The organism is Streptomyces sp. NPDC000410, assembly GCF_040300305.1.
GTDB lineage: Bacteria > Actinomycetota > Actinomycetes > Streptomycetales > Streptomycetaceae > Streptomyces.
This window is the reverse complement of the sequence record NZ_JBEPDM010000023.1, coordinates 34868-92396: the sequence shown is the minus strand read 5'-3', so window position 1 is coordinate 92396 and position 57529 is coordinate 34868. Positions and strand designations below refer to the sequence as shown.

The following is a 57529-nucleotide window of genomic DNA, read 5'->3' as shown; positions in this document are numbered from 1 at the left end:
CCTTCGCCTCGGCCCAGGCCCCGAACTCCGCACTCACATCGGCGAGTCCGCCGCCCTTGATGCACCCGGCGGTGTCGGTGTTGCCGTACTCGATCAGATCGGGGGCGCTCCCGGGGTCATCGAAGGGGCGTGTTGTCGACCTCCTGGAAGAGCCGGACGCGCAGCGTGCCGCTCTGCTCGTCGGTCGTGGCGCGGTTGCCGGAGGTCTGCGGGGCGCATGCGACGGCGAGCACAAGTGCGGCGACCGGGGCGGCTGTTCAGGCAGGAAGTTTCACGGGCGTGGAATCCCCTCCGGTTACGTTGCAACATACGCAACGCTTGTTTCGCGTTGCACAACAGGCAGGAGGTCAGGGGCTCCGCGAACTCGCCGACAAGAGGTCTCGACCACTCTGTTCCCAACGACCACGACCACGGACCAAGGACCAACGGCAGACGGCCCCCGGGGACGCGTCTCAGCGCGCCCCGGGGGCCGTCCCGGTGGAAGGACCGGTTACTTCTTGTCCTTGCCGCCCTTGTCCTTGTCGCCGCCCGCACCCATGGACTCGTAGATCTCCTTGCACATCGGGCAGACCGGGTACTTCTTGGGGTCGCGCCCCGGAACCCAGACCTTGCCGCACAGTGCCACCACGGGAGTGCCGTCGAGGGCGCTCGCCATGATCTTGTCCTTCTGGACGTAATGGGCGAAGCGCTCGTGGTCGCCGTCGCCGTGCGACACCTGCGGCGTCGGCTCTACGAGGGTCCCCGTACCTGCCCCGCGCTCGGGCTCAAGAGTGCTCATAAGTGCCAAGGGTACTCAAGCGCTGCGGATTCAGTTGAGCGAAGGGTCGTCCGGATACGTCGCCACCATCGCGAGCTCGCTGCGCTGCCGGCGCAGCACCGAGCGCCACAGCCCCTCGGGCCGCGGCGACGACACATCGCCGGGCTCCGACTCGACGACGTACCACGCCCCGTCGCTCAGCTCGTCCTCCAGCTGGCCGGGGCCCCAGCCCGCGTACCCCGCGAAGATCCGCAGCGAGCCGAGCGCCGACGCGAGCAGCTCCGGCGGCGCCTCCAGGTCCACGAGCCCGATCGCGCCGTACACCCGCCGCCAGCCGAGCGGCCCCTCGTCGCCCGGGATGACGGCGAGGCCGAGCGCCGAGTCGAGCGAGACCGGGCCGCCCTGGAAGACCACGCCGGGCTCGCCGGCGAGGCTCGCCCAGGGCTCCAGGATGTCGCCGACACCGACCGGGGTCGGCCGGTTGAGGACCACGCCGAGGGAGCCCTCGTCGTCGTGATCGAGCAGCAGGACGACCGCGCGGTCGAAATTCGGGTCCGCGAGGGCGGGGGTGGCGACGAGCAGCCGCCCTGTGAGCGAGGACACCTCGGTCATGCGAGACATGATCCCGCATCTTCGCCCTCCGCGGGGAGCTGGCGGCACACTGCGATCCGACGCAGCTCAGGGCGCACCGCGGCAGCGGGAGCGCAGGGCGGCCCGGACGAGGCGAATGGTGACCGTCCGCGTGCGCGCCCGAACGGAGCGTATTGTGCCGAATTCATTACGACTGTGGGGCGTGCTTGGCCTTACGAGGCAGGGGTAGTCGGGCCTTAAGGTTTTCCCTGGCCCCTGCCCGACCTCCCCCTGGCTCTCCTGGGGGGACCCCTCCGGAACGCGAGATTCATGACCGGCACAGACGATGTACTGCTTGTCCACGGTGGAACCCCGCTGGAGGGCGAGATCCGCGTCCGCGGCGCCAAGAACCTGGTGCCGAAGGCCATGGTCGCCGCGCTGCTCGGCAGCGAGCCCAGCAGGCTGCGCAACGTGCCCGACATCCGCGACGTGCGGGTCGTCCGGGGGCTGCTGCAGCTGCACGGGGTGACGGTCCGCCCCGGCGACGAGCCCGGCGAGCTGGTGCTCGACCCGACGCACGTCGAGAGCGCGAACGTCGCCGACATCGACGCCCACGCGGGCTCCTCCCGGATCCCGATCCTCTTCTGCGGCCCGCTGCTGCACCGGCTCGGCCACGCCTTCATCCCCGGCCTCGGCGGCTGCGACATCGGCGGCCGGCCGATCGACTTCCACTTCGACGTGCTGCGGCAGTTCGGCGCGACGATCGAGAAGCGCGCGGACGGCCAGTACCTGGAGGCGCCGCAGCGGCTTCGCGGTTGCAAGATCCGGCTGCCGTACCCGTCGGTCGGCTCGACCGAGCAGGTCCTGCTGACGGCGGTGCTCGCGGAGGGCGTCACCGAGCTGTCGAACGCGGCGGTGGAGCCGGAGATCGAGGACCTCATCTGCGTCCTGCAGAAGATGGGCGCGATCATCTCCATGGACACGGACCGGACGATCCGGATCACCGGTGTCGACCGGCTCGGCGGCTACAACCACCGGGCGCTCCCGGACCGGCTGGAGGCCGCGTCCTGGGCGTCGGCGGCGCTCGCCACCGAGGGCAACATCTACGTGCGCGGTGCGCAGCAGCGCTCGATGATGACCTTCCTGAACACGTACCGGAAGGTCGGCGGCGCCTTCGAGATCGACGACGAGGGCATCCGCTTCTGGCACCCGGGCGGCTCGCTCAACGCGATCGCGCTGGAGACGGACGTCCACCCCGGTTTCCAGACCGACTGGCAGCAGCCGCTGGTGGTGGCCCTGACCCAGGCGGCGGGCCTGTCCATCGTCCACGAGACGGTCTACGAGTCCCGGCTGGGCTTCACCTCCGCGCTCAACCAGATGGGCGCGCACATCCAGCTCTACCGCGAGTGCCTGGGCGGCTCGGACTGCCGCTTCGGCCAGCGCAACTTCCTGCACTCCGCGGTCGTCTCCGGCCCGACGAAGCTCCAGGGCGCGGACCTGGTCATCCCGGACCTGCGCGGCGGCTTCTCCTACCTGATCGCGGCACTGGCGGCGCAGGGGACCTCGCGGGTGCACGGCATCGACCTGATCAACCGTGGCTACGAGAACTTCATGGAGAAGCTGGTCGAGCTGGGCGCGAAGGTGGAACTCCCGCACGGCGCGACCGTCTGACACCCCACACGCCCGCCGGGGCCCCGCAAAGGCGCCCCGGACCCGGCCGCGCCCGGGACGGCTGGGGGTCCGGGGGTCACCCCCCGGGACAGCACAGCATGGAGAAGCTGGTCGAGCCGGGCGCGAAGGTGGAACTCCCGCACGGCGCGACCGTCTGACACCCCACACGCCCGCCGGGGCCCCGCAAAGGCGCCCCGGACCCGGCCGCGCCCGGGACGGCTGGGGGTCCGGGGGTCACCCCCCGGGACAGCACAGCATGGAGAAGCTGGTCGAGCCGGGCGCGAAGGTGGAACTCCCGCACGGCGCGACCGTCTGACACCCCACACGCCCGCCGGGGCCCCGCAAAGGCGCCCCGGACCCCGGCCGCGCCCGCGACGGGACCCAGGGCACCCGCCGGGGCCCGGTAGGGCCCCGGAAAGGGGGGCAGGGCTCCCGAAGTCCCCCGGCCGGGGTGCGGGGCCCCTGGGGCCGGGCAGGGATACGGAAAGGGCGGCCACCCCCACGGGGTGGCCGCCCTCGTACGTACTGCCTCCGGGCTTACTTGCCCTTCGCGGCTTCCTTGAGCTTGGAGCCCGCGGAGACCTTCACGCTGTAGCCGGCCGGGATCTGGATCGGGTCGCCGGTCTGCGGGTTACGAGCGGTGCGAGCGGCACGGTGGGTGCGCTCGAAGGTCAGGAAGCCGGGGATGGTGACCTTCTCGTCGCCCTTGGCGACGACCTCGCCGACCGTCTCGGCGAGAGCGGCCAGCACGGCGTCGGCGTCCTTGCGGGTCACCTCGGCGCGGTCGGCCAGCGCGGCCACCAGCTCACTGCGGTTCATGTTGTTACTCCCGTGTTCTTCTTGCTGTTGAGGCGTGCCACGCGGCGGAGCCGCATACCAGGCACGGCGAAGCCGATGCTGCCAGGGCCCTCGGACAGTCCCCGGACCCGGGTCTGCTGTCAGACCCTCGCGCCCAATTGAGCATCCTGCCCCCACCAGCGGCGGGAAAGCCAATCCGGCACCCTCCGGAGTCACACGAAAAGCGCCACAGGCCTGATCCGGTGACGTTCCGTCGACTTCGCCACGACTCCCCGGAGCCGGTCGGAGCCGTAGGACGCTGTCGCAGTCGCGTGTCGCGGGCTCATGGTCCCCGCCACCCTAGAGCGGAGATCCCGACCCCGCGACTCGCGACGCGCCGGAGAGTCGGACATCAGATCGAATTGTTGTTCCCCACCGCACCGGCGCCCGCCGCCTTCGCGGCGTCCCGCACGGCTCCCGCGACCGCTCCCGCGACCTTGTCGTTGAAGACGGACGGGATGATGTAGTTCGGGTTGAGCTCGTCCTCGGTGACGACGTCCGCGAGGGCCGCGGCGGCCGCGAGCATCATCTCGGTGTTCACCGTACGGGACTGCGCGTCCAGGAGCCCGCGGAAGACACCCGGGAAGACCAGCACGTTGTTGATCTGGTTCGGGAAGTCGGAGCGGCCGGTGGCCACAACTGCCGCGGTCTGGCGCGCGATTGCCGGGTCCACCTCGGGGTCCGGGTTCGCGAGCGCGAACACGATGGCGCCGTCCGCCATCGCGGCGACGTCCTGCGCCCCCAGCACGTTCGGCGCGGAGACACCGATGAAGACGTCGGCGTCGACGACCGCCTGCTTCAGGGTGCCGGTGACGCCCTCGGGGTTGGTGTTGTCGGCGATCCAGCGCAGCGGCGTGCCGGGGGCGGCGTCGACGAGGTCCTCGCGGCCGGCGTGCACGACACCGTGGATGTCGGCGACGACGGCGTGCTTGACGCCCGCGGCGATGAGCAGCTTGAGGATGGCCGTACCGGCGGCGCCGGCGCCGGACATGACGACCCGTACGTCACCGATGGCCTTGCCCACCACGCGCAGCGCGTTGGTGAGCGAGGCGAGCACGACGATCGCCGTGCCGTGCTGGTCGTCGTGGAAGACGGGGATGTCGAGGGCCTCCCGCAGCCGCGCCTCGATCTCGAAGCAGCGGGGCGCGGAGATGTCCTCCAGGTTGATGCCGGCGAAGCCGGGGGCGATCGCCTTGACGATCTCGACGATCGCGTCGGTGTCCTGGGTGTCCAGGCACAGCGGCCAGGCGTCGATGCCGGCGAAGCGCTTGAAGAGGGCCGCCTTGCCCTCCATGACGGGCAGCGCGGCCTTCGGGCCGATGTTGCCGAGGCCGAGGACGGCGGAGCCGTCCGTCACGACTGCGACGGAGTTGCGCTTGATGGTGAGGCGGCGGGCGTCCTCGGGGTTCTCGGCGATCGCCATGCAGACGCGGGCCACACCCGGCGTGTAGATCATGGAGAGATCGTCACGGTTGCGGATGGGGTGCTTGGCCGCCATCTCGATCTTGCCGCCGAGGTGCATCAGGAACGTACGGTCGGAGACCTTGCCCAGGACGACGCCCTCGATGCTGCTGAGCTTCTCGACGATCTCGTCCGCGTGGGTCGTGGAGGTCGCCGCGATGGTCACGTCGATGCGGAGCTTCTCGTGACCGGAAGCGGTGACGTCGAGGCCGGAGACCGACCCGCCGGAGGACTCGACGGCCGTGGTGAGCTGCGAGACGGCGGTTCCGCTCGCGGGCACCTCCAGCCGGACCGTCATCGAGTACGAGACGCTGGGCGCCGTTGCCATGGCCGAGTTCCTCTGCTTTCCCTAGCTTCGTTGCCGCCCCGCCCCGGCGGGTAGCCGGGCAGGGCCATCCGATGGTCGCACCTACCAGCCGGTAGCCGGTAATGCGCCTTCTGCTTTCGGAAACTGTTTTCCACCATACGAGAAGTTGACCAAAAACAGAAGAGGTCCGCGCCACCCGTAGGTGACGCGGACCTCTACTCATACGCTCAGTGGCACCGACCCGCCATGCTCGCCTCGCGGCAAGAGGTCCCTCTGAGGGACGAAGGTTGGGCCCGGGGGCTTGGATCGAGCCGGTGCCACAGACAGGCTAACAAACACTCCCGGAAGGTGATTCCCGTACGGCGTGTTGACTCGCCCGGGTTCAGTCCCTCAGCAGATCCGGGACCCCGTCCGCGTCCGGTTCGTCCCGCGGCCCCGACACCACCGTGAGCTGCTGGGTCGCCCGGGTGAGCGCCACGTACAGCACCCGCAGCCCGGCCGGGGACTCATCGGCGATCTCCGCGGGCGAGACGACGACCGTCGCGTCGTACTCCAGGCCCTTGGCCTCCAACGAGCCCAGCGCGACGACCCGTTCTCCGAGGTCGGCGAGCCAGCGGGCGGCCTCCGCGCGCCGGTTCATCGCGACGACCACGCCGACCGTGCCGTCGACGCGGTCCAGCAGGCGCTGCGCCTCCTCCCGTACGGTCCGCTCCAGATCGTCGCGTACGACCGTGAAGCGCGGCTCTACGCCGGTCGAGCGAACGGCGCGCGGGGACCGCGTGCCGGGCATCGCCAGGGTCAGGACCCGGGCGGCGAGTTCCGCGATCTCCGAGGGGTTGCGGTAGTTCACGGTGAGCTCGAAGCGGCGGCGCGGGCGGCTGCCGAGCGCCTCGTCGCGGGCCTCGGCCGCCTCGTCCGGGTCCGACCAGGACGACTGGGCCGGGTCGCCGACGACCGTCCAGGTGGCGTGGCGGCCCCGGCGGCCGACCATGCGCCACTGCATGGGGGTGAGGTCCTGGGCCTCGTCGACGATGACGTGCGCGTACTCGGTGCGCTCCGCCGCCAGCCGCTCGGCCCGCTCGCGCTGGCTCTCCTCGCGCTGCGGCATCAGCTCCTCGAGCCCGGTGAGCTGGTCCAGCGGGTCGAGCTCGCGCTTCTTCTTCGGGCGGGCGGGGGTGCCGAGCAGCGTGTGCAGCTCGTCCAGGACGGCCACGTCGTGCACGGACAGGCCGTCGCGGCGCAGGCTGCGGGCGACCCGCCGGACCTCGCCGGGGTTGAGGACGCGCCGCGCCCAGCGCCCGAGCCGCTTCTCGTCGGCCATGGCGTCCAGCACGCCGCGCGGGGTGAGCTCGGGCCACCAGGCGTCGAGGAACGAGACGAACGCGTCCTCCGACATCACGTCCTCGTCGAACGACGACCGCAGCTCGGCGGCCAGCTCCGGGTCGCTGTGCCGGCCGGCGGCGCCGGACTTCGCGTACAGCGCGTCCAGCAGCAGCCTGCGCGCACGCGGCCGCAGCAGGTTCACGGGCGCGGTGCCGCCGAGCACGTTGTGCCGGATCCGCTGGAGCTCGTCGGCCTCCAGCTCCAGCCGGCGCCCGAAGGCGACGACCCGCAGCCGGCCCGGCGCGTCCCCCAGTTCCAGGGCTCCACGGGCCGCCTTGCGCAGGACCTTCAGCATCCGCGACGAGCCCTTGACCCGGGCGACCGCCGGATCGTCGTACGTCGTCGCCTCCGCGCCGGCGGCGTCGGTGGCGAGGGAGCCCACCGCGCGGATCGCGACCTGCCCCTCCTCGCCCAGCGAGGGCAGCACGCCCTCGGTGTAGGCGACGAGCAGCGGGGTCGGGGAGACGATCAGGATGCCGCCCGAGTAGCGGCGGCGGTCCTGGTAGAGGAGGTACGCGGCGCGGTGCAGCGCCACGGCCGTCTTTCCGGTGCCGGGGCCGCCCTCGACGTACGTCACAGAGGCGGCGGGGGCCCGGATCACCAGGTCCTGCTCGGCCTGGATGGAGGCCACGATGTCCCGCATCGTGTGGCTGCGGGCCTGGCCCAGCGCGGCCATCAGGGCGCCGTCGCCGATGACGGGCAGCGCGGCGCCGTCGAGGGTGGCGGTCAGCTCCGGGCGCATCAGGTCGTCCTCGACGCCGAGGACCTTGCGGCCCTTGGAGCGGATGACCCGGCGGCGTACGACCCGGCCCGGCTCGACCGGGGTCGACCGGTAGAAGGGCGCGGCGGCCGGGGCCCGCCAGTCGATGACCAGGGGCGCGTAGTCGGAGTCGAGGACGCCGATACGGCCGATGTGGAGGGTCTCCCCGATGTCGGCCGTGTTGTCCGGGCGTACGGCGTCCTCGGCCGGCTCGACCGAGGTGTACGCGCCGTCCGGGCCCTTCTCGCCGTCCTTCCCGCGCAGCAGGTCGATCCGGCCGAAGAGGAAGTCCTCGAACTCGTTGTTGAGCCGGTTGAGGTGGACCCCGGCCCGGAACACCTGGGCGTCACGCTCCGCGAGCGCGCCGGGCGTGCCGACCTGGCCGCGCTTGGCGGCATCGTTCATCAGGAACTCCGCCTCGTGGATCTTCTCCTCGAGGCGGCGGTACACCTGGTCCAGATGTTCCTGTTCGGCACCGATCTCGCGGTCCCGGACCGAATCGACACCGGCGTCGACATCGGACCCGACGGCGGTATCGACAGCGGCTTCCTGCGCGGCCACTGAGGCCCCCTTCTGACGTGCACTGGGCAGCCGTCAACCGTACGCGAAGGGGGCCCGCTATGTCAGGCCTCGACCTCCACGAGGCGCTTTCCGTCGAACGTACGCACCTCGAAGTGATCGATGTCGTTGCGCTCCATGGCCGCGCCGCCGTGCACGTACAGCGGGTTCTTCGCCGACTCGTGCGTGCTGTCCGGGATGCCGTAGCCCCACTTGGGGACCGCCCAGGAGGTGACGACCTCCTCCTCGCCCGTCTTGGAGACGGCGATCAGGTTGCACTTGAGCGGGCCCTTGACGTTCTTGAGCTCCAGGACCGTGTGGGTGCCCCAGCCCTTCTTCTCCATGCCGACGGTGGCGCTGACCTTGGTGACCGCGTCCGTCGCCTGGATCTTCTCCTCCATGTGGTTGAAGAAGGCGTCCTCGGCGGGGCTGGTCGGGTGCGGCTCGATCGCGACGTTGCCCTTGCTGTCGTCGCCCTGGGTGGCGACCACGGCGACCGTCGGGCCGCCGACGATCAGGATCACCGACGCCGCGATCATGTACATGCTCCGTCGGCGCTTGCGGGCGCGCTGGGTGGCGACCTCGTCCACCAGCCGGTCCAGCAGCTGGGGGCTGGGTGCGGTGGGGATCGACGCGACGGGCGGAGGAGGTGGCGGCTCCATGATCCTGCTGTCGAACGGCAGGACGCTCGGCGGGATGTCCGGAGGGAGGCCCGGCAGGAGGTTCTCCTCCCGCGGCGGGGCCAGCTGCCCGGGGGACTCCCCGAGCATCGCCAGCATCGGCTCCATGCCCGCGAACTCCTCGAGGTGGGCGGCGCAGATGTCGCAGCCGGCCAGATGTGCCTCGAATTCGGTCGCTTCCGCGTCGTCCAGGATGCCGAGGACGTACGCCCCGACGGTCTCATGGATCGAGCCCTGTTCATCCTGCTGCCTGTTCATGCCGTGACCCCCCTCTCCTCCAGAGCGAGCTTCATGGAACGCAATGCGTAGAACACACGGGACCGCACGGTCCCACTGGGTATGCCGAGTGTCTCGGCCGCCTCATTGACCGTACGCCCCTTGAAGTACGTCTCGACGAGTACTTCCCTGTGCGCCGGGGTCAAATCGTCGAGCGCATCCGAGAGCGTCATCAGCCACAACGCCTTGTCGATCTCGTCCTCCGCGGGCATGACCTCCAGCGGCGACGGATCGACCTCCTGCGGCCGGGCCTGCCGGCTGCGGTGACCGTCGATGACGATGCGGCGAGCGACCGTCACCAGCCAGGGTCGGACAGAGCCGGTGGCCCGGTTGAGCTGACCGGCGTTCTTCCAGGCACGGATGAGCGTCTCCTGTACGACGTCCTCGGCGCGCTGGCGGTCGCCGGCGACGAGGCGCAGTACATAGGCGAGCAGAGGTCCGGCGTGCTCCTGGTACAGCGCGCGCATCAGCTCCTCGTCGGGGACGGAGGTGCTGGTGCGCGGCGGAACGGCGCGGTGCCGGGCCTGCCCTGAACGGTCATCGGCCACGGCGGCATCCTTGCGCACCCGAACCTCCCCGGTCGAGACCCTGACTGGCGTCTGGACTGCTTCCCTGTCGTCCATCACTACGGAGGGGGGCGCCAGTCGTCTCAACGGGGCGGGGAATTCTTTTCAAGATCTTTTACGTGGGGCTCGTCGTGCCGCGAGCCGGTGGTCCGGAGCCGGTGCCGGGCCACCCGTACCCGGTTGCCGCACACCTCGCTGGAGCACCAGCGGCGCCGCCGCCCGCGCGAGGTGTCGACGTAGACGCGGCGGCAGTTGTCGCCCTCGCAGCGGCGCAGCCGGGCGCGGGCGACCGGGTCGGTGAGCAGTTCCACCGCGTCGCGCGCGACGGCGGCGATCAGCGCGGCGCACTCGGGCCGGGCGAGCGGGGCGCGCACGAGGCCGCCGTCGTCGCCGCGTACGGCTCTCGGGGCGGGCGGGGCCGCGTCGGCGGCGAGTCTGTTGAGCCGGTCGAGGGCGCCGTCCTCGGCCCGGCCGTCGAGCTGGGCGTGGACCAGGCGCGCGACGCACTCGCGGAGTTCGAGGAACGGCGGCACCCAGCGCGCGGTCACCGCGGCGAGCGGGGTGCCGGGTGGCACCAGCCCGGCGGCCGTCAGCCACTGCCCCAGCCGCTCCGGCCCCGCCGCCGACCGCTGCGCCGCCGCGAGATCCAGCGCCAGGAGATCCAGGCAGACGCGCCCGGAATCGAACCGCCATCCGTACGAGCCCCTCGCCATGGCCATGACTTCAGGGTGCCCTCGACGGTGCGCGTCCGGAACCCCACTCACCGAAGGCGTGGTGGATTGCCCACGCTCGCGCGCGCATGCATAATGCATGCATGGTGGCACTGCAGATTCGTGACGTACCCGACGAAGTCCGCGACATACTGGCCGACCGCGCCCAGGAGCTCGGGCAGTCCCTTCAGACCTACCTCCTGTCGCTCGTCACGGCCGAGGCGGAGCGGACGAACAACCTCGCCCTGCTGCGTTCGTTCGAAGACCGGACCGACGGCGTCGACAGCTCCATGGATGAGACCGTGACGGAGGTCGAAAAAGCACGGGCGGAGCGCGCACGGTGATCGTCGTCGACGCCTCGGTCCTCACCGAGGCACTCACGGGTGACGGCACGGCGGGCAAGGCCGCCCGTGCCCGGCTCATGCGAGACAACCACTGGGCGGCACCAGAGCATCTCGTCGTCGAGACCTTCCACGCGGTCCGAGGACGGCTGCTTGGTGGAAAGATCACCCTCGCGCGTGCCGACGCGGCGGTGGCGGCCCTGTCCCAGGTCGCGCTCGAGACGATCGACGTGCAGCGGCTACTGCCCCGCATGTGGGAGCTCCGGCAGAACGTCTCCGGTTACGACGCCGCGTGCATCGCGGCGGCCGAGACCTTCGCCTGTCCGCTGATCACCGGTGACGCCCGCCTCAGCCGTTGCAACGCGGCGCGATGCGCCATCGAGGTCATCGCCTGACGCAAAGCCCCCCGAGCAGCACTACGCGCCTCCGTACTTCTCGTCCGCCGCCGGATCCAGCGCCAGCCGGTAGCCGCGCTTGACCACCGTCTGGATGAGGTTCGGCGCCCCCAGTGCCGTACGCAGCCGGGCCATCGCCGTCTCGACGGCGTGCTCGTCGCGGCCCGCGCCCGGCAGCGCGCGCAGCAGGTCCGCGCGGGAGACGACCCAACCGGGGCGGCGGGCCAGGGTCTTCAGCAAGGACATACCGGCTGGGGGGACCGGGCGCAGCTGGTCGTCCACGACGACCGCGTGGCCGCGGATCTCGACGCGGCGCCCGGCGAGCGGCAGGGTGCGGGCGCGCGAGGGGAGTTCGAGGCAGAGGAGCTGGACGAGCGGGCCGAGCCGGAAGCGTTCGGGCTGGACGGTGTCCAGGCCGCGCGCCTGGAGCGGCAGCGCGGTGACCGGGCCGACGCACGCGGCGAGGACGTCGTGGGCGAGGGCGTCGAGGAGCTGCGGGAGCAGCCCGCGCTCCTCGGCCCGCGAGAACAGGGACGCGGCCGCCGGGGCGCTGGTGAAGGTCAGGGCGTCCAGGCCGCGCGCCACGGTGGCGTCCAGGAGCCGGTCCAGCGGAGCGGCGTCCTGCGGCGGCATCCACCGGTAGACCGGTACGACGACGACCTGCGCGCCCCCGGCCCGCAGCGACTCGACGAATCCGGGAAGCGGTTCGCCGTGCAGCTGGAGGGCGATCCGGCGGCCCTCGACGCCTTCCGCGAGGAGCCGGTCGAGCACCTCGGCCATCGATTCGGAGGTCGGCGACCACTCCTCCGTCAGTCCGGCGGCCCGGATCGCGCCTTTCACCTTCGGTCCGCGCGCGAGGAGTTCGACACCCCGCAGGCAGGCCAGCAGCTCCTCGCCGCAGCCCCATCCGTCGGCCGCCTCCACCCAGCCGCGGAAGCCGATCGCGGTGGTGGCGACCACGACGTCCGGCGCGTGGGCGATGAGTTCCTTGGTCGCGGCCAGCAACTCGCCGTCGTCGGCGAGCGGCACGATCCGCAGGGCGGGCGCGTGCTGCACGACGGCGCCGCGGCGCTGGAGCAGCGCGCCCAGCTCATCGGCGCGCCGGGCCGCGGTGACCCCGACCGTGAAGCCCGCGAGGGGCCCCACGGCGGCGGCGGGGACGGCGGCATGCTGTGCGGTGTCGTGCTGCGCGTTCATGCCGACCGAGCGTGGCAAGGGAGCGTGACGGTCCCGGTTCGCCGGTGTTTCCGCGCCGTTAAGAGGCACGCCGTCTCACACCTCGGCGTAGCTGAGCTGCGGCTTCGCCTCGGCTGTGGCCTCCGGCACGGGTGCGGGGGCCGGCCGGCGAAGGTATACGGCCCAGGTGACCGCGCAGCACACGGCGTAGCAGACGAGGAAGGCGACGAACGCTCCCGTCCCCGTCCCCGCCGTCAGGAACGACTGCCGGAAGGCGAGGTTGATGGCGAGCCCGCCGAGCGCGCCGACGGCGCCGATCAGCCCCATCGCGGCCCCGGAGAGCCTGCGCCCGTAGGCCTCCGCCTCCTCGCCCGTCATGCCCCGGGCCAGCGCCTTGGCCCGGAAGATGCCCGGGATCATCTTGTACGTGGAGCCGTTGCCGAGCCCGCTCAGGATGAACAGCGCGACGAAGCCCACCAGGAAGACCGGCAGCGACTCGGTCACGGAGGCGTACAGCACGACACCGGTGGCCGCCGCCATCGCGACGAACGTCCCGAGCGTGATCCTCGCCCCGCCGAAGCGGTCCGCGAGCCGACCGCCGACCGGCCGGATCAGCGAGCCGAGCAGCGGCCCGACGAAGGTGAGCGACGCGGCCTGCAGCGGGGTGCGCCCGAACTGGGTCTGCAGGACGAGGCCGAAGGCGAAGCTGTAGCCGATGAAGGATCCGAACGTGCCGATGTACAGGAACGACATGATCCAGGTGTGGGCGTCCTTGACCGCCTCCTTCGCCGCCCCGGTGTCGTTCTTCACGGGTGCGAGGTTGTCCATGAACAGCGCGGCGCACAGCGCGGCGATCACGATCAGCGGCATGTAGACGCCGAGCACGATCCGTGGGTGCGCGGCCCCCGCGGTGCCGATCACCAGCAGTCCGACGAGCTGCACGACGGGCACGCCGATGTTCCCGCCGCCCGCGTTGAGGCCCAGTGCCCAGCCCTTCTTCCGCAGCGGGAAGAAGGCGTTGATGTTGGTCATGGAGGAGGCGAAGTTCCCGCCGCCGACGCCGGTGAGCGCCGCGACCGCCAGGAAGGTGCCGTACGACGTACCCGGCTCCATCACCGCGTACGCGGCCCCGGTCGGCAGGAGCAGCATCAGGGCGCTGAAGATGGTCCAGTTACGGCCGCCGAAACGGGCCACGGCGAAGGTGTACGGCACCCGGATCACGGCCCCCACCAAGGTGGCGACGCCGATCAGGAAGAACTTCCCGGCCGGATCGATCCCGTACTCGGGCCCCATGAACAGGACCATGACCGACCACAGGGTCCAGACGGAGAACCCGATGTGCTCGCTGAGCACGGAGAAGACCAGATTCCGCCGGGCGATCCGCTCCCCCTGCGACTTCCAGAAGGCCTCGTCCTCCGGGTCCCACTGCTCGATCCACCTGCCACCACTGCTGCCGCCGCTGCTGTCGGCCATGGCGCGCCTCCACACCTCGTGTCGGGTAGTGGAGGCGACGCTACGGACGACGGGTTTCAGCCCCGTGGCGCGAGGTGACCGGTGCGCAACCTTGCTCTCACCCGGGGCTCGGGCCCGGTGTGAGCGCTCCGCGACGACACCGCGGCCTCGTGTCCGGGTCCGGAGGACGGACCGGGGCACGGGGCCTTCGGGCGGTCGGGCGGTCGGCCGGTCGGGCAGTCGGCCGGTCGGGCAGTCGGTCGGGCGGTCGGGCGGTCGGCCAGGGAGATCAGCGGGCTGCCGCGCGGCGCTTGTGAGTGGCGCTTGCGCGTGGCGATCAACATGCCCCCGCCGACGGCCGCGCCGGCCATGACCGAGGTCAGGATTCCGTTCGCGCCACGAGGCACGCCCGGTCGGCCTCCGGCAGCCAGCTCCCGGCCGGCTGTGCCAGCCATCCCCCGGCCTCCTCCAGCGTCCGTGCCACCGCCCGCAGCACCGCGAGCCCCGGATGCCGCTGCCCCTTGCGCCACACCATCGACACCGGCGACAACGGCACGGGGTCGACGAGCGGCCGCAGGACCATGCCGGGCACGTCGATGAAGTCGGTGCTCGCCAGCACCGACCAGCCCCGTCGGCGCACCACGCGGACGAACTCCTCCTTGCCCACGATCTCCGGGAACGGCTCGGCCATCGCGATGTCCCGGCCTTCGAACAGCCGCGCCGCCAGGTCGGTCCACTCGGCCGTCGCCGGATTGCCCGCGGCCGCGTACAGGGTCTCGCCCGCCAGCGCGGCCAGCGGGATCTCCTCCAGCGCCGCGAGCCCGTGGTCCTCCGGCAGCAGGACCGCCATCCGCTCGAAGCGGACCGGCTGATGGGACAGGCCCGCGCGGACGGCCGGTTCGAGGCCGGCGACCCGGCCGAAGGAGACGTCGATCCGTCCGGCCAGGATCTCGGCCGCCGCACCGGCGAGTCCGCTGAGGAAGCGGGCCACGAACTCCTGCTCCGGGGCGGCCCCGCGGGCCTCCTCCAGGACCAGGTGGCCGGTGCCGACGGGGGCGCCGATGTCGACGCGCAGGGGGCGGGCGGCGGGGGCGAAGGCCTCGGTGAGTTCGTCGTGCGCGGCCAGGACCCGCCGGGCGTACGGAAGCAGCCTCCCCCCGTCCTCGGTCAGGGTGACCTGACGGGTCGTCCGCACGAACAGGTCCGCACCGAGGTCGCGCTCCAGCCGCCGGATGTCGCGGCTGAGCGCCTGCTGGGCGACATACAGCCGGGCCGCCGCGCGGGTGAAGTGGAGCTCCTCGGCGGCGGCGACGAAGGCGCGGAGCAGCCGGGGTTCGATGTCCTTGGGCACGCGGACGAATTTACAACAGGGGTGCGTCAATTGGGCCCGAACAGGTGTTGGACCGCAGCGACCGCCTGACGTGAACCTTGATCCATGCCGCAGACGACCACGTCACCCACGACCACCCTTCGTATGACCACCTCCGGCGGGACCCTGGTCCTGGCACCGGGCTTCCAGGAGCCGGGCGCGGGGCGCGGGGGGCACCACCCGAGGTCCGGGGCCGGGACACACGGCGCGGCCGCCGCGGCCCGGCGGCGGGACCGGCCGCCGGGCCCGTACGCGCGCCTCTTCCGCACCCCGGGCGCCCGGGCCTTCACCGCGGGGAACCTGATCGCACGCCTCCCGATGGGGATGTTCAACGTGAGCGCCGTGATCATGATCGCCGGGCAGCGCGGCTCGTACGCGCTCGCCGGTGCGGTCACCGCGACCGGTCTCGCCGCCTCCGCCCTCGTCGCGCCCTGGACGGCCCGGCTCGTCGACCGCTACGGCCAGGCCCGTATCGCCGTCCCCGCCACCGCGTTCGCCGTGCTCGGCTCGCTCGCGCTGCTGCTGTGCGTGCGGTACGAGGCACCCGACTGGACGCTCTTCGCCGCGTACGCCGCCACCGCCACGACCCCCAACACGGGCGGCATGTCGCGAGCCCGGTGGGCGCACCTCCACCGGGGCGACGCCGACGCGCTGCACACCGCGAACTCCTTCGAGCAGGCCGCCGACGAGCTGTGCTTCATGCTCGGCCCGGTGCTCGCGGCCTTCCTCTGCTCGGCGCTGTTCCCGGAGGCGGGCACGCTCGTCGGGGCCGCACTGCTGCTGACCGGGGTCCTGACGTTCGCGGCCCAGCGCGCCACGGAGCCGCCGGTCTCGCGCGGTGCCTCTCGGCGCTCGCCACTGCGCACACCACGGATGGTCCGGATGCTGGCGGTGTTCCTCGCCACGGGCGCGGTCTTCGGCGCGATGGAGGTCGTCACGATCGCCTTCGCCGACGGCCCGGCGGCGGGCGTCGTGCTGGCGCTCCAGGCGGCCGGCTCGTGCGCCGCGGGACTCGCGTACGGAAGGGCGCGGCGCACGCCCCGGCTCAGGACCTGCCTCGCGGCGATGGCCGCGCTGATGACCCTGCCCCTGCTGGCGGCGACCCTGACCGGTTCGCTGCTCGCGGTGGCGGGTGCGCTGCTGGTCGCGGGCATGGCGACGGCCCCGACGATGGTCACGGGGATGGGCATGATCCAGCGCCTGACCCCCGAGGGCCAATTGAACGAGGGCATGACGCTGGCCGTCACCGCGCTGCTCGGCGGTGTCGCGGCGGGGGCGGCGGCGGGCGGCTGGACGGTGGAGCGGGCGGGGGCGGCGCACGGCTACGCGATCCCGGCGCTGGCCGCTGCCATGGCGCTCGTATTCGCCGGTCTCCTGCACCGGAGCGGACCCACGAAGGGCCCCACTGACGCCGCGGGGCATCACTGTTCGACATGACCCCCGATCTGCTGAAAACCGGCGGAAGGGGCGGGTCTCCGCATGTTCCGGCGATATCGTCCGCAGGCTCGGCATTTCCTTGATCGGATGTGCCCCATCTGCGAACGGAGACGCCCGTGCGAATGACCGACATCCAGCGCTGTGAAGCGCGGCCCGGGCGGCTCGTCGAGTGGGCGCTCAGTCCCGCCGCCGTCGCGACGGCGGCGGGACTGCCCGAGGATTCCCGGCCGCCGGCGTACGTTCAGGAATCGCACATCAGGACGGCCCGATCCGTGCGCGAGGACGGCCTGGCCGTGCCGACCTGGCTCGGGACGGTCTTCGACATCGCGGGCACGGTCGATCTCGACGCCCTGGAGGGCGCGTTGCGGAGCTGGACGCTCCAGCACGAGACGCTGCGCAGCGGCTTCCGCTGGGCGGACGGGGAGATGCGCCGGTTCACGCTCGACTCCGAGTCCGTGTCACTGCACCGGGAAGTGGTCGGCGACTTCCCCGACGCGGCGGAACTGGTCCAGCACCTCCAGGACCGCTTCGACGTCGCGGCGGACGCGCTGCACTGGCCGAACTTCCTCTACGCGGCGGTCGTCCGGGACGACTGCACCAGCGTGTACATGGCCTTCGACCACAGCAACGTCGACTCGTACTCCCTCCAGCGACTCCCCTCCGAGATCCACGAGCTCTACGCGGCGGGCGTCGAGGGCCGTCCCGTGGCGCCGGCACCGGTCGGCAGTTACGTCGACTTCTGCGAGATCGAGCGGGCGGACGCGGACCGGATCGACGACACCCATGCGATCGTCGCCCGCTGGCGGGAGTTCATCCAGCGCTGCGACGGGAAACTGCCGAACTTCCCCGTCGACCTCGGTCTGGAGCCCGGCGACCCGCTGCCCACCCAGAAGCTCATGTGCGAGACGCTCGTGGACGCGGACACCGCCGCCGCGTTCGAAGCCTCCTGCCGGCGCTTCGGCGGATCCCTGATCGGCATCCTGGCCGCCACGAGCCTCATCGTCCAGGAGATCGGCGGGCAGTCCGTCTACCGCACGGTCCTGCCGTTCCACACCAGGGTGAAGTCCCAGTGGTCGGACTCCGTGGGCTGGTACGTCGGCGGCGCGCCGATCGAGATCCCGCTGGCGCGGGTCACCGACTTCCCGAGCGCCCTGCGGGCCGTGCGCGCCGAGCTGCGGGCCAACAGGTCGCTGGCGCGCGTCCCGATCCCCCGGGTACTGCGCCTGCTCGGCTCGGACTTCCGCCCGACGTCGCCCGACCTGTACTCGATCGTCTCGTTCGTCGACGCCCGGGGCATCCCCGGATCCGACCGCTGGGCCGAGCAGAAGGCGTACGGACTGGTGAGGGTGTCGTACGGCGACCAGGTGTGCGTGTGGATCAACCGGCTCCACGAGGGCCTGTGGTTCTGCAGCCGCTACCCGGACACCCCCGTGGCGTACAAGAACATGCGGCTGTACGTCGAGCGGCTGCGGGACCTCATCGTGTCGGTGGCCCACGCGGAACCGGCCCTGAGCACCGCCGGCTGACACCGCGCCCCGCACGGCATCCGGTCGACCGACCAGGCCCCCAACTCCGTTCAGGAACAGGGGCGATGGAAGGATCGCCGGATGCAGTTCGACGACCTCACCGGCATGCGCCGCACCTGCACCGAGCGACTCGGCGAGAAGGCCGGCCGGCAGTTCACGGCGATGGCCCGCCGAGGCTTCCGCCTGAGCCCTCCGGCCAAGGACACCCGGGCCACCGGCCGGTGCCGCCTCGGCGGTCCCGCGCTGCTCGAACCGGGCACCCCCTGGCCCGAGCACGAGGGCCTGCCGCTTTCCCTCCACGCCGTACTCGACACCGACGCCCTCGCCGGCTGGCTCGGGGACGAGCTGCCCACGCGGCCGGGCCTTCTCAACTTCTTCTACCTCGACCCGGACGTGCCGTACGAGGAGTACAGGCGTCTGGATCTCCTCGCGTCGGGGGTGTGCCGGGTGCTTCCCGCAGACCCCGCCCGAGCGGTGGAGACGGCGGCACCCGAACCGGCGAGGAGCTACCCGGCCACACCTGTCCACGCGGCCGGGGTGACCATGCTCCCGGACTGCTGGGACCTCGAGGACGGCGACCTCGACTTCGACAGGGAGGAGCACTGGGGCGCGCCCTCGCTCCTCATCAACGCGATGGGAGACCTCGACGGGAACACCGCCGGCAGTCACTGCGCCTTCGGCTGGCCCGACACCTCGCACGCGGGCCAGGTGACCGGCCGAGGGGCCGGCGGCCCCGACGTCCATCTGCTCCAGCTGCCCGAGGACCCGGAGCTGGGATGGAGCTGGGGCGACGCCGGCACCCTGTACTTCACGGTCCCGGCGGAGGCGTTCTCGAAGGGCGACTTCGCCGATGCCGAGGCGATTCTGCGCTGCTGCTGAACGCCGGCGCCGGGCAGCACCCGGTCCCCCGCCCGCCCTGATCGGTGCCGTCGCCGGGGCGGTACGCTGCACTGCCCCCGATGCGGGGGCATACATTCCGCTTCAGGGGAGGGCCCCATGGCCATCAAGAAGGCGACCATTCAGCAGCAGGTGGCGGCCGCCATCACCGAGGCCAATCCGGCCGACCGGCCGATCGTCACGATCCAGGCCGTCGCCGGTCCCAGCGTGTGGCTGATGAGCATGCTCGGCCTGATAGGCCAGGCGTTCCTCACGTACTACTTCGTCACCGTGACCCAGCAGGGGTACGTGGTCATCCACAAGGCGAGCCGGATGAGCAACCGCCCGCAGGAGGTCGCCTACGCCCTGCCGTCGGCCCAGCTCACGGGCATGATCGGCGACATCAGGCGCAACACGGTCTGGAGCTCGTTCCGCTTCCAGCTGCCCGGACAGCCGCAGCCGACCCGGATGAACGTGCACCGCATCTGGCGGACCGAGATGGACCACACGCTCGGTCTGCTGACCGGCCAGCAGCTGCCGGTGGCCTGACCCGCAGCAAGAGGGCGGCAACGCAGGAACGACGAAGGCCCGGCAGCTACGGCCGCCGGGCCTTCGTCGTACATGGGATGAGTGGAGATGGCGGGAATCGAACCCGCGTCCAACGGTGCGGAACCAGGGCTTCTCCGTGTGCAGTTCGCTGCGATTTTCTCAGCCCCGGAGATCACGCGAACAAGTCTCCGACGGGCTCAGTCACTGTTTGATTTCCTCCCAGGCCCCGTGACCGGGTCTAGGAGTTTAGATCCCTTGATGATGCCAGGATCCGGGTCGGGATCACCCCCGGGCTGACACTTCGCAAGTCGCTACTTAGGCAGCGAGGGCGAAGGAATCGCGCTTGGTGTTGGCGATTATTGGTTGCGACATATGGTTAACGAGATCATTGCCGCTTCCTCGACACGCTTCCCCTGCTTCGACATCCGCTGTCGAAACCGATCATCCCCATGTTGATTTTTCAATGCGTGCACCCGCTGTGAGGTGCGTGACCCATCGTACGTGACGACCGCGTACGGTTGCCAGCGACTTAACGGCGCCCGGCGGGACGGTCTCAGATCGCCGACGCCCGCTGGCGCCGCTTCGCCGCCGCAATCGCCCGGTTCGTCTCGCGGGTGTCCTGCTTCTCCCGCAGCGTCTGCCGCTTGTCGTACTCCTTCTTGCCCTTGGCGAGCGCGATCTCGACCTTGACCCGGCCGCCCAGGAAGTACAGGGCGAGGGGCACGATCGTGTGCCCCGTCTCCTGGGACTTCGACTCCAGCTTGTCGATCTCGGCGCGGTGCAGCAGCAGCTTGCGCTTCCGCTTCGCCGAGTGGTTGGTCCAGCTGCCCTGGGAGTACTCCGGGACGTGGATGTTGTGCAGCCACGCCTCGCCACGGTCGATCTGGACGAAGCCGTCGACCAGCGACGCCCGGCCCATCCGGAGCGACTTCACCTCGGTGCCCATGAGCACCACACCGCACTCGTAGGTGTCGATGATGTGGTAGTCGTGGCGCGCCTTCTTGTTCTGCGCGATGAGCTTGCGCTCAGGACCCTTGTCCTGGTCCTTCTTCTTGGCAGGCTTGCCCTGCACGTTCACGAGTCCCTTTGCCATAGTGCGGCCATTTTCGCACTACGAGCCCCCTCCGAGGCCACTCAATACCGTCCGCGCCCGGTCCTCGGCCCGTTCCCCGTCCCGTTCGCCGACCGCCAGGTCCGGGGTGATGCCCTTGCCGTCGAGATCGTGACCGGCGGGGGTCCGGTAGTGACCGACCGTGAGCTCGGCCACGGACCCGTCGGGCAGCCGCTCCGGCATCTGCACGGACCCCTTCCCGAAGGTGCGCGTACCGACGGTGACCGCGCGGCCACGGTCCTTCAGCGCCCCCGTGAGCAGCTCGGCGGCGCTCATCGTGCCGCCGTCCACGAGGGCGACGACGGGTCTGTCGGTGTCCCCGCCCGGCTCGGCGTACAGGGCCTTCTGCTCGCCGTCCACGTCGTACGTGGCGACCAGGCCGCCGTCCAGGAAGGCGGAGGCGGCGGTGACGGCCTCGCCGACCAGGCCGCCGCTGTTGCCGCGCAGGTCGAGCAGTACGCCGGCGCCCGCCGGGGCGGCCCGCACGGCGTCCCGTACCCGCTTGCCGGTGCCCTTGGTGAACGCCGCCACCTTGATCATCACGGCGTCGCCGTCGAGCCGGCGGACGGTGACGGCCTCCCTGGCGACCCGCGCGCGGCGCAGCGTCTCGGTCCAGGTGCGCTCGCCGCGCTGGAGGCCGAGCTCGACGGCGGAGCCGGCCGTGGCGCCCGTACCGTCGCCGCGGAGCAGGGAGACGACCTCGGACACCGGGCGTCCGTCTATCGCCTCGCCGTCGACCGTCCGCAGCTGGTCGCCCGCCACGATCCCGGCCCGCTCGGCCGGACCGCCGCGCCGCACCCGGGCCACCTCGACCCGACCGTCGGCGCCGCGCCTGGCCCACAGACCGACGCCGGTGTACGTACCGCCGAGGGCCTGCTCGAAGTCCTCGTACTCGCCCTTGTCGTACACCGCGCCCCAGCGGTCCCCGCTGCGGCTGACGACCTCCTCGGCCGCGGCCGCGGGCGACTTCCCGTCGGCCATCGCCTCTGCCGCCGCGCGGGCGACCTCGTCACGACCCGCTTCGTCACGACCCGCTTCGTCACGGCCCGCGGTCGCGGCGGCGGCGCGCGTGACCTGCATCGCGGGCGGCCGCTCGTCGCTCCGGGGCAGCAGACCGGTGGCGGAGGCGGTCGCGAAAGCACCCGCGAACACCACTGTCAGGGCCGCCCCGCGACGAAACCCACGGGACATCAAGGGTGAATCAAGGCCCAACATGGCGCCCACTCTAGGACAAGCGAAGGGCGCCGTACGGCTGTTGGCCGTACGACGCCCGGGGCGCTTGTCACACCTTGAGGTACTTGCGCAAAGCGATAAATGCCGCCAAGGAGGGCATCAACAGGCCGATCACCAGTACCAGGGGCAACACGGCGAAGACCGCGTCCCAGCCGATGAAGTTGATCAGCGGCATCTGCTGGGCGAGCTGGAGTCCGTGGTCGATCAGGAAGTACCGGCCGACGAGCAGGAACACACAGGCGACCGCGCCGCCGAGCAGCCCCGCGAAGGCGGCCTCCATGATGAACGGCATCTGGATGTAGAAGCTGGACGCGCCGACGAGCCGCATGATGCCCGTCTCGCGGCGCCGGCTGAACGCCGACACCCGCACGGTGTTGACGATCAGCATCATGGCGACGACCAGCATCAGGCCCATCACGCTGAGCGCGGCGACCCGCATGCCCTTCATCATGTTGAAGAGCGTCTCCAGCGTGCTGCGCTGGTCGGCGATGGAGTGCACACCGTCCCGGCCGGCGAACTCGGTGGCGATCACCTGGTACTTCTCCGGGTCCTTGAGCTTGACCCGGAGCGACTCCTGCATCTGGTCCGGAGTGATGATCGTGACGATGGCGGTGTCGGCGTACTGCTCCCGGTAGTGCTTGTACGCCTCGTCGGCCGTCTCGTGGTGGACCTTCTCGACGATGTCCATGTCGTCCAGCTCGGCCTCGATCTGCTCCCGCTGCTGGGTGGTCACCGCACCCTTGGAGCACTTGCCGCCGGCCGTCTCCGCGTCGTTCTTGTTGCAGAGGTAGATCGAGACGTTGACCTTGTCGTACCAGAAGTCCTTCATGGTGCTGACCTGCTCACTCATGAGCAGCGCACCACCGAAGAGGGCGAGCGAGAGGGCTACGGAGACGATGACGGCGAAGGTCATCGTGAGATTGCGGCGGAGACCGACGCCGATCTCCGAGAGTACGAACTGCGCGCGCATGGCGAGTCTTTCAGCCTTTCCTCTGCCTGCTCAGTGCTGGTAGCCGTAGACGCCGCGCGCCTGGTCGCGTACGAGACGGCCGCCTTCGAGCTCGATGACGCGCTTGCGCATCTGGTCGACGATGTTCTGGTCGTGCGTCGCCATCACCACGGTCGTGCCGGTCCTGTTGATGCGGTCCAGCAGCTTCATGATGCCGACGGAGGTCTGCGGGTCGAGGTTGCCGGTCGGCTCGTCCGCGATCAGCAGCATCGGGCGGTTGACGAACGCACGGGCGATCGCGACACGCTGCTGCTCACCACCGGAGAGCTCACCGGGCATCCGGTCCTCCTTGCCGCCGAGGCCGACGAGGTCGAGGACCTGCGGCACGGCCTTGCGGATCTCTCCGCGCGGCTTGCCGATGACCTCCTGCGCGAACGCCACGTTCTCCGCGACGGTCTTGTTGGGCAGCAGGCGGAAGTCCTGGAAGACCGTGCCGAGCTGGCGGCGCATGTGCGGCACCTTCCAGTTGGACAGTCGGGCGAGGTCCTTGCCCAGGACATGCACCATGCCCTGGCTGGCACGCTCCTCGCGCAGGATGAGCCGCAGGAACGTCGACTTGCCGGAACCGGACGAGCCCACGAGGAAGACGAACTCCCCCTTCTCGATCTCCAGGGAGACGTCACGCAGGGCGGGTCGGTTCTGCTTGGGGTAGCTCTTGGAGACGTTGTCGAATCGGATCACGGGTGCACCACGGTCGGCCGGGGGTATAGGTGTGCGTGACCTTACGCGAAGCGGGCTGGCACGTGCAGTCACCGACCGCTCTTGCGCATTTTGTCCACCTCGTGTCCACCCTCGGACGGGCACCGGAACGGCCCCGGAACGGGCCTATTCGGACGGGGCGCGCCGAAACGCGCGCGAGCTGGCACAGTGGTAGGGGAACGCACGGGAACGCGCGCGTTTCCCTGAGCGTTGAGCGGAGTGACGTCTCGGCGGCGACTCCGCCGCGCGGGAGGAGGAAAGCGCATGACCTATGACCGACTGGTGTGCGCCAACTGCGCGTCCCCCGTCACCGAGGGCCGCTGCCCGGTCTGCCGGGCGAACCGGGAGCGCCTGCAGCAGGAGGGCCCCCTGGGTCCCCTCTCGGGCCTGAGCCCTGCGGCGCTGCTGACGCTGGTGGTGCTGCTGGTCGCGGCGGTGGCGCTGCTGGCGCACCAGGCCGCGTAGCTTTCCCGCCTTGTGACCACGAGCACGCTGAAGGGCCCGGGCTGCTGAGAAGCACCCGGGCCCTTGCTTTGCGCTGTTCCGCGCTGCTTACGTCACGCTACGTTACGCCGCTTACGTTACGCAGCGGCGCCGCGGCCACCCGCGACGAGGCGCGGCAGCATCCGGAAGCCGATGCCACCCGCGATCATCGTCGCGGCCCCGACCAGCAGGAACGTGGTCTCAGCAGCACCGGTCTCGGCGAGCTCGCCACCCTTGCCGTTGCCGGTCCCGGCCAGCTCTTCCTTGGCCTTGCCCTGCTCGACGGGCTTGGAGCCCGCGTTGTCGGTGTCGGTGTAGCCGGAGCCGCCGTCGGTACCGGTGGAGCCGGTGGTGCCGCCGTCGGTGCCGGTGCCGCCGGTGTTGCCGGTGTTCCCGTTACCGCCGGTGTTGCCGTTGCCACCGGTGTTGCCGTTACCGCCGGTGTTGCCGTTGCCACCGGTGCTCGGGTCACCGGTCGTGGCACCGCCGGTGCTCGGGTCACCCGTGGTCGCACCACCGGTGCTCGGGTCACCGGTCGTCGCACCACCGGTGCTCGGGTCACCCGTGGTCGCACCACCGGTGCTCGGGTCACCGGTCGTCGCACCACCGGTGCTCGGGTCACCCGTGGTCGCACCACCCGTGCTCGGGTCACCGGTGGTCGCACCACCCGTGCTCGGGTCACCGATCGTCGCACCACCCGTGCTCGGGTCACCCGTGGTCGCACCACCGGTGCTCGGGTCACCCGTCGTGACGCCGCTGGCGCCCACGGTGTCGTTCTCGTCCTCGTCGCCGATACCGAGGCCGACATCGAGGCCGCCCTCGTTGGCCTCGACCTCAGCGTTGAGGCCCGCAACGTTCACGTCGACACCGACGGCCGAAGCGGCACCCGCGGCGGTCAGGGACGCACCGGCCGCGATCACCACGCCGGCCGCTATCCGCGCCACGCGCACACGCGTCTTCTTGGTCATCTGCCTGCTACCCCCAGTAGCTGTTCTCGTTAATGGAGCAGCGCTCGGGGCTGCGGGTCGCTGAGGGTCGACCTTCCGGTCCCCCGCCCACACGCGCCCCAGAGATACGCATGCCGCGCGCCAGCCTTCCCAGTTTCCGCGAACGCGTCAAGGACGTTGCGCGCGCGATGTCCCAAATAAGGGGAGTTGGCCAAGGTACGGGCATACAACTGTGACGTAATCGCGGAACTGACGGCCTGCAGAGACCAGTTCCCTTGTCGACAAAGCGAGCAGAAATCCCGCTTTCCGCTTGCGCCCGCGAATCGATGTCGGGCGTCGCAGGGTCACTCACCGCCGTACAGCCGCAAGTCGACGAGTCAGCAACCCTCCGCGATGCTCAACCGGTCATCTCCGGGTGTACCGGGCCACCGTGTACGCGGTCGGACCGGCGAGCTCCGTCCCTGTGCCGTCGGTCATGTCCAGGATCTCGAAGCCGGCGCCCTCCGCATAGCGCTCCAATTCGCGGGGAAAAAGGACACGCCTGCGGATCTCGTCCTGGGCCTGGTTCCCCGAGGGGAGCGCCCAGTGCCGGTGCATGGTGTTGATCTGGGTCCGCAGGTCCCACTCGTGGTGGATAGTGACCGTCGCGAGCCCTCCCGGGGTTTCCACCGTGGCGGTAGTCGGCCCGGTCCGGGCGATCGGGGCGACGGGGGAACACAACACGAGCAGCGCACCCGGCCCGGCGTGGGCCGCGAAGGTGGCGAATACCTGGCTGATCTCCTCGTTGTGGTGGACGTAGGCGAGGCTGTTGCCCATACAGGTCACCACGTCCATGCGTTTCCCAAGTCGCGCAGCGCGCATGTCCCCTGTGCGGATGTCCAGCCCTGGCCGGGCCCGGTGGGCGTGGTCGACCATGCCCGGCTGGAGGTCCACGCCGATGCACTCGAAGCGCTTGGCCAGGAGCTCCAGGTCCCTGCCGGTGCCGCATCCGAAGTCGACCAGTGTCCGGGCGTCTGGCTTGTGCAGTTCGATCAGGGTCTGGCACATCTCTGCGCTCGTACTGTCGGACTGGACCACGTCGTAAAGTGCTGGATCTCGATAGAGGAGGTTCGTGGCTTCCACGCGTTCGGTTTCCGTGTTGAGGCTGGTCACATGAGGCTTCGCAGTCCGACCTCCAGGGCGAGCACATCGCACAGCAGGTCGGGGACGACCGCGGCGGTGTCGGCGTCCTTGCGCGCCTGGGCGAGAGCCTTCCCGTCAACGTAGCCAAGGTCCACCAGGACTGATTCCTTCAGCATGTCATTCAAGACGGGCAAGCCGTAGGAACGCAGCCCATTCTCCAAGACGGCCAGGAAGTTCTCCGGCTCGGTCGGCGCCGCCACCCACTCGGGCAGACCCGCCCGTCTCATCCGCTCGCGGAACAACGCCTTCCCGCGCTTGTGCTCACGCGGTAGCTGCTCCATGAACCGCACAATTCGCGGGTGCACCAACGGGCTCACGGGCCAGATCCCGGCCCGGAGGAATCCGGGGTTGTGCATCCCGAACGCCATCAGAGTCGGCACGGGCAGTACCGGAATAGGGGCCATGTGCTCGTTCACCTCAGCGAGCACTCGTACTGCCTTGTTGCCGAGCCAGGGCACGGGTTCCGGCGTCGGTAGTTCGCCCTGTGTCCGGGCGTGATGAGCATTGATTTCGTCCCCGCCGCTGCCCGTGAACACAACCTCGCACCGCCGAGCGGCTGCCTGCTCGCGTACGACATCGAACGCCTCCTGGTAGAAGGCTCCCGCCGGATCGTGCGGCTTGCGCAGAGCGCGCACGCCTCCAGGACAGAGGGCGGGTGCCGCGTGGCCGGGGTGGCCGTGTCTCGGAAGCCGCAGTGCTCCACAAAGGCCTCGCGTCGCTCGCGCTGCTGCTTGCCTGTAGTCCCTCCCACCAGCAAGCCGAAGCTGTACACCTCGGGGAAGCGGGCGGCCTTCACGGCCAGGGCGACGTTCCCGGAGTCCGCGCCACCGGACAGTTCGACGCCCACGCACTCGGTTGCCGTCGGGGCCTCGCGGATCACCTCGGTCAGCAACTCGTCCAGAGCGGCGAGTGGATCAACTCCGGACCGGAGCGTACGCGGCTCAAGTACGTGTTCGGCAGGCTCCGGGTAGCGGATGCTGAGTCCCGAGCTGGTGAACGTGGCCACTGCCCGCTCGGTCAGGCGGTAGACGCCTTCGAACAGCGTCTCGGACGTGTAGCGGTGCTGCCGCGTCAGCGTACGGGCGACGACTCGCGGAACGAGCTGGTCAACCCGTAAGTGCGATCGCAACGCCGTCAGGTCCCATGAGGCGTACAGCTCGCCGGCATTCTCCACCAGGTACAGCGGGGCTGTGCCGAAGATGCCTGCCGCCAGACTGACTTTCCCGGGCTCCATGGTGAGTGCGACGAAATCCGCCTCACCCCGCTTGCACTCCTTCACGCGGACCCGTACGCGCGGCGCTTGGCCGTCGTTTACCTCCATGACCAACGTGGACACATTCGCGGACTCGATCCAGCTCTCGCCGTTGATCCAACGGCTGCCCTCTGATCTCCACTTGGGATCCTGGAGATCGGGCAGGCACAGACGCATCGACAGCATTTCGTCCCCTTCCGATGTCGTGCGGCGGGGCGGGACCGCGAACGGCCCCGCCCCGCCTGGCGTCAGCCCTGGATCACTTGCTGCAGTGGTCGCCGTTGTTGTCGCCACCGCCCGGCATCTTGTCGAGCAGCGCGGCCTCGACGGCCGGGACGCCGGTGATCAGGTCGCCGGTGAACAGCTCATCCACGTTCATCGTTTTCTCCCTTACGGTTTTCAGTGGACTCCGCGGCGGATGCTGCGGAGCTGGGCCCGTCCGGCTGCCGGACCCTTGCGAAGAAGGCAGCCGGACCGGGTGCCCACCGCTTACAGGCGGCGGGCCCTCCCTCGTCACAGGCGGGAAGCCTGGATGCGTGACGGGGAGGAGTCAGGTGGGTGTGGATGCGGCGGCGACACCGAAGCCGAAGCCGACCGACCCTGAGACGATGATGAACAGGAGCAGTCCGGCGTAGCGGCCGACGACAGCGGCTGACCGCTTCACAGTCGCTCTCCGCGACTGCGCTCATTGACCTCGCGTACTGCGGCGCTCAGCCTCGCTGCCCCGTCCTCGGGCAGCGTTGGGCAGTGCTGCGGGCAGCGACACAGCGAGAACCTATTCGAGCCCGGCGGCAGATCCGCACCCTCGTAGGTGTCGACCCTCAACATCCCGTCCATGCCCCGCTCCTCAGTCATCCGGGCCAGACGGGCCCGCGCTTCGCTTCTCATCCCTCAGCCCCTCAGACGACGGCTGCGGCGAGGTCTCGCCGTTCCCTGCTGTCTCTACGCAACCGCACGACCACGCTCAGCGGTACCGTTGCCGCAGCGCCAGCACTTGAAAGCCTTGAAAGTTCGCAACGGCACGGGGAGCTGAGGGCATGACCAAGCGTGAACCGAACACGGCGCTCGGGCGCCTGCTTGCCGAGAGCCGTTGGACTCACCGTCAGTTCGCACGGGCGGTGAACCGCGTCGGCACGGAGACCGGAATCCCTCTGCGTTACGACGAGTCGGCAGTGAGCCACTGGCTCGGCGGCACCGTCCCTCGCGGTGCGGTACGTGCGTGCATCCTGGAAGCCCTTTCCCGCCGCCTCGGCCGCCCGGTCACCCATGGCGAAGCGAGGCTGCCCGTTCCACGCAATCGCCCTTCCGCGGCCGCGGATACCGTGGAAGGCGTGATCGACCTGGGGAGGCTGGATATGGACCCGTCCCGCCGCAGCGTCCTGGGTATCGGCCTGTTCTCCGTGGCCGTCACCATTCCCGGCTGGCCTGATGTGGTCGGGCGTGCCGATTCCATTCAGTCCGGTCGCACGACACGCATCGGCATGAACGAAGTGGACATGGTCATCGCCATGACCGAGCGAGTCTCGGAACTGGACGACGAGTTCGGCGGACGCCACGCACGCCCTATGGCGGCCTCGTTCATGGTCAACACCGTGGCCTCCTACCTGCGCGCCGACGCGCCCGAGGACGTACGCAAGGCGATGCTGTCCGCCGCCTCGGACCTGCTCTACCTGACCGGCTACATGGCCGTGGACGAAGGGCTGCACGGTCTCGCGCAGCGCTACTACATCAAAGCTCTGGAGCTGGCGGGCGCGGCCGAGGACCACCTGACGTACTGCACCACCCTGCGGGGGATGAGCGTCCAGGCAGTCGACCTCCGCCACGGGGCGAAAGCCGTGGAACTGGCCGATGCCGCTGCCGCCGCATCCCCGAAGGCCGGCCCCCGGATGCTGGCCTTCCTCGTCGGCCAGCAGGCGCACGCCGCCGCGCAGACCGGCGACCGTGCGGGCGCGTTGCGCTACATCCGGGAGGCCGAGGCGGCCATGGAGCGTGCCGAGTCACGCGGCAAGGCGTTCGGCTCGTACGACCCCTCTTCGCTCAACTACCACGTCAGCCAGGTACGTCACGAACTCGGCGACAAGGCCGGAGCCGTCGAAGCCATGCAGCAAGCGGATCTGCTCCGCCCCAGCGTGTACCAGCGCACGCGAGTACACCGTCGTGGCCTCTTGGCAGAGCGACAGTTGGAACTCGGCCACCTGGAAGCGGCCTGCGCCACCTGGCACCAGGCCCTCGACGACTACCCCAAGGTGCAGTCCGGCCGCGCCGACCAGCGCGTGAAGGCAATGTTCGCTCTCTTGCGCCCTCATCTGAAGAACGCGGCGGCCCACGACCTGTACGACCGGGCACGGACGCTCGCGCCACCGTCGCTGGTCACCTGATCCCGTCCCGTCTTCACGCTCACACAGAAAGTCAGCCACTACGGCGGGTGCGCCGAGAGATCACCCGCCACGTGTGCTTCCAGCAACCCCGCACCAGCCTCAACCACGCCTCTTCCTTCCGTCACGGCATATGCCCTGCTCCGGTCTGGCCGCTCGGCAGCGGGATGGGCTGATCGATCTGTGGCCTCGTCTGTGACCGCACGGCGATGACGATCGCGGCTTTCTGCTTCCGCGGCCTGACGTGGTGCTGCGCGGCGTTCGGCGGAGTCGGCCTGGCGGCGCCGTTGGGGGCCGATGCGGTTGCTTCCGGTATCGGGGGCGGCTCGCTTGCCTGCCACTGCGCGCCGAGTGGGCGGGCGGGCGTCGCCAGCGGGGCGGCAGACAGGAGCGGGCGGCGGGCACCAACCCGCCGGCGCGCGGCGGCCCGCGCAAGCGGGACGCCCCGGTTCCTGGCCGACGCCTGGCAGTACGCCTTCTCCACAGCGCAGGACTCCGGACGATCCGCTTCCACGACCTCCGGCACTCGACCGCAACCCTGCTCCTGGAACAGGGGGTCGACCTCGTCGTCATCAAGGGACTCCTCGGCCACGCCCACATCGGCGTCACCGCCGGCGTCTACGCCCACGTCCGACTCCGCCTCCAACGCCAAGCCATCGACACCTTGGGCGCCGCCCTCGACCCGACGCACGACGACCCCGACGCCCCACCTGCCACAGCCGTCGTCCGCTGACGTTGCCGTCAGCGTTGCCGTCAAGACGCGCAGAGGCCCGTTCCGGAGAATCTCCGGAACGGGCCTCTGCGCGATCTTCAGTGCATTCTCTCCTCGGCAACGCCGATTGCCCAGATCACAAACGAAACCGGAACGTCACCCCTGTGAGGATTAACACTCACAGCCGCATCGCTCCATGATCCGCCGTCCGGAACCGAGATCGCGATGACCGCTTCGTTTGAACGCCAGGAAGGATCTTGAAACTCAATCACATGCTCCCCTGAAGTGACATCGTCAAAATCGATCACTTCAATTTCGCTGCCGTTGAAGACTTCCCTCATCTCGCTCACCCTTCGGTCAGTCCAGGAACCCTGAGAATTTTCCGTCCACCGAGAACCGGGCACCTATGCCCCCATTGGGGAGACGGACATCGATGGTGTCCTGCCAGACCCCGCCGATCCTGCCGTACTCCCGCGTGGTGACAGAGCCAGGGTGAGTCAAGATGTCGTCCAATACGTCCCGGCCGAGCGCATTCCAAGCGTCCGGATTCTGCTTCCCGGGTGGGATGGGCCACTGCCCGGTGTTCGTTTTGCGCCCCGCATGCTTTGCGAGTGCATTGCCAGCCATCTCGAACTCGCCCCTCTTATCCTTGGGGTCCAGCTTCCGGCCCGAGCCAGAAGCGAAATCCAAGTCCATGGGGCAGTTCGAATTGTGAACAAGGACCGGCGTGGCCCCCGCCAGCACATAGTACGTGTGCTACGCGGCACCGCTCTACCTGCTTCTTTGCAGGTCAGCGCCTATTTCGGGTTCCGCTGGTGTCCGTGGATGTGCGGGGAAATCCGTGGCTGTTGCCGTCGCTACTGCCGTCAACTGCTCGGGGCACACGATTGCGCTGCCGCTGCCCGGTGTCGGTGCAGAGGGACTCTACTACCACGCGCCAGGCTCGGCACGGATGAGAGCCCGGACGGTCTGCTCGTAGAGTTCGTGGCCGCTCTGGGCGCAGTGTTCGGCGATCCAGCGGGTCAGCTCGTCCGAGGTGTGCAGCGTGCCTGAGTTGGCGCCGCAGTTGCGCTCTTCGCCGGTGACGCAGACCGCCTCGAACGCTGGCAGGGCCATGGGGTCGGGGACGGTGGTGACGTGGTACTCGCGGAAGCGGTAGCGCCCCCGAGAGGCGTTGCGTACTGGTGCGCCGGCGTTCGGAGAGTCAGGCATCCTCGGCCGCCTCTGCCTGATCCAGGATGCGCTGCCCGCGCGATTCCGCGACCCTGAGCACGTCCGCCAGGGCCTCGGTCAACCGGCGGGCCAGCCAGCGGTATTCGGTCGCCGACAGGGCTTTTGCGCCGGGTACCGTGGCGTCGCGGGCGTACTCCAGCAGTTCCTGGCCCATGCTGAGCTGTACCGTCTCGATGCTGTCGGCGAGGGTGGAGAGGTAGCCCCGGCCGTCGCTGCTCAGGTAGCAGGGCTTCCCCTCCGGGCTGGTCCACGGCAGTAAGCGGGGACCTCCTCGACCCGACGCGGCGTCGTACAGCTCTCTGCGACGCATGCGGTCGGCATCGCTCCTGGGCTGGCTCACTGGGCACCCCCGGCCTGGGTCTCTGACGGTGGACCTTCGGCACCGACGCCGAGTTCACCGATCAGGCCGTGGCCGCCTACGTAGCGAAGTACGCCACCAAGTCCGCCGACGCCTCCGGCGCCCTCGACCGCGCCCTGTTTTGCCGTCCCTGCCAGGGGCGCGGCGCCACCGTCCTGCCCCACGGAACCCCGCTCCCATGCACCGCCTGCGACGGAACTGGACAGTCCCGCCCGCTGCCCCGGCTCGCGGTCGCCCGGCACGTGCGGCAGATGATCCGCACCTGCTGGGAGCTTGGCAGGCTGCCGGAATTCGCCGCCCTCAAGCTCTGGAAGTGGGCGCACATGCTCGGCTTCCGGGGCCACTTCTCCACCAAGTCCCGCCGCTACTCCACCACCCTCGGCGCGCTGCGCGACGCCCGCCGCGCCTGGCGCACCGAACAAGCCCGCGCCCACGCCGGCCTGCCCGAGCCCGACCCGGAGACCACCCTCGTCGTCGGCCACTGGGCTTACCAGGGCTCGGGCTACAGCCCCGGCGGCGCGCTCCTCGCAGCCGCCGTCTGGCACCGCCGGGCACTGGAACGCCGGTTCATCGCCGAAGGAGGCTGCGGATGAACGCGCAGGAACCCGCCCCGACCCGGCGGGGACTCAGTACGCCGGAAGAGCTGCTGACCGTGCCCCAGGTCATGGCCCGGCTCCAGCTCGGCCGTTCCGCCGTCTACGACCTGCTCCGAACCCGCCAGCTCGCCTCGATCACCCTCGGCCGCGCCCGCCGCATCCCCACCCACGCCCTCACCGACTTCATCCGCACCCGCCTCGACCAGGAAGCCGCCGCCTGATGACCACACCCCGAGACACTCCCGCCTCCCGCCGTGTGCGCGCCAACGGCGACGGAACCGGCTACCAGCGCAAGGATGGCCGCTGGGAAGCCGCCGGATACGTCCTCGCACAGGGCAACACCCGCCGCCGCGTCCGCGTCTACGGCACCACCCGCAAGGACGCCCTGGCCAAGCTCACCGAGAAGATCGCCGCCAGCAACCGCGGCGTCCCCGTCCCGTGCTCGGCAGGCAGCGTGGCCGCGTACCTGACGTACTGGCTGGAGAACGTCGCCGTCCACCACCTCCGCGAAACCACCCACACCCGCTACACCGCTTGCGTCCATCGGTACCTCATCCCGGGCCTGGGCAAGAAGAAGCTCGCCAAGCTCACCGCCAAGGACGTCCGCACCTGGTTCAACCAGCTCCGCACCACCTGCCAGTGCTGCACGCGCGGCATCGACACCCGGCGCGACCAGCCCCGCTGCTGCGCCGCTGGCCGGTGCTGCTCCAAGCTGCTCTCCCCGCTGACCCTCACCTACATCCACTCCGTGCTCAAGTCCGCCCTGGAGCACGCCGTCCGGGAGGAAGAGATCCCGCGAAACGTCGCCCGCAACGTCCGCACCGGCACCCCACGCCCCCGACGCTTCGAACCCCTCACCGCAGACGAGGCCCGTCAGCTGCTCACCGCTGCGCAAGGTCACCGGCTGCACGCGCTGTTCGAACTCGCCCTCCACACCGGACTCCGCAAGGGCGAACTCCTCGGCCTGCGCTGGGAAGACCTCGACCTCGACGCGGGAACCGCCGCAATCCGCCGCACCCTTCAGCGCACCGCCGCAGGCGGGCTCACCACACTGCCCACCAAGACCCGGGCCTCCGAGCGCCGCATCGCCCTCCCCACCCTCTGCCGCCACTCGCTGAAGCTCCACCACGAACAGCAGCAGCGCGAATGTGCGACCGCAGGCACCACATGGCGGCGCGACGGGCACGTGTTCACCACTGCGCAGGGCCGACCGATCGACCCGACCAACCTCACCCGCACCTTCACCACGCTCCTCCGCAAGGCTGGCCTCCGCCGCATCCGCTTTCACGACCTCCGCCATTCGACCGCCACACTGCTCCTGGAGCAGGGCGTGGAACTCGTCGTGATCAAGGAACTCCTCGGCCACGCCCACATCGGCGTCACAGCCACCGTCTATGCCCACGTCCGGCTCCGCCTCCAGCGCGACGCCATCGATATCCTCGGCACCGCGCTCGGTAGCCCGGAGACCACCGTGACGGCACGCTCCGACGGCGACGAACCGCCACCCTGCAACGCGCTTGTCCGCTGACGTTGCCGTCAACTACTGCCGTCAAGACGGCGAGAGGCCCCGCCAGAGTCGGCTCTGGCGGGGCCTCTCAGCGTCGAGTCAATTCACGACAACAATTCGCGACGAGACTCCGAATAGGAGTCCGCGTTCTCCGGGAGAAGCTCCGACATCTTGCCGAAGAACGCCGATCCCGCACCCCTCAGCGCCGCCAAGAAATCAGACGTTGAAACGCTCGCCCTCTTCACGTCGTTGCCCGATTTCGCCGAAACGAGAACCTGAGACCCTTGCTGTCGGAAAGAGAGCTCAATCGGCTGATCCGGGAAATAAGTCGACGCGTACCCTGCGGCCGAGAGTTGCGGGACCATGCTGGCCACGTATGCCCACAGCTGGTCAACGTAATCCCATTCACTGATCCCGATGATCTCAACTCCGTGGATGGCGATTCGCACCGCACCCTCGACGTAGTCGGCATCAGCTGGGCGGGCGGTGCAGGCATCAACCTGCACGAACTTGCCGCCCAAATCCCTCAGGTACGTCTCGATCTCGATCACGCCGCGATTCCTCATGTCAGGGAGCAACAGGGTAGAACTGGCCGACTCGGCCTTTATTCATGCCGAGAACATAGTCTACTCCGTTGACGTTTCCCTGAATCTGATACATACCCCTGCTTCCTCGCTGAACGAGCGCATCCCTGTTCTGGCGCATGACCTGCCCGATTGCGTCCTGGACATCAGCAACGCTCATCTTGGGGTCGAAGAAGGACTGCTGAGCCTTTACCGAGCCATCCCACATTTTCGGATGATGACGAGTCAGGATGTGCTCCATTCCCTTCTTGTCCAGAAGGAAGGTCTGGTTCCCGAACTGGAAGCGTTGGCTGCTCCAACCCCGGAGGGCCGGAATGCACCCTCCGCTGTTGTGAACCAGGACTGGCGTCTCCCCCGCGAGCACATAGTACGTGTGCAAGTCATCGACTGTGAGGTTGTAAGTGCGAGCGTGCCTCAAGAACGGGAGGTTCGCCGTCACGATGACCGTGCCACCGGCGTCCGTGAGCAGTGTCATGCCCGGCTCTAGTTCACTAGCCTCGACCCACCGGCGTTCGGAAGGGGACCAGAATGGGTGCTCGTGCGTTGCCGTGAGTGTCTCTACACCGCCGTCAGTGGCTATGGACAGCTTGTTGAACTGCTTGTCGTCCTCAGTGACGATGAGGCGGGTGACCTTCCTGGGCCCACGTTCCCCGGTCTCGGGATCCGTAGCCAGCACCTCATCGCCTAGCTCGATGTCCTCGATGTCTTCGGTCGACCCGTCAGCCATAAGTACATCCGTGCCGGCCAAGAAGCATTTGCAGCCGCCAACCCCTTTAGAGCCCCTAAGTCCCGAACCCGTCGCGCCACCACGGCCGTTCCCAGCTGCAGCGCCCATCACCAGGCCTGAGAACCCCGCACCCATCTCCCTGAGGTAGATCTTCAGGTCTTCAGGACACGACTTCATGGCCCAGCAGACATTCATCCCGTACCACCCGAGGAGCGCGTCCGCATCAGGGTTCTCGGTGTCGGTTACCCACTCGCGCAAATAGCCATCGGAGTGTCGATCGTGATCGATATACACATTGAAGCGTTTGACAAATTCGTTTCTGCCACTCCATCCCGTAGGCACGACAACGTTCCCAGCAACGACCGTCGCCGTGCCGTTCATGGCCGATCCGTTGCCAAGACGGCCGCTGTTCTCGTGGCGGCCGGTTCCACCGTCTGACTTGACGTATTCGATGTCGTCGGGTGAGCCGCCAGTGGTCCCGCCGATCGGGTATCCAATACCGCAGACGTCGGCCCGGCACAGACCAGTCGGGTCCGAAGAGGTGACGGGACTGTTGCCGGCGTAGGAGTAGCCGTTGAAAGTCTGGGGATCCGTCAGGTCCATGATCGGGTCGACGCTGATGAACTGGCCGATCCCCGGGTCGTATTCGCGGGCGCCGACGTGCGTCAGACCCGTCGCCGTGTCGGCCGGCTTGCCGAGGAAGGACTTGTCGTCCGGCCAGGTCCCGACCGCCCCCGCGCGCGGGGCGCCGAACGGGGTCGTGAAGCGCTTCGTGATCGCCTGGGTCGTGGCGTCGAGGGCCAGGCTGCTCGTGCCGTGGTGGTCGCCGGCCAGGAAGGAGAGCTTCGACGTGCCCGACTCGTTCGTGCGGAGGGCAATGCTCACCGCGCCTACCGCGTACGTGCGGTTCGCCCACGTCTTCTTCGTCGTACCAGTGACCTTGTGGTGGATCTCCGTGGCACCCAGGTACAGGACGCTCTCGCCGTCCCCTGTCGTCGGCCTGCGGATCAGTAGGTTGCCATCGGCGTCATAGAGGTAGCCCGTCGCCTTCGTGCCCTCGGTGAGGGTGGCGATCTTGCCCTCGTCGTTCCAGGTCAAGGCCTGGCTGGCGCCGCTCGGGCCCGGGCGCTTCGTGGTGTTGCCGGTGGAGTCGTAGCCGTAGTTGGCCGTGGCGCCCGTGCAGTCCGCGGCCTTCCGCGTGGCGATCAGCGTGTGGCGCTGCGCCGGGTTCGTGTAGCAGTACTTGGTCGTCGTCGCCGTGCCGGTCGGCGTGGTCTCGGTCTCGGTGTCACGCTGGCCGGCGGGGGTGTAGGTGTACGCCGTCCGGTACGGGGCCGCGCCGCCCAGGGTCTTGCTGGTGCAGTCGTCCGTCGACGGGGTCCAGGCCTCCTTCAGCCGGCGATGGCCGTCGTAGGTGAAGCACTGGGCGTCCAGCTTCAGTTTCGGGTCGGCGTTCGGGGTGTCGGCGATCTTGGTGACGTTGCCGGCGTCGTCGTACGTGTAGCTGAGGTCCTGGGGCTTGTACGGCGCGGTCGCCGGCGTCGTGACGAAGGATCTGGTGAGACGGTCCGTGCCGGTCTCGTACCTGTTGTCGAGGTACGTCTTCTTGGCCTCCGCGGCACCGGAGACGCCGAGGGTCAGCTGCTGCAGCAGACCGGTTTCGCTGTAGATCGCGCCCTGGAGATAGCCCGACGCCCCCGAGAAGACGGATGTGGGCTGGCCCGTCGGGGTGTACCGGTAGTCGATGATCTCCGAGGGAAGCCCGCCGGCGGCCGGCTCGGTGGTGGTCTGGACGGTGCCATCGAGGTTGAAGGCGCTTGCGAAGGTGTAGCTGGTCGTCGCCGCGCCCGCCACGACCAGCGCGTCATTGGCGTCGAGGACGAGTTCCGTCTTGGTGGCGCGGTAGAGCGGGTCGTACGTGACGACCTTCCTCGTGTACGCCTTGCCGCCGACTCCGCCGACGTAACGCGTGGAGCTGTCGAGCTGCCCCTTGGCCAGGGTGTCGAAGTTCCAGGCGGCGAGCTTGTTCTCGTCCTTCCGCTCGGTCGACCACAGCCCGGTCTTGCGGCCGAGCTCGTCGTAGCTGTACAGCAGTCGCCTCTTCGCGGAGTCCTCGGTCCAGTCCAGCTGGTCCAGGGCCGTGTATCCGGTGGTGGAGGTGCCCTTGTCCGGGTCGGTGGCGCTGATCTGGCGGCCGAAGAGGTCGTAGGTGTACGACCACTGGGCGTCGTCCGGGCCGGTGATCGTGGCCTGCTTGCCGTCCCGCGTGTACGTGAACTTCGTAGCCGTGTACGAAACCCCCGTACCGCCGCCGTAGTTGACGTCCGCCGGGTCGGGGCCCGCGTACTCGCGGCGCTCCGTCGTGCGGCCCAGGGCGTCGGTGATGACGCGGACTGCCTGTCCTCCGGTCACCGCGCTCGTCGCCGTGGAGTCACCGGTGTAGCTCGTCGTGGTGGTCCACTTCTTCGTGCCGAAGACGAGGAAGCTGCTGCTCGTGGCGCGGCCGGCGCCGTCGAAGACCGTCGCGGTCTGCTTCGGGGCACCGCCGTACTCGGCGCGGGTATACGTCCCGTTCGGGGTCTTGGCGGAGTCGTAGATATCGGCGTAGGTCTCGTGGGCGAGGCCACGCGAGTCGTAGCGGGTGTCGGTGAGCAGGCGTCCGCCGACCGGCGTCGGCGTCTGGGTCTGGAGCGGGCGCAGCAGCGAGTCGAAGATCTCGTACGAGGTCGTCACCGTGTCCGACGACTTGATCGTCGAGGTGGCGATGGAGGGTGCCTCGCCCCTCTTCAGGGTGTACGTGAAGGTCACGCTGGCGGACTGGTTGAGGTCCTTGCTGCGGTTGGGCAGCCAGACCCCGGTGAGACGGCCCAGGCCGTCGTACGCCTGGTCGGTCTTCTTCTGGTTGACGTCGTACGTGCGCTGCGGCAGACCGCGAAGGCCGTCGAGGAAGGTGAGGACCTTGTGGCTCTTGGGGTTGGTGACCACCGTCCTGGTCGGGACTCCGGCTCCGACCGGGGTGTAGTCCGTGGTGGTCGTCCTCCCGGCCGTGTCTGTCACCGTACGTGGGCGGCCGAGGGTGTCGTACGTGGTCCTGCTCGCCGTCTGCCAGTCGGACGGGTGGCGTTCGCCCCCTGTCGCGACGGCCGGGTAGGCGGACGCCCGGCCCGTCCAGGTCGCTGTGCCCCGGGTGGGAACCTGGGCGTCGGACCAGGAGTCGGTGGCCGCGGTGCCGTCGTAGACGATCGCGGTGTCGGACAGGACGTCGCCGCGCACGCCCACCGACGTCGGCAGGGTGAGTCCCGTCTCGGCCGTGGTGCAGAGCCGACCGACGGTACGGCTGCGGGAGACGAGGTTGTTGATGCCCTTCGCCTTGTTACGGGCGTACCAGGTGCGAGTGCAGGTCTCGTCGCCCGGCACCTCGATGTCCTCCGCGTTGCCGACCGCCGTCGCCATGCCGAACGAGTCGTAGTCCGTGGTCGTGCTCGCGGTGCGCCACTTCTTCGGGACGGGGAGGTAGGTGTGCGTGAGAGTTTTGCGCGTACGCACGAAGTACGACTCGATGTCCGCGTACGACTTGTGCTGTATCGCGGTTCTGTCCGAGTAAGGGTCGTTGACGGTGACGCTGACCGGAGTGCTGCCGTCGTACGTGATCTGCTGGCGGGTGAAGCCGGCGTACGGGTCGTAGTCGACCATGTCCGGCACGTCGAGTGCGGTGAGGTCGACGCCAGGCACGTTTACGGTGCGGGTTCCGCCGGCTTTGAGGCGATCGCCGTGCATGCCTTGCAGGTAGGTGCTGACGGTCCGGGAACGCGTGCCCGTGGCCGCGCCGGTCTGGACGGTGACCTTCTGGTAGCCCCGCCAGATCGACCATGTGCGCTCGTCGGTGGGCACGAAGGGGCTGTCGTTGTAGTGCCAGGCGGGCTTCTCGTACGTGTAGGAATGCTCGACCAGCTCACCGTGCCCGGCCGGGTCCGCGGTGTTCACGGCGGTCACGCGGTACTTGTGGAACCAGTCCACGCTCGCGTCCGTCGCGCCGTTGATGTTCCAGTACTGGGGGTAGCAGGACTCCGCGTTGTTGTCCTCGGCCGTCGGCATCTTCGAACCACGGACACACTCGGGCTCGTTGTAGCTGACGGTGGTGATGGCTCCGGCCTCGGACGTGATCGTGTTCACGCGGGGTCGGGTGAGCGGAAGGATGTTGCCCCCGCCGGGCTGCGTGCCACCGGCGACCCTGTTGGGGCGCTTGTGGTACGTGAACGTCACCGGGTCGAGGGTGATGGCGGTTCCGGTGTGGCCGGTGCGCCGGATGTGGTTCAGGGTGAGCGACTGGTCGGACGAGTCGCCGATGTCACCGCCGTCCAGGTAGGTCTGCTCGAAGGCCCACGAGTCGACCGGCGCGTAGGCCGTGCCGGAGGCGGCGAGCACGGCTGTCTCGATCTTGGTGAGGCGCTTGCGGGAGAAGAACGACGGGCTCACGGCCAGGCAGTCCGTGTCATTTGCGCCGGACTCGCAGATGGCGTCGAAGGGGACGTCGGGCCAGTTCTCGGCGGTGTCCTCGGTGAGCTCGGAGCAGTCTCCCGCCGTGCAGCGCTCGTCGTACGTGAAGGTCACCTTGCCCGGTGCGGTGACGCTGAAGAGGGTGTCGTGACGCTGCCCGTAGAGGATCTTGGTCAGGTATCCGCCACGGATATAGGGCGCGTCGGCGGTGTCGGCCTTGTTCTTGCGGTAGTGGTTGGCCTCGGCGGCGTACCAGTACGTCATCGCGTTGCCGTGCGTGTCCTCGACGTAGTCGAGGTTCCAGCGCCATCCCTGTTTCAGCGAGCGGTCGGCGAAGGCATCGCCCTTGTTGTAGCCGGGCTCGCCGGAGTCGTCGCCGAAGACGGGGGCGGTCCAGACGGAGTTGGTCCGCTCGGTGGTGGCACCGGCCAGCTTGTCCAGGCCGAAGACGTACTTCGTGCCGTCGCCCGTGATGACGGTCCAGTACTCGCCGTTGTCGTCGTCGTTGGACGGCTCGGCGGCGTTGGTGGAGTGGATGACCGTCGAGGCGTCGTCGTGCTTCAGCCGCCATTCGCCTGTCGTGTCGTCCTTGACCAGCTCCGTCGATTTGCCGTTGAGGACGAGGGAAGCGTTGTCGTACTTCCAGCACAGGTCGTACTTCTCGTCGTGGCCGTCCTCGTCGCACGAACCGTACTGCCGCTCGATGTAGGAGGTGGTCGACAGCTCGAAGCCTTCACCGACCGAGGTGCCCTGGTTGTTCGTCGCGGCGGTACGGCCGTCGATGGTGCCCGAGTCGTACGACAGATTCAGCGACGGCGCCGGGCCGGCGGAGAGGTTGGGGGTGCTCATCGGGTACGACCACGTGAACGATCCCGAGGAGCCTCCGGCCTCCCAGGTGGAGGACGAGGCGAGGGGCGTGGCGGTGTAGTCGCCGGTACCGGAGGAGGACTGGCCGGGGCCGGCGGAGGTGACCGCGAGCACCATCGGGGCAGAGAGGTCGACGTTCGCCGAGAGGCTCCGGGTCGAGGTGTCATTACGCGAGTTGAGGGGGGTAAGGGTGCGGCACTTCTTGAGTGCCGGTGTCGTCACGGCGCACGCGGGGAGCTTGGCGAGGCGCAGTCGGCCGGACCAGCCGCCACCGAAGGCCGACGCGAACGAGGCGTAGTCGACGCTGACATTTGCCTCGCCGGGGCGGTTCACCGCGGCGGTGAAGAGCACACCTCGCACGCCGGCCGCTTTGGTGGCCTTGCGGTCGAGGACGGTGATCGTGGCTTGACCGGTGAGAGCCGTCTTCCCCTTTGTGGTCCTCACGGTCACAGGCAGACCGCCCGCTGTGGCGCGCCGTGCCGAGCCGTTCTTACCACCGAGGGACACAGTGGCTGTGCCCGGCTGGGGCCAGCGGGCGGCTCGCTGCTGCACGGCGGCCCGCGCGACGTCGACGGCGTTCTCGGCCTCGCCCTTGGCCACTCGCTCGCGCGCCTTCTTGGCCCCGGCGGCGTCCATCGCCTTGACCTGGCTGGCGCGCGGCTTCGGGACACTTGGCCGGCCCGGGCCGCTGTCGACCGCCTGCGCGACGGGGGTCAGACCCGTGGGCACGGCCAAGACCGCGGTGAGCGTCAGGACCACGGCGGTCCGCGCTCTGCCAAGTCTGCGAAGTGCTGTCGAACCCTTGCCATTGCCCTTGCCCATGAACCCCAACCCCCACGGTGTCGCGTGCGCGCACAGCAGCACGCACGCGCTGAAAGTGCTCAAGAAGTTCGTTGCGGAACGGCGCGGGTGGGCCTCCGCCGATCAACGCGGAGGCCTCACCCTCTGCTCGGTCAGTCGCCGATGACCTTGTCGATCTGTTCGGACCCGGTCATGGCGCCGGCCCACAGGCGGACCTCACCGATCCGCGCGGTGACGTAGTGGCCCCAGTCCGTTGCGCTGAAGCCCTTGCCGACCGCGAAGTCTCCCGATCCGACAAGTGCGCTGTAGGGCTTGTCGGCGTCCTTCTGCTCGGATCCGACATAGAGCCGGGCGACCGGTCCCTGCTCGGACAGCGCGTCGAAGACACCGGTCAGCCGTACGGGAGTACCAAGGTCCGCTTCCTCTTCGGACGCGGCCCAGACCTGGGTGCCGTCCTTGTTGACGCGGCCGAATCGCCAGGAGCCGACGGGAACGGTGTGTTCGACGAGGTCATCGTCGAACCGCTGTTCCTTGCCCGTGAGCTCGAACCAGAGGCCCCAGGAGGAGCCGTCGGCTGTTCGCTGGCCGACGACCTGGCCGATGTAGCCGATGTCCTTGGCCTCGATCGCTTTGCTGTCCAGCTGAACGGTGGTGGTGACCGTGAAGGAGCCGGTGTCGTCGAGCACTGGGCCGGCGGTGGTCGCGGCATCGTCCGAACCGTCCAGGACGATCGACTCACCGTCGAACGAGGCGCCGCCCGCCAGGGACAGGTTGCGGCCGTAGCCTGACGTGTCGCCGACGGGGGCGGTACCGGTCGCGCCCTGGGCACTCCAGGCGGCGACGAGTTCGACGTCGGTGAGACCGGACTTGCTGGAGAGGGTGCGGGCTTCCGTTGCTATTTCTCCGGGTTGCAGAGCGCGTTGCCAGACTGCGGCTTCGTCGATGGAACCCGAGAAGTAACGCTGGTACACATTGGCCCACTTGTAGCGGCCGATCTGAAGTCCGCCTGTTGCAGCCCAGGAGCCGGTCACCGTCGATGTCGCTTGGTGAACTCCATTGACGTAGAGCTGGATCGATCCTGTCGATGGGTCGTAGGTTCCAGCAATGTGCGTCCATACGTTCTCTTGAGCCGGCTGCTTGGAGAGAGCCCCGAAATACGCCTTCCCGGTATCCTCATCCTTCTCCTTCACACCGAAGAACCATTTGTCCTGTGGCTTGAGGTAAGAGAGGAGGAATGGCGAGTATTTACTGCCGTCCTGGGACAGGACGACGACACCGTCGGGACTGGGGCTCAGCCGTACCCAGGCCGAGATCGTGTACGCCGACCTTGTCTCCAGCACTGAGCCACTCGTGGCCGCGTAGCCAGAAGTCCCGTTCAGATGCAACGCCTTGTCGGTCCGGGGCTGGGCCAGAGGCTCACCCTTGTCGTCGTACCACAGCTCACCCCGACGTCCGCGGTCATCGCGCCCCGCCCCCGCCGACAACGTCGCATTGTCCTGGTTGGCAGCCACCGTCGTGGACGAGTCGATCGCCGCCCCGCTCTCCTCGTCGAAGTGCCACCGGCCGACCGGCCCCGCGCCCTCCTTGACCAGGAAGCTCACGATCTGCGATGCGCCCCAGCGCCCGGCCGCATCCTTGGCCCGTGCTTCCAAGTAGTACGTGCCGGCTTCCTCCGGAATGATCTTCTGTTTGACCGTCGCACCCGCTATCGCCGCTGACCAGGCCTCGGTCCCCGACCGCTTGAACTGGTACGCGGAGTTGGTGTCACCGGCCGCCGGAGCGAACGTGAACTGGTCCTCGGTTCCGGGCCCGCCCGCCGGATCACAGGCCGTCGTCGTGCACAGTGTGTAAACGGAACCAGGCGTGATGGCCGGGGCTTTCGGGGCCGTCGGGTCGACCTTGAAATAGCAGACGCCCGCGTTTCCCGAGGAAAGAAGGTGGTTGAAGTTGTTCCAGTAAGAATTCGTCCATGCGCTCAGCCGATACAGCGGACCCTCCACGAGCGCCGTGGGCACGGACGGCGTCGCGCGCTTCCCCGCCCCCAGATAGCTCGTACCGGTCGGCGAGAGGAAGTCCGGTTGGTCTCTCACCCACGTGGTGCCCGACAGACGCTCGATACGGAACCCCGCCTTCAGAAGGGCGCCCGCCTCACCACCGGAGTACGTACGGACATTGGCCGCCACCTGTGGCGTCGGATCGGTGATCGTGCTCGGCTTGTCGCCGTCCTTGGAGCACACCGTGCCGACCCCGGCCACGAAGCCGTGAGGACTCGGGAAATAGGGCTTGCCGACGTAGTCCACCACCAGCACCGCGTCGTTCTTGAACCGCTTCCAGGCGCTGGGGTCCCCCTCGTCGTGCGCCCTGATCATCAAGGTCAGCCGGGAGAACTTGCCCGCGGCGAAGGCTCGCACGGTCGGCGTGAGGTTCTCGTTCGCCTCGTCCGGACTGTCGTTGAACTCGATCGGAGCGTCGGGCTGATCCGGGTCGCACAGCGAGCCACGGCCCGCGGAGACATTGCGGTCGACCATCAGGTCCAGTTCGCTGGGCCTGCTGCTCCATGTGGTCGACGACGAGATGTTGTTGGTGCGTACGAGATCGACCCAGCGGGGGTCGCACTGGAAGGCCCACGGCTCGGTCACCCGGAACGACGCGTCCAGGATGTGCTTGCCGGCCAGTGGGCTCGGCGAGAACTCGAAGTACACCCGCTGCACATAGCCAGGGCCGCAGTAATAGCCGTTCCAGGAACCGCACTTGCCGACGCCCACACCCTGGTCATCGGATCCGTTGCCCCACCCGTAGTCCTCGTAGCCGTCCGAGCGGAGGAGCGTGCGCTCCGCCTCGCCCCAGGCGACCGTCGGGTCGATGTAGAGCGGGAAGGCCGAGGCGTCGGTCTCCTGGAGCATCTTCGCGTCGGGGACCAGACTGATGGCGTTCTTGCCCACCTGGATGGGCAGATCGGCGGTGGCAGCCCCGGGCTTCGGCCTGTCGGCGTCGTCGTGGGCGTTATCGCGGGCGTTGTCGTCCGCTGCGGCAGGCGCGGCCTTGGCCGTACGCGCGGAGGCAGCCCCGACCGCCGTCGTCGCTGTCGCCTTCACCGAAGCTCCGGACGAGTCCCACATCAGCGCCGGGGGCGCTGTGAAGACCTGGGTCGCGTTGGCGTCCACGGCCCCGAACCCGCCGCCCTCGGTGGGCGAGACCTTCAGCCGGGTGGCGTTCATCGAGAACGTGATCTTCTTGAGCTTCGGGCCGGCCGCCGCCTTGGGCGTCTTGACCACCAGAACCTCGTGGAAGCCCTCGGCCGTGGCCGTCATCCGCAGGTCGACGTCCGGGAGGACGTTCGCGTAGACGGCGCTGTCGCCGTCGAGAGTGGGCGCGGGGAGCTTGCCCGGCCAGCCGAAGGCCAGAGTCCGTCCCTCGCGGGCGATCTTCACCAGGCCGGCGCCGTCGCCGCCGCCCGAGAAGGCCAGGTCGACCGCGGACGCCTTGGGCCCGACGGTTCCGTCGGACCGCTTCTCCAGCGTCGCGTCGGGCTTCAACCACGCCCCGCTCTCGCCCCTCACGCGTACGGGGACGACCGACTGCTCCAGCCGGAACGAGGTGCCGTCGGGGTTCGCGTAGGTGGTCTCGAACTCGGTTCGCGCTCCGACGACCTCGACGCGCTCACCGGTCTCTGCCGCCCGGGCGAGTGCCCGGTGCTCCTCGCCGGCCGGCGGCGGGTCGGCGGCCCTGGCCGGGTCGGCCGACACGGCAGGCATCCCGGCCCACGCCAGTGTCCCTGCCAGTGCCGCCGTAATGGTTCTTCGGCGCCACCGGTTCATGCTGCGTACGGACATTGCTCGCCCCCACCCCTGAGAGAACAAATGTTCTTAAGCAGTCTGCATGCTCTCGGTTACACCCTGTACACGTCAACGGGTGTGGCGGCTGGTCACTCCTGCGCCGGAGGTGACTGGCCGATTCCGCACCCCCGTAAAGGCCGGGATCTCGGGATGATCGATCAAATCTGTGTAGCAGAAGTTGGCCGAAACCCGCGTCGGTCTCAACCCGGGCGCGTCGGTCTCAACCCGGGCACGACAACGGCGCCCGGCCACAAGGCCGGGCGCCGTTTCGGTGCTTGGAGCGGGGCTGCTTCTCCGTGTCGATCGGGGCTACTTCTCCGACTGCTTGCGCCAGCGGATGCCCGCCTCCAGGAAGCCGTCGATCTCGCCGTCCAGGACCGACTGCGGGTTGCCGACCTCGAACTCCGTGCGGAGGTCCTTGACCATCTGGTACGGGTGGAGGACGTACGAACGCATCTGGTTGCCCCAGGAGCTGCCGCCGTCGCCCTTGAGGGCGTCCATCTTGGCCCGCTCCTCCTGGCGCTGGCGCTCCAGGAGCTTGGCCTGGAGGACGTTCATCGCGCTCGCCTTGTTCTGGATCTGGGAGCGCTCGTTCTGGCAGGAGACGACGATGCCGGTCGGGACGTGGGTGATGCGGACCGCGGAGTCCGTCGTGTTGACGCCCTGGCCGCCGGGGCCGGAGGCGCGGTAGACGTCCACGCGCAGGTCGGACTCGTCGATCTCGACGTGGTCGGACTGCTCGACGACCGGGAGGATCTCGACGCCGGCGAAGGACGTCTGGCGGCGGCCCTGGTTGTCGAAGGGGGAGATGCGCACCAGGCGGTGGGTGCCCTGCTCGACCGAGAGCGTGCCGTAGGCGTACGGCGCCTTCACGACGAAGGTGGTCGACTTGATGCCGGCCTCTTCCGCGTACGACGTCTCGTAGACCTCGGTGCCGTAGCCGTGGCGCTCGGCCCAGCGCAGGTACATGCGCTGGAGCTGCTCGGCGAAGTCGGCGGCGTCGACGCCGCCGGCCTCGGCCCGGATGTTGACGAGGGCCTCGCGCTCGTCGTACTCACCGGAGAGGAGGGTGCGGACCTCCATCTCGTCCAGCGCCTTGCGGACCGACTCCAGCTCGGCCTCGGCCTCGGCGCGCGTGTCCGGGTCGTCCTCGGCCTCGGCGAGCTCGAAGAGGACTTCGAGGTCGTCGATGCGCCCACGCAGCGCCTCGGCCTTGCGGACCTCGGCCTGGAGGTGGGAGAGCTTGCTGGTGATCTTCTGCGCCGCCTCGGGGTCGTCCCACAGGGACGGCGCCGCGGCCTGCTCCTCGAGCACGGCGATATCTGCCCTCAGCTTCTCGAGGTCCAGGACGGCCTCGATCGACCCCATGGTCGAGGAGAGGGACTTCAGCTCTTCGGATACATCGACGACTGCCACGAGTCCAGCGTAACGGCTGGCCGGGGGTTATCGGCCCGCCCGTCCGTACCTGTGGATATCCAGGGCCCCCTAGGGCTGTGACGGAGCCGACTGCTTGGAGTCCTGGGGCGGTACGCCGTCGTCGTCGCCGCTCGTCGCCAGCCAGCCGCCGATACAGGCCGCGGCCGCCAGCACCAGGCCCGCGACGCCGAGCGTGATACGGCGTCTGCGGACCGCTTCCGCCTTGTGGCGGGCGGAGCCGGGGCGCCTGGCGCCGGCGGGGCGGGGGGCGCGGGCCGTGCCGCGGGCGCCGCCCGCGAGCTCGTCGGGGCCGGGGACGCGCATGGAGGTGTGGGTGTCCCGGTTGGAGTCGGTGGCCGAGCCGGGGACAAGGGGGACGGCGGCCCTGCGGGGCGCGGTGGCGGGGAGGGTGGCGTAGTCCGGTTCCTCGTACGGCTCCGCGGCGGGCTCGGCGTCCGGCTCGTCCACGTCCAGCGGGGGCATGCCCGCGACCAGGGGCAGCAGGTCGTGCAGCCGGGCGGCGAGCTCGGAGGCGCGCAGCCGGGAGGCGGGGGCCTTGGCGAGGCACTGGACGATCAGCTGCCAGAGCTCGTCCGGGATGCCGGGGAGCGGGACGACGGTCTCGGTGACGTGGCGGCGCAGGACCGCCCCGGGGTGGCCGCCGCCGAACGGGGTGAAGCCCGCGAGCAGCTCGTACAGGACCGTCGCGAGGGCGTAGATGTCGACGGCCGCGCGTGGCGGCAGGCCCTCGACGATCTCCGGGGCCAGATAGTCCGGCGTCCCGATGATCTTCGTGGCCTTGGTGCGGCGTGGGGTGTCGATCAGCTTGGCGACGCCGAAGTCCGTCAGCAGGGCGGGGTGGGCGCCGCCCGGGCCGAGCGGGCCCTCCATGTCCAGCAGGATGTTCTCCGGCTTGACGTCGCGGTGGACGACCCCGGCGGCGTGGGCCGCGGCCAGCCCCTCGGCGACGTCGGCGATGATCGCGACGGCCGCCTCGGGCGCGAGGCGGCGCTCGCGGTCCAGCCGGGTGCGGAGGTCGGTGCCGCGGACGAGGTCCATCACGAGGGCGAGGTCGTTGCCGTCCACGACGAGGTCACGGACGCCGACGACCCGGGGGTGGTCGAGTCCGAGCAGGGCCGTGCGCTCCTGGACGAACCGTCCGACCAGTTCCTGGTCGGAGGCGAGGTCCTCACGGAGGAGTTTGATGGCCACCGGGCCCTCGGGGCCCTCTCCGAGCCAGACTGTGCCGGCGCTGCCCCGCCCCAGGATCTGGTGGGCGGTGTACCGGCTGCCGATATTCCGTGCCAAGACTGCTCCCTCAGCGGCTGGCTTTGCCCATCCGTCGCGCATCAACGTACGCGGATGTCCGGGTATTGAGTGCCCCGGATGGCGCCAACCGTCACTTCTGCGGGGCTATTTCCCCCGCAGAAGTCGACATAACGACAGACTGATCGCCTACTGCTGACCGGTGCCGGTCCCCGTTCCGGTGCCCGGCTCCGTGCTGCCGAGCTCCGAGATCCAGTCGCTCACCGTCGTGAAGGTGTCGCTGATGACGTCCCAGTAGCTCTTGCCCTCGTTGAACAAGTCCTGGAGGAACAGCTCCCAGGCCAGCCAGCCCGCGCCGACCAGGATCAGGAGCACGAACAGGCAGCCCTTGAGGCAGCCCAGGCCCGGGATCCGCATCGGGTTCGCGCTGCGCTGGCGGGGCTGACGCGGGGCGGGCTGCTGGGGCGGCGGCGCCTGCGGGGGCGCGTACTGCTGCCGCTGCGGGGGCTGAGGCGCGTACTGCTGCGGCGGGGGCGCGTACCGCTGGGGCTGGGGCTGGGGCCGCTGACGGCGCGGCTGGGGCTGCGGCTGCTGCCACTGCGGGTGCTGCTGCTGACGCTGGGGCGGCTGCGGGGGCGGCGCCTGGCGCTGCGGACGGCGCCGCAGCGGGTCCTGACTCGGGTCGACGTACTGGATCTGGGTCTGCTCGTTGCGGTCGCGGGCCGCCTGGAGCTGGGACTGCCAGGGGTGCGGCCCCTCCGGCGTCGCGGGCTGCGGCGGGCCGTCGGGACGCGGCGGGACGGGCGGCATGACCGCGGTCGGGTCGGCCGCGCCGTTCCTGGGCAGGACGCTGGTCGCGTCGGCCGCCCCCGCGGGCATGCCGGTCTGCTGCATCACGCTGGTCGCGGCGCCGGGGTCGTACTGCGGCGCGTTGGCCTGGAGCACCTGGGTCGGGTCGGACGCGCCCGGGACCTGCGGAACGGCGGCCGGGTCGGGGTCGGGCGCGAGCAGCGCGCCGACGCCGTCCGCCGCCTCGATCTGCGCGGGCGTGGAGTGCACCCCGATGCCGGCGGCGACCGTACGCAGTCCACGGGCGAGGTTCTCGGCGCTCGGCCGCTCGCCCGGCTCCTTGCGCAGGCAGCGCTCTATGACCGTCCACAGCGGGGCCGGGACGGTGGACGGGCGGCGGGGCTCCTCGCTGAGGTGCCGGTGCAGCACCTCCAGGGCGGTGCCGCCCGCGAACGGCGGACGGCCGGTGACCAGCTCGTACAGCAGGATTCCGGCGCCGTAGATGTCGACGGCGGAGGTCTGCGGGCGGCCTTCGGCGGACTCCGGGGCGACGTAGGCCGGGGTGCCGACGAACTCGTGCGTACGGGTCAGGCCCGGGGAGTCCGCGAGGCGCGCGATGCCGAAGTCGGTGAGCAGCGGGTGCATCTCGCCATCGCGCTCGGCGAGCAGGACGTTGGCGGGCTTGAGGTCACGGTGGACGACGCCGTCGGCGTGGCTGGCGGCGAGCGCGTCGGCGATCTGGGCCGTGATCAGGGCGGCCGCGACCGGGGTGAACGGGCCGTTGTCCCGCAGGTAGCGGTGCAGGTCCGGGCCTTCGACGAGGTCCATCACCAAGGCGAGCAGGTCGCCCTCGACCACGAGGTCGCGGGTGCGCACGATGTTCGGGTGGGTGAGCCGGAGCAGGACGGAACGCTCGCGCAGGAAGCGCATCACCACGTCCGCGTCGTTCGCGAGCTCCTCCTTGAGGACCTTGATCGCGACGGTCTCACCCGGCTGACCGGGAACGGCTGCCTCGGCACCCGCGGTCTCCCGCTGGCGGGCTCGCCAGACGGTGCCCGTGGCGCCGCGTCCGAGCGGTTCCTCGAGCAGGTACTTGCTGCCTACCGGCCGCACGTCATGCGCTCCCTGCTGATCGGGGTCGGGGGTCGTCCATCGAAGGTCCCGGGTTCTGTTGTGAACCGTTCCGGGTTTCCGGCCCACTTTAATGCCGCCGGACGGGTCAACGGATGTTCGGACCGGGGATCGGACCAAGGTCGAACCGAGGCCGGACCGAGGTCGGACCGAGGTCGGACCGGGTTGGCGGATAAGACGACGGGGGCGGAGTCATGGTTGCCGGGCAGCGATGGCGCTCTCTTCACAGGCGATCCCAACCAGGCACTTTTACGTGCAGAGCCGACCAATCAAGATCACTTGAGGGTGGTCGGCGGGCGTGTTGTCAGTGGCAGGTGCGAGGATGCCTTCCAGCACGGAATCGTGGGGTCGGGAGAGCCCCTCGGCCGTGCCGACCTGCCGGGTGGGGGGAATCACAGGGCGGATCCCCCTGCCGGGCACCCCGCGCAGAAGGGACCGCTGACGGCGATGCAGATCCGGCTGACCGTCCTCGCGCCGCGCAGCGGCCAGTCCGTGACCGCCGCTGAGCGTGCGTCGGCGGCGTCGGCGGGGCGTGCGCCCGCCGAGCGTACGACCGCCGCCGAGCGCGCTTCGACGGGGCGTGCGCGCGATGTGCTCGTGACCGCCCCGGCCGGGACGGCGCTGGCGGCGGTGGCCTCCGGGCTGGCCGCGGCCGTGTCGGGACCGGACGCCCCGCCGTCCGGGACGATCGTGCTGTACGCGGGCCAGGAGCGGCTCGACGCGCAGCGGTGCGCGCTCGGCGAGCCCCCATTGGTGGACGGCGCCGTCCTGTCGCTCCACGTACCCGCGGAGGACGAGGCCGCCACCCACGAGGGCGAGGCGCGGGCCCGACTGGATGTGGTCGCGGGGCCGGACGCGGGCGGGGTCCATCTGCTGCACGGCGGGCAGATCCGTATCGGCCGCGCGGCGGACGCGGACGTGCCGCTCGATGATCCGGACGTGTCCCGGCTGCACTGCGCGGTCACGGTCGGCGAGGACGGCCGCGTCACCGTCGCGGACCTCGGCTCCACGAACGGCACGACCCTGGACGGCGCCGAGGTGGGCCCCCGCCCGGCCCGGCTGGCCCCGGGCGCGTTGCTGCGCCTCGGCGAGTCCGCCCTGCGCCTCACCCCGCCCACGGGTCCCGCCGCCCGGCTCGCGACGACCCCGGACGGCGAGGGACACCTGCGGGTGCGCCGCGCGTCCCCGGCACCTGCGGGTGCGCCGGTCCGGCCCGCTCACGCGCGTACGGGCACGGACGCGGGTGGCGATGGGCCTACGGCCGGGGCGGGCGTGCCCTCCTGGGCCCGCGGGGCGGACAGCGCCCCGGGAGAGGGCGGGAGCGGTCCGTACGGGGCCGGGCAGGCTTCCCGGGACGCCGCGCACGGGACGTACGGGCAGCCGCATGCCTACGGGGACGCGGCGCCCGGGGCTCCCGCCCGTCCGGGCCGGGTGCCCGGCGACGACGGCCGGGGCCACGGGACCGCGCCGAGCGGGGCCGGGGCGACGTACCCGCACGCGGCCGGGACCGGTGGCACCGACGGCGGCCGGAGCGTCCGGGGCGGGGATGAGACGCACGCCCGCGCCGGCGGCTACGACGACGAAGGCGCTCGCACGGCCCACGGGGAGGGCGGGGGCGCGACCGGGCCCGTGACCCACGGCCGTGGGACCCGCATGGAAGGCGGTGGCGATGACAGCGCGGCCGACGGCGGACCGGGCGCGCGGGCGCAGCGGCCCCGGGGCGAGAGCGGCGGGCGTAAGCGCGGCATAGGGGCCTGGGCGCGGCGGTTCGCCGGGGGGCGGGGCGACGGAGTCGGGGAAGGCGCCGGGGACGGGCAGCCCGTGGCCGTCGGCGGCGCGCCCGTCGTCGAGACCTGGCCCGACCCGGCCGCCGTGCTGCTCACCGCCCTCGGGCCGGGGCCGCGGCTGTGGGAGCGCGGGCCCGGTCACCCCGAGGAGCTCGTCGTACGGCTCGGCACCGCGGACCGCGCGGACACGCCCGCCGTCCCCGTCACCGTCGGACTGCGCGAGGCCGGATCGCTCGGTCTCGCCGGGCCCCGTGCGCGGCTCGCCGGGCTCGCCAGGTCCGTGGTGGCCCAGCTGGCCGCGCTGCACTCACCCGCCGACCTGGAGATCGTGCTGATCAGCACGGACCGCGCCCGGTCCCTGGAGGAGCGCAGGCGCGAGTGGGGCTGGCTCGGCTGGCTCCCCCAACTGCGGCCCGGCCACGGCCAGGACTGCCGCCTCCTGCTCGCCTACGACCGGGACCAGGCGACCGCCAGGGCCGCCGAGCTGACCCGGCGGCTGGACGACGGACCGCTCGGGGCCGGCTGGCCCAGCGCGGACCGCCGCGCGATCGAGGACACGGCCGCGCGCCACGCGGGGCCACGGACGGTGCTGATCCTGGACGGCGACCCGGGCTCCTCGGCGCTCCGCGAGACCACGGCGCGGCTGGCCGGCGCGGGTGCGGCGGGCGGCATCCATGTCGTCTGCCTGGCCGAGACCCCGGCCGCCTCACCGCTGTCCCCGGTGGCGGCGACGTACGAGGAGGCGTGCGCGGTGTCCCTCGCGTTCCGCGAGTGCGGGGCGGTCGCGCTGCTGAGCGGCGATGTGGCGACCGCGCTGCGGCTGCTGCGTACGGCGGCGGGACAGCCCGCGGGCCATGGGACGGTCGCCACGGTGGACGCCGTCTCGGCGGCGTGGGCCGAGCGTTTCGGGCGGGCGCTGGCGCCGCTGCGCGCGGCGGACGAGGGCGGCGGCGCGACCGGCCCCGGCCGGACGGTGACGGCGCCGCTTCCGCGGTCCGCGCGGCTGCTGGACGAGTTGGGGCTGGCGCGGGCCACCCCCGCGTCCCTGATGGCCCGTTGGGCGTCCGCGGCGGACGGTGCCGCGGTGCTGGGAGCGGGCCCGCGCGGCCCGGTCACGGTCGACCTCGCCCAGGAAGGCCCGCATCTGCTGATCGAGGGCCCGGCGGGCAGCGGCCGTACGGAGCTGCTCCGCGCGATCGCGGCGTCGCTGGCGGCGGCGGACCGGCCGGACCGGCTGGGGCTGTTGCTGGTCGACGGCGCGGGCGGCGAGCGCGGCGAGGGCCTCGCGGCCTGTACGGAACTCCCCCATGCCACCGAGCATCTGGTCGCGTCCGACCCGGTCCGGATGCGGGAGTTCGCGCAGTCCCTCGGCGCGGAGCTGAAGCGGCGTGCCGAGCTGCTGGGCCGCGAGAGCCTCGCCGAGTGGCACGCCCGGCGCGGGGTCGCGGACCGGCTGGTCGGGCAACGGTCCGCGCCGCCCGCCGAATCCACGGCGTGGGTCGACGCCGGGACCGTGTCCGGGATCGGTTCCGCGTCCGGGACCGGGGCCGCATCCGGCAGCGGGCACCAGTACGGGGCCGGGACCACATCCGCGTCCGTGCCCGTCCCAGGGCGCGGGGACGTCGAGTCCCCGGACTCGGGCTCGCTGCGCCTGCGGGCGCGGGCCGCTCTCGCCGCGGCCGAGCGCGGTTCAGGGGGCCCGAGCAGCGCCCCCGCCGACCCCAGTACGACGAGGGCACCGCACCCGCTGCCCCGGCTCGTCGTACTGGTCGACGACTACGACGCCCTGGTCGCCCCCGCGCTCGGCAGCCCGGGGAGGCCGGCCGCGGGCTCCGTCGTACGGGCGCTGGAGGCCGTGGCCAGGGACGGAGAGCGGCTCGGCGTCCATCTGGTCGCCACCTCCGCCCGCCCGGACCGCACCGCCGACACGGAGTTGGCCCACGGCGCACGGCTGCGGATCGTGCTGGACCCGCCGCCCGCCTCGCCGGGCCCCGAGGACCCGGCACCCGGGCGGGGGCGGCTCGGGCATCCGGACGGCCGGGTGACACCGTTCCAGGGCGGCCGCGTGAGCGGGCGTATCCCGCGTACCGCGACGCAGCGCCCCACCGTCGTGGAGCTGGAGTGGGAGCGGATGGGCGACCCGCCCGCCCGCCGCCCCGTCCGCGAGCTGGGCAACGGACCCACGGACCTGGCCCTGCTCGCCAGCGCCCTGGACCGGGCCGCCCGCTCCGTCGGCGCCCCACCCCTGCCACCTCTCACCCCGGCCCGCCACTGATCCCGGTCTCCGCCGGGCCCGCCAGGGCCCGGCCCGGGACCAGACCCGAGGCCACGCCTACCCACCGCCACCCGCCAGCAGCCCCAGCCCCCCTGACAGCACGTCACGACCCCATCACGATCGCCGGGTTGACAGCCGACGCGGTATTGCCTCGCCCCTTTCCCGGGCGTAGACCTGTGCGCACGGGACGGGAGCGGTGCTGCCTGCGTCACGGTTGCGCGGGGGCGGCGGCCCTCCGCAGGCGGACGCGAGAGACGGGGCAGAGATGCGACGCACAACTCGGACAACCCCTGGTTCCACCGGTCGTTCACGCAGGGCGGCCCTGGCGCTCTTAGCGGTCGGCGCACTGGCCCTCAGCGGCTGCGGCGACGGAGACGGCAACGGCAACGGCAACGGCGGCAAGGAGAAGCCGGGAGCGAGCGGGGGCCAGGAGGCCACCGTCCAACTGCCCAAGCTGAACGGCGAGAAGATCGAGGTCGCGGCGGTCTGGACCGGCCCCGAGCAGGAGAACTTCACCAAGGTCCTCGACGAGTTCGAGAAGCGCACCGGAGCCACGGTCACCTTCGTCCCCGCGCAGGACCCGATCGTCAACTTCCTCGGCACGAAGATCGCCGGTGGCAGCCCGCCCGATGTGGCCATGCTCCCGCAGGTCGGCGCGGTCCAGCAGGCCGTCGCGAACAAGTGGGCCAAGCCGGTCGGCCCGGAGGCCAAGGCGCAGCTCGCGAAGAACTACGCCAAGGGCTGGCAGGATCTCGGATCCGTCGGCGGCACCCCGTACGGCGTGTACTTCAAGGCCGCCAGCAAATCCCTCGTCTGGTACAACACCGCGGTCTTCGAGAACGCGGGCGCCACCGAGCCCAAGACCTGGAAGGAATTCCTGACGACCGCCGAGACGATCTCCGCGTCCGGCGTCACCCCGGTCTCGGTCGGCGGCGCGGACGGCTGGACGCTCACCGACTGGTTCGAGAACGTGTACCTCTCCCAGGCCGGTCCCGAGAAGTACGACCAGCTGGCGAAGCACGAGATCAAGTGGACGGACCCGTCGGTCAAGCAGGCCCTGACGACCCTCGCCGAGCTGTTCGGGAAGCCGGAACTGATCGCGGGCGGCGCGGACGGCGCGCTCCAGACGGAGTTCCCCAAGTCCGTCACCCAGACCTTCACCGGTGGTGACCAGGCCAAGAGCGCGATGGTCTTCGAGGGCGACTTCGTGACCGTCAACATCGCGCAGACCGAGGCCAAGGTCGGTACGGACGCGAAGGTGTTCCCGTTCCCGGCGGTCGGCGGCGAGTCCCCGGTGGTGACCGGCGGCGACGCGGCCGTCGCGCTGAAGGACTCCAAGGGCGCCCAGGCACTGCTGACGTTCCTGGCCTCCCCCGACGCCGCGAGGATCTGGGCGCAGGCCGGCGGGTTCATCTCGCCGAACAAGTCCCTGGACGTGGCCGCGTACCCGAACGACGTCCAGCGCGACATCGCCAAGGCGCTGATCGCGGCGGGCGACGACTTCCGCTTCGACATGTCGGACCAGATGCCGCAGGCGTTCGGCGGTACGCCCGGCAAGGGTGAGTGGAAGGCCCTCCAGGACTTCCTGAAGAACCCGAAGGACATCGCGGGCACGCAGGCGCGGCTGGAGGCCGACGCGGCCAAGGCGTACAAGAACTGATGCGGCGATGAAGTCCCCCGCCGCCCCCGCCGCCCCCGGCGCCACCTCCACGGCCACCGCCACCCCGGACGTACGACCGCGCAGGAGGGTGACCGGCACCCGCAAGCTCGTCGCCGCCGGATTCCTGCTCCCCGCCCTCGTCCTGCTCGGCGCGCTCGTGGTCTACCCGATCGGGTACTCGGTCTACCGGTCCTTCTTCGACAAGGCGGGCACCGGCTTCGCCGGACTCGCCAACTACATCGAGATCTTCTCCGACGACACCATCCTCACCTCCGTCAAGAACAACGCGATCTGGGTCGTCGTCGCGCCGACGGTCGCGACGGCCCTCGGGCTGATCTTCGCGGTGCTCACCGAACGGGTCCGCTGGGGCACGGCGTTCAAGCTGATCGTCTTCATGCCGATGGCCATCTCGATGCTCGCCGCGGGCATCATCTTCCGGCTCGTGTACGAGCAGGACCCGGAGCGCGGTGTCGCCAACGCGGTCTGGGTGGGCGTCCACGACACGTTCAACGAGTCGGCCGGGTTCCCCCGGGCGCGCCCGCTGCCCGTCCACCCGCTGGAGGCGGCGGGCGGTGGGGCGTACATCACCAAGGAGCCGGTCGCGGCGGGCCGCCAGGTGCAGCTGCCGCTGGTGGGGGTCGCGCCCGCCGCCATGCCGGGCGACGCCGAACCGGCGAGGGCCCCCGCCACGGACCCGGCCAGGATCACCGGCACGGCGTGGCTGGACTTCACCAAGGGCGGCGGCGGCAAACCCAACACCATCGACGCGCGGGAACTGGGCCTCAAGGGCATCGAGGTCGAGGCCGTCAAGGACGGCAAGGTCGTCGCCACCGCCACGGCGGCCGCCGACGGTTCCTTCTCCCTCCCGGCCGACAAGGCGGACGGGGCCCTGCTGCGCCTCCCCGCGAGCAACTTCCGGGAGCCGTACAACGGAGTCGACTGGCTGGGCCCGTCGCTGGTGACCCCGGCCATCATCGGCTCGTACGTCTGGATGTGGGCAGGCTTCGCGATGGTCCTGATCGCCGCGGGCCTGGCGGCGGTGCCGCGCGAACTGCTGGAAGCGGCGCGGGTGGACGGGGCGAACGAGTGGCAGGTCTTCCGCAAGGTGACCGTGCCCCTGCTGGCCCCCGTCCTCGCGGTCGTCCTCGTCACCCTGATGATCAACGTCCTGAAGATCTTCGACCTGGTCTTCATCATCGCCCCCGGCTCGGCCCAGGACGACGCCAATGTGCTGGCGCTCCAGCTCTACCGCTCCTCGTTCGGAACCGACGCCGACCTGGGTGTGGGCAGCGCGATCGCGGTACTGCTCCTGCTGCTGGTGATCCCGGTGATGCTGTTCAACATCCGCAGGATCCGAAGGGAGACGCGCCGATGAGCCCCGGCCATGCGCCAGGCCTTGCGCCCTGCCGGGGGTCCGGGGGTCGCCCCCCGGAAAAGCACAGCAACATCCGCAGGATCCGAAGGGAGACGCGCCGATGAGCCCCGGCCATGCGCCAGGCCTTGCGCCCTGCCGGGGGTCCGGGGGTCGCCCCCCGGACA

At 70.3% G+C, this 57529-nt stretch carries 43 protein-coding genes, 1 other RNA gene and 3 pseudogenes (1 of these 47 only partly in view); 16 read left to right on the top strand and 31 right to left on the bottom strand.

Going from position 1 to position 57529, the window contains the following annotated elements; translation table 11 throughout:
• The 3 genes and pseudogenes from ABT342_RS22765 to ABT342_RS22755 form a co-directional block, all read right to left on the bottom strand.
• Positions 1-233: pseudogene (locus ABT342_RS22765) on the bottom strand (extracellular solute-binding protein); its annotated part reaches 32 nt to the left of the window's first position; the annotation flags it as partial.
• Between the two features lie 257 nt (positions 234-490).
• Positions 491-778: a DUF3039 domain-containing protein gene (locus ABT342_RS22760; protein ID WP_063835429.1), complete on the bottom strand. Its 288-nt coding sequence runs from the start codon at positions 776-778 to the stop codon at positions 491-493.
• 30 nt (positions 779-808) lie between these two features.
• On the bottom strand, positions 809-1369 hold the full coding sequence (locus ABT342_RS22755) for a YqgE/AlgH family protein (protein WP_351576740.1): 561 nt from the start codon (positions 1367-1369) through the stop codon (positions 809-811).
• 288 nt (positions 1370-1657) lie between these two features.
• Between ABT342_RS22755 and murA the strand changes: the two genes are divergently transcribed.
• Positions 1658-2998, top strand: coding sequence for a UDP-N-acetylglucosamine 1-carboxyvinyltransferase (murA, locus tag ABT342_RS22750; protein WP_351576737.1), 1341 nt, complete (start codon positions 1658-1660; stop codon positions 2996-2998).
• A 537-nt stretch (positions 2999-3535) separates the two neighbouring features.
• On the opposite strand, the gene ABT342_RS22745 is transcribed toward murA, so the two are convergent.
• The 6 genes from ABT342_RS22745 to ABT342_RS22720 all read right to left on the bottom strand — a co-directional run bounded on the left by ABT342_RS22745 (position 3536) and on the right by ABT342_RS22720 (position 10539).
• Entirely contained in the window at positions 3536-3817 is a 282-nt protein-coding gene (locus ABT342_RS22745) for an HU family DNA-binding protein (RefSeq protein WP_004571953.1), read from the bottom strand.
• 370 nt (positions 3818-4187) lie between these two features.
• On the bottom strand, positions 4188-5624 hold the full coding sequence (locus ABT342_RS22740) for an NAD-dependent malic enzyme (RefSeq protein WP_351576734.1): 1437 nt from the start codon (positions 5622-5624) through the stop codon (positions 4188-4190).
• Between the two features lie 361 nt (positions 5625-5985).
• On the bottom strand, positions 5986-8307 hold the full coding sequence (locus ABT342_RS22735; protein WP_351576731.1) for a HelD family protein: 2322 nt from the start codon (positions 8305-8307) through the stop codon (positions 5986-5988).
• A gap of 62 nt (positions 8308-8369) precedes the next feature.
• A complete protein-coding gene (locus ABT342_RS22730) occupies positions 8370-9242 on the bottom strand; it encodes an anti-sigma factor family protein (RefSeq protein WP_351576728.1) in 873 nt (290 codons plus the stop codon).
• A complete protein-coding gene (locus ABT342_RS22725; RefSeq protein ID WP_351576725.1) occupies positions 9239-9883 on the bottom strand; it encodes a sigma-70 family RNA polymerase sigma factor in 645 nt (214 codons plus the stop codon). The genes ABT342_RS22730 and ABT342_RS22725 overlap by 4 nt, the downstream gene beginning before the upstream one ends.
• Positions 9884-9909: 26 nt before the next feature.
• Positions 9910-10539 carry a CGNR zinc finger domain-containing protein gene (locus ABT342_RS22720; protein WP_351576783.1) on the bottom strand — a complete coding sequence of 210 codons (630 nt, stop codon included), beginning with the start codon at positions 10537-10539 and terminating at the stop codon, positions 9910-9912.
• Between the two features lie 101 nt (positions 10540-10640).
• On the opposite strand from ABT342_RS22720, the gene ABT342_RS22715 reads away from it, so the two are divergent.
• Together ABT342_RS22715 and ABT342_RS22710 are read left to right on the top strand one after the other, a co-directional pair.
• The gene (locus tag ABT342_RS22715) at positions 10641-10880 is read left to right on the top strand and encodes a hypothetical protein (protein ID WP_351576722.1); all 240 of its coding nucleotides are present in this window, start codon (positions 10641-10643) and stop codon (positions 10878-10880) included.
• Positions 10877-11272: a type II toxin-antitoxin system VapC family toxin gene (locus tag ABT342_RS22710; protein ID WP_351576719.1), complete on the top strand. Its 396-nt coding sequence runs from the start codon at positions 10877-10879 to the stop codon at positions 11270-11272. The genes ABT342_RS22715 and ABT342_RS22710 overlap by 4 nt, the downstream gene beginning before the upstream one ends.
• 21 nt (positions 11273-11293) lie before the next feature.
• On the opposite strand, the gene ABT342_RS22705 is transcribed toward ABT342_RS22710, so the two are convergent.
• From ABT342_RS22705 to ABT342_RS22695, 3 genes are all read right to left on the bottom strand, one after another.
• Positions 11294-12469 carry a uroporphyrinogen-III synthase gene (locus ABT342_RS22705; RefSeq protein ID WP_351576716.1) on the bottom strand — a complete coding sequence of 392 codons (1176 nt, stop codon included), beginning with the start codon at positions 12467-12469 and terminating at the stop codon, positions 11294-11296.
• A gap of 75 nt (positions 12470-12544) precedes the next feature.
• Positions 12545-13921 carry a nitrate/nitrite transporter gene (locus tag ABT342_RS22700; protein WP_351576713.1) on the bottom strand — a complete coding sequence of 459 codons (1377 nt, stop codon included), beginning with the start codon at positions 13919-13921 and terminating at the stop codon, positions 12545-12547.
• A gap of 358 nt (positions 13922-14279) precedes the next feature.
• Positions 14280-15251, bottom strand: a complete 972-nt coding sequence (locus ABT342_RS22695) for a LysR family transcriptional regulator (RefSeq protein ID WP_351576710.1) — start codon at positions 15249-15251, stop codon at positions 14280-14282.
• A gap of 84 nt (positions 15252-15335) precedes the next feature.
• Here ABT342_RS22695 and ABT342_RS22690 point away from each other — a divergent pair, with 84 nt between their 5' ends.
• From ABT342_RS22690 to ABT342_RS22675, 4 genes are all read left to right on the top strand, one after another.
• The gene (locus ABT342_RS22690) at positions 15336-16706 is read left to right on the top strand and encodes an MFS transporter (RefSeq protein WP_351576707.1); all 1371 of its coding nucleotides are present in this window, start codon (positions 15336-15338) and stop codon (positions 16704-16706) included.
• Positions 16707-16822: 116 nt separating this feature from the next.
• Entirely contained in the window at positions 16823-18232 is a 1410-nt protein-coding gene (locus ABT342_RS22685) for a condensation domain-containing protein (protein WP_351576704.1), read from the top strand.
• A gap of 81 nt (positions 18233-18313) precedes the next feature.
• Positions 18314-19111 carry a DUF1963 domain-containing protein gene (locus ABT342_RS22680; RefSeq protein ID WP_351576701.1) on the top strand — a complete coding sequence of 266 codons (798 nt, stop codon included), beginning with the start codon at positions 18314-18316 and terminating at the stop codon, positions 19109-19111.
• Positions 19112-19228: 117 nt separating this feature from the next.
• Positions 19229-19657, top strand: coding sequence for a hypothetical protein (locus tag ABT342_RS22675; protein ID WP_351576698.1), 429 nt, complete (start codon positions 19229-19231; stop codon positions 19655-19657).
• Between the two features lie 79 nt (positions 19658-19736).
• Here the strand turns inward: ABT342_RS22675 and ssrA are convergent.
• The 5 genes from ssrA to ftsE form a co-directional block, all read right to left on the bottom strand.
• Positions 19737-20106: a transfer-messenger RNA gene (gene ssrA / locus ABT342_RS22670) on the bottom strand.
• 104 nt (positions 20107-20210) lie between these two features.
• Positions 20211-20750, bottom strand: a complete 540-nt coding sequence (gene smpB / locus ABT342_RS22665) for an SsrA-binding protein SmpB (RefSeq protein ID WP_351576695.1) — start codon at positions 20748-20750, stop codon at positions 20211-20213.
• 18 nt (positions 20751-20768) lie between these two features.
• On the bottom strand, positions 20769-21959 hold the full coding sequence (locus tag ABT342_RS22660; protein ID WP_351576692.1) for a S41 family peptidase: 1191 nt from the start codon (positions 21957-21959) through the stop codon (positions 20769-20771).
• A 91-nt stretch (positions 21960-22050) separates the two neighbouring features.
• Entirely contained in the window at positions 22051-22971 is a 921-nt protein-coding gene (ftsX, locus tag ABT342_RS22655) for a permease-like cell division protein FtsX (RefSeq protein ID WP_351576689.1), read from the bottom strand.
• A 30-nt stretch (positions 22972-23001) separates the two neighbouring features.
• Entirely contained in the window at positions 23002-23691 is a 690-nt protein-coding gene (gene ftsE / locus ABT342_RS22650; RefSeq protein WP_351576686.1) for a cell division ATP-binding protein FtsE, read from the bottom strand.
• Positions 23692-23973: 282 nt separating this feature from the next.
• On the opposite strand from ftsE, the gene ABT342_RS22645 reads away from it, so the two are divergent.
• A complete protein-coding gene (locus ABT342_RS22645) occupies positions 23974-24174 on the top strand; it encodes a hypothetical protein (RefSeq protein WP_351576683.1) in 201 nt (66 codons plus the stop codon).
• A 116-nt stretch (positions 24175-24290) separates the two neighbouring features.
• Here ABT342_RS22645 and ABT342_RS22640 read toward each other — a convergent pair whose 3' ends face one another.
• From ABT342_RS22640 to ABT342_RS22625, 4 genes are all read right to left on the bottom strand, one after another.
• Positions 24291-25160, bottom strand: coding sequence for a hypothetical protein (locus ABT342_RS22640; RefSeq protein WP_351576680.1), 870 nt, complete (start codon positions 25158-25160; stop codon positions 24291-24293).
• 384 nt (positions 25161-25544) lie between these two features.
• Positions 25545-26291 carry a class I SAM-dependent methyltransferase gene (locus tag ABT342_RS22635; protein WP_502965590.1) on the bottom strand — a complete coding sequence of 249 codons (747 nt, stop codon included), beginning with the start codon at positions 26289-26291 and terminating at the stop codon, positions 25545-25547.
• Complete coding sequence (locus tag ABT342_RS22630) at positions 26288-26737, bottom strand: hypothetical protein (protein ID WP_351576675.1); 450 nt, start codon at positions 26735-26737, stop codon at positions 26288-26290. Before ABT342_RS22630 ends, ABT342_RS22635 begins: the two co-directional genes overlap by 4 nt.
• Positions 26734-27759 carry an asparagine synthetase B family protein gene (locus tag ABT342_RS22625; protein ID WP_351576673.1) on the bottom strand — a complete coding sequence of 342 codons (1026 nt, stop codon included), beginning with the start codon at positions 27757-27759 and terminating at the stop codon, positions 26734-26736. The genes ABT342_RS22630 and ABT342_RS22625 overlap by 4 nt, the downstream gene beginning before the upstream one ends.
• Before the next feature lie 851 nt (positions 27760-28610).
• Between ABT342_RS22625 and ABT342_RS22620 the strand changes: the two genes are divergently transcribed.
• Complete coding sequence (locus tag ABT342_RS22620) at positions 28611-29951, top strand: NsdA family TPR-like regulatory protein (RefSeq protein WP_351576671.1); 1341 nt, start codon at positions 28611-28613, stop codon at positions 29949-29951.
• A gap of 472 nt (positions 29952-30423) precedes the next feature.
• Positions 30424-30681: pseudogene (locus ABT342_RS22615) on the top strand (tyrosine-type recombinase/integrase); the annotation flags it as partial.
• Positions 30682-30758: 77 nt separating this feature from the next.
• Here the strand turns inward: ABT342_RS22615 and ABT342_RS22610 are convergent.
• The 4 genes from ABT342_RS22610 to ABT342_RS22595 all read right to left on the bottom strand — a co-directional run bounded on the left by ABT342_RS22610 (position 30759) and on the right by ABT342_RS22595 (position 32203).
• A complete protein-coding gene (locus ABT342_RS22610) occupies positions 30759-31001 on the bottom strand; it encodes a hypothetical protein (RefSeq protein WP_351576668.1) in 243 nt (80 codons plus the stop codon).
• Positions 31002-31017: 16 nt separating this feature from the next.
• Positions 31018-31356, bottom strand: a complete 339-nt coding sequence (locus tag ABT342_RS22605; protein WP_351576665.1) for a tRNase toxin domain-containing protein — start codon at positions 31354-31356, stop codon at positions 31018-31020.
• Positions 31357-31587: 231 nt separating this feature from the next.
• Positions 31588-31872 carry a DUF7848 domain-containing protein gene (locus ABT342_RS22600; protein WP_351576662.1) on the bottom strand — a complete coding sequence of 95 codons (285 nt, stop codon included), beginning with the start codon at positions 31870-31872 and terminating at the stop codon, positions 31588-31590.
• Positions 31865-32203 carry a hypothetical protein gene (locus tag ABT342_RS22595; RefSeq protein ID WP_351576659.1) on the bottom strand — a complete coding sequence of 113 codons (339 nt, stop codon included), beginning with the start codon at positions 32201-32203 and terminating at the stop codon, positions 31865-31867. The genes ABT342_RS22600 and ABT342_RS22595 overlap by 8 nt, the downstream gene beginning before the upstream one ends.
• Before the next feature lie 65 nt (positions 32204-32268).
• Here ABT342_RS22595 and ABT342_RS22590 point away from each other — a divergent pair.
• The 3 genes and pseudogenes from ABT342_RS22590 to ABT342_RS22580 all read left to right on the top strand — a co-directional run.
• Positions 32269-32844, top strand: a pseudogene (locus tag ABT342_RS22590) (replication initiator); the annotation flags it as partial.
• A complete protein-coding gene (locus tag ABT342_RS22585; protein WP_199863560.1) occupies positions 32841-33068 on the top strand; it encodes a helix-turn-helix domain-containing protein in 228 nt (75 codons plus the stop codon). The pseudogene ABT342_RS22590 and the gene ABT342_RS22585, both read left to right, overlap by 4 nt.
• Positions 33068-34375 (top strand): tyrosine-type recombinase/integrase, encoded by a 1308-nt coding sequence (locus ABT342_RS22580; RefSeq protein WP_351576655.1) that lies wholly within the window; start codon positions 33068-33070, stop codon positions 34373-34375. Before ABT342_RS22585 ends, ABT342_RS22580 begins: the two co-directional genes overlap by 1 nt.
• Positions 34376-34458: 83 nt before the next feature.
• On the opposite strand, the gene ABT342_RS22575 is transcribed toward ABT342_RS22580, so the two are convergent.
• The 6 genes from ABT342_RS22575 to ABT342_RS22550 all read right to left on the bottom strand — a co-directional run bounded on the left by ABT342_RS22575 (position 34459) and on the right by ABT342_RS22550 (position 50250).
• Complete coding sequence (locus tag ABT342_RS22575; RefSeq protein ID WP_351576652.1) at positions 34459-34905, bottom strand: hypothetical protein; 447 nt, start codon at positions 34903-34905, stop codon at positions 34459-34461.
• 16 nt (positions 34906-34921) lie between these two features.
• Complete coding sequence (locus ABT342_RS22570) at positions 34922-41851, bottom strand: polymorphic toxin-type HINT domain-containing protein (RefSeq protein ID WP_502965593.1); 6930 nt, start codon at positions 41849-41851, stop codon at positions 34922-34924.
• 131 nt (positions 41852-41982) lie between these two features.
• Complete coding sequence (locus tag ABT342_RS22565; protein WP_351576644.1) at positions 41983-45585, bottom strand: laminin G domain-containing protein; 3603 nt, start codon at positions 45583-45585, stop codon at positions 41983-41985.
• A gap of 390 nt (positions 45586-45975) precedes the next feature.
• The gene (gene prfB / locus ABT342_RS22560) at positions 45976-47082 is read right to left on the bottom strand and encodes a peptide chain release factor 2 (protein WP_351576641.1); all 1107 of its coding nucleotides are present in this window, start codon (positions 47080-47082) and stop codon (positions 45976-45978) included.
• Between the two features lie 69 nt (positions 47083-47151).
• Positions 47152-48390 carry a serine/threonine-protein kinase gene (locus tag ABT342_RS22555; protein WP_351576638.1) on the bottom strand — a complete coding sequence of 413 codons (1239 nt, stop codon included), beginning with the start codon at positions 48388-48390 and terminating at the stop codon, positions 47152-47154.
• A gap of 147 nt (positions 48391-48537) precedes the next feature.
• Positions 48538-50250, bottom strand: coding sequence for a serine/threonine-protein kinase (locus ABT342_RS22550; protein ID WP_351576635.1), 1713 nt, complete (start codon positions 50248-50250; stop codon positions 48538-48540).
• A gap of 465 nt (positions 50251-50715) precedes the next feature.
• Between ABT342_RS22550 and ABT342_RS22545 the strand changes: the two genes are divergently transcribed.
• The 3 genes from ABT342_RS22545 to ABT342_RS22535 all read left to right on the top strand — a co-directional run bounded on the left by ABT342_RS22545 (position 50716) and on the right by ABT342_RS22535 (position 57365).
• Entirely contained in the window at positions 50716-54330 is a 3615-nt protein-coding gene (locus ABT342_RS22545) for an FHA domain-containing protein (protein ID WP_351576632.1), read from the top strand.
• A 265-nt stretch (positions 54331-54595) separates the two neighbouring features.
• The gene (locus ABT342_RS22540; RefSeq protein ID WP_351576629.1) at positions 54596-55990 is read left to right on the top strand and encodes an ABC transporter substrate-binding protein; all 1395 of its coding nucleotides are present in this window, start codon (positions 54596-54598) and stop codon (positions 55988-55990) included.
• 7 nt (positions 55991-55997) lie between these two features.
• Complete coding sequence (locus ABT342_RS22535) at positions 55998-57365, top strand: carbohydrate ABC transporter permease (RefSeq protein WP_351576626.1); 1368 nt, start codon at positions 55998-56000, stop codon at positions 57363-57365.
• The last annotated feature ends 164 nt before the right edge of the window (positions 57366-57529 follow it).

What these genes read in the sequence shown, in the direction of transcription:
- ABT342_RS22760 (WP_063835429.1), bottom strand. Translation starts at nt 778, where the DNA reads ATGAGCACTCTTGAGCCCGAGCGCGGGGCAGGTACGGGGACCCTCGTA.
- ABT342_RS22755 (WP_351576740.1), bottom strand. Translation starts at nt 1,369, where the DNA reads ATGACCGAGGTGTCCTCGCTCACAGGGCGGCTGCTCGTCGCCACCCCC.
- murA (WP_351576737.1), top strand. Translation starts at nt 1,658, where the DNA reads ATGACCGGCACAGACGATGTACTGCTTGTCCACGGTGGAACCCCGCTG.
- ABT342_RS22745 (WP_004571953.1), bottom strand. Translation starts at nt 3,817, where the DNA reads ATGAACCGCAGTGAGCTGGTGGCCGCGCTGGCCGACCGCGCCGAGGTG.
- ABT342_RS22740 (WP_351576734.1), bottom strand. Translation starts at nt 5,624, where the DNA reads ATGGCAACGGCGCCCAGCGTCTCGTACTCGATGACGGTCCGGCTGGAG.
- ABT342_RS22730 (WP_351576728.1), bottom strand. Translation starts at nt 9,242, where the DNA reads ATGAACAGGCAGCAGGATGAACAGGGCTCGATCCATGAGACCGTCGGG.
- ABT342_RS22725 (WP_351576725.1), bottom strand. Translation starts at nt 9,883, where the DNA reads ATGGACGACAGGGAAGCAGTCCAGACGCCAGTCAGGGTCTCGACCGGG.
- ABT342_RS22720 (WP_351576783.1), bottom strand. Translation starts at nt 10,539, where the DNA reads ATGGCGAGGGGCTCGTACGGATGGCGGTTCGATTCCGGGCGCGTCTGC.
- ABT342_RS22715 (WP_351576722.1), top strand. Translation starts at nt 10,641, where the DNA reads ATGGTGGCACTGCAGATTCGTGACGTACCCGACGAAGTCCGCGACATA.
- ABT342_RS22705 (WP_351576716.1), bottom strand. Translation starts at nt 12,469, where the DNA reads ATGAACGCGCAGCACGACACCGCACAGCATGCCGCCGTCCCCGCCGCC.
- ABT342_RS22700 (WP_351576713.1), bottom strand. Translation starts at nt 13,921, where the DNA reads ATGGCCGACAGCAGCGGCGGCAGCAGTGGTGGCAGGTGGATCGAGCAG.
- ABT342_RS22690 (WP_351576707.1), top strand. Translation starts at nt 15,336, where the DNA reads ATGCCGCAGACGACCACGTCACCCACGACCACCCTTCGTATGACCACC.
- ABT342_RS22680 (WP_351576701.1), top strand. Translation starts at nt 18,314, where the DNA reads ATGCAGTTCGACGACCTCACCGGCATGCGCCGCACCTGCACCGAGCGA.
- ABT342_RS22675 (WP_351576698.1), top strand. Translation starts at nt 19,229, where the DNA reads ATGGCCATCAAGAAGGCGACCATTCAGCAGCAGGTGGCGGCCGCCATC.
- smpB (WP_351576695.1), bottom strand. Translation starts at nt 20,750, where the DNA reads ATGGCAAAGGGACTCGTGAACGTGCAGGGCAAGCCTGCCAAGAAGAAG.
- ABT342_RS22660 (WP_351576692.1), bottom strand. Translation starts at nt 21,959, where the DNA reads ATGTCCCGTGGGTTTCGTCGCGGGGCGGCCCTGACAGTGGTGTTCGCG.
- ftsX (WP_351576689.1), bottom strand. Translation starts at nt 22,971, where the DNA reads ATGCGCGCGCAGTTCGTACTCTCGGAGATCGGCGTCGGTCTCCGCCGC.
- ABT342_RS22645 (WP_351576683.1), top strand. Translation starts at nt 23,974, where the DNA reads ATGACCTATGACCGACTGGTGTGCGCCAACTGCGCGTCCCCCGTCACC.
- ABT342_RS22640 (WP_351576680.1), bottom strand. Translation starts at nt 25,160, where the DNA reads ATGACCAAGAAGACGCGTGTGCGCGTGGCGCGGATAGCGGCCGGCGTG.
- ABT342_RS22625 (WP_351576673.1), bottom strand. Translation starts at nt 27,759, where the DNA reads ATGCTGTCGATGCGTCTGTGCCTGCCCGATCTCCAGGATCCCAAGTGG.
- ABT342_RS22620 (WP_351576671.1), top strand. Translation starts at nt 28,611, where the DNA reads ATGACCAAGCGTGAACCGAACACGGCGCTCGGGCGCCTGCTTGCCGAG.
- ABT342_RS22610 (WP_351576668.1), bottom strand. Translation starts at nt 31,001, where the DNA reads ATGAGGGAAGTCTTCAACGGCAGCGAAATTGAAGTGATCGATTTTGAC.
- ABT342_RS22605 (WP_351576665.1), bottom strand. Translation starts at nt 31,356, where the DNA reads ATGGACTTGGATTTCGCTTCTGGCTCGGGCCGGAAGCTGGACCCCAAG.
- ABT342_RS22600 (WP_351576662.1), bottom strand. Translation starts at nt 31,872, where the DNA reads ATGCCTGACTCTCCGAACGCCGGCGCACCAGTACGCAACGCCTCTCGG.
- ABT342_RS22595 (WP_351576659.1), bottom strand. Translation starts at nt 32,203, where the DNA reads ATGCGTCGCAGAGAGCTGTACGACGCCGCGTCGGGTCGAGGAGGTCCC.
- ABT342_RS22585 (WP_199863560.1), top strand. Translation starts at nt 32,841, where the DNA reads ATGAACGCGCAGGAACCCGCCCCGACCCGGCGGGGACTCAGTACGCCG.
- ABT342_RS22580 (WP_351576655.1), top strand. Translation starts at nt 33,068, where the DNA reads ATGACCACACCCCGAGACACTCCCGCCTCCCGCCGTGTGCGCGCCAAC.
- ABT342_RS22570 (WP_502965593.1), bottom strand. Translation starts at nt 41,851, where the DNA reads ATGGGCAAGGGCAATGGCAAGGGTTCGACAGCACTTCGCAGACTTGGC.
- ABT342_RS22565 (WP_351576644.1), bottom strand. Translation starts at nt 45,585, where the DNA reads ATGCCTGCCGTGTCGGCCGACCCGGCCAGGGCCGCCGACCCGCCGCCG.
- ABT342_RS22545 (WP_351576632.1), top strand. Translation starts at nt 50,716, where the DNA reads ATGCAGATCCGGCTGACCGTCCTCGCGCCGCGCAGCGGCCAGTCCGTG.
- ABT342_RS22540 (WP_351576629.1), top strand. Translation starts at nt 54,596, where the DNA reads ATGCGACGCACAACTCGGACAACCCCTGGTTCCACCGGTCGTTCACGC.
- ABT342_RS22535 (WP_351576626.1), top strand. Translation starts at nt 55,998, where the DNA reads ATGAAGTCCCCCGCCGCCCCCGCCGCCCCCGGCGCCACCTCCACGGCC.